This is a genomic window from Corallococcus exercitus, from assembly GCF_003611585.1.
In the GTDB taxonomy this organism is placed as follows: domain Bacteria; phylum Myxococcota; class Myxococcia; order Myxococcales; family Myxococcaceae; genus Corallococcus; species Corallococcus exercitus.
In genome coordinates this window covers 1-57,671 of sequence record NZ_RAVW01000001.1, presented here as the reverse complement: position 1 = coordinate 57,671, position 57,671 = coordinate 1, and the positions used below count along the sequence as shown (strand labels likewise).

General features: G+C 70.0%; 46 protein-coding genes (1 of these 46 running past the window's edge). 29 read left to right on the top strand and 17 right to left on the bottom strand.

Going from position 1 to position 57,671, the window contains the following annotated elements; all coding sequences use genetic code 11:
- From D7W79_RS00230 to D7W79_RS00210, 5 genes are all read right to left on the bottom strand, one after another.
- On the bottom strand, nucleotides 1-2,384 hold the 5' portion of the coding sequence (locus D7W79_RS00230) for an ATP-binding protein (protein WP_120523285.1). It extends 181 nt beyond the left edge of the window; the window shows 2,384 of its 2,565 coding nt (coding positions 1-2,384); its start codon is at nucleotides 2,382-2,384; the stop codon falls past the left edge of the window.
- Nucleotides 2,385-2,495: 111 nt separating this feature from the next.
- Complete coding sequence (locus tag D7W79_RS00225) at nucleotides 2,496-3,713, bottom strand: AI-2E family transporter (protein ID WP_120523284.1); 1,218 nt, start codon at nucleotides 3,711-3,713, stop codon at nucleotides 2,496-2,498.
- 146 nt (nucleotides 3,714-3,859) lie between these two features.
- Nucleotides 3,860-4,321 carry a hypothetical protein gene (locus D7W79_RS00220; RefSeq protein ID WP_120523283.1) on the bottom strand — a complete coding sequence of 154 codons (462 nt, stop codon included), beginning with the start codon at nucleotides 4,319-4,321 and terminating at the stop codon, nucleotides 3,860-3,862.
- Between the two features lie 3 nt (nucleotides 4,322-4,324).
- Complete coding sequence (locus D7W79_RS00215) at nucleotides 4,325-5,155, bottom strand: esterase/lipase family protein (RefSeq protein ID WP_120523282.1); 831 nt, start codon at nucleotides 5,153-5,155, stop codon at nucleotides 4,325-4,327.
- 148 nt (nucleotides 5,156-5,303) lie between these two features.
- Complete coding sequence (locus D7W79_RS00210) at nucleotides 5,304-6,041, bottom strand: glutamine amidotransferase (protein WP_120523281.1); 738 nt, start codon at nucleotides 6,039-6,041, stop codon at nucleotides 5,304-5,306.
- 109 nt (nucleotides 6,042-6,150) lie between these two features.
- Here D7W79_RS00210 and D7W79_RS00205 point away from each other — a divergent pair, with 109 nt between their 5' ends.
- The 4 genes from D7W79_RS00205 to D7W79_RS00190 all read left to right on the top strand — a co-directional run bounded on the left by D7W79_RS00205 (nucleotide 6,151) and on the right by D7W79_RS00190 (nucleotide 10,918).
- Nucleotides 6,151-7,638, top strand: a complete 1,488-nt coding sequence (locus D7W79_RS00205; RefSeq protein ID WP_120523280.1) for an aldehyde dehydrogenase family protein — start codon at nucleotides 6,151-6,153, stop codon at nucleotides 7,636-7,638.
- A gap of 67 nt (nucleotides 7,639-7,705) precedes the next feature.
- A complete protein-coding gene (locus tag D7W79_RS00200) occupies nucleotides 7,706-9,169 on the top strand; it encodes a glutamine synthetase family protein (RefSeq protein ID WP_208729596.1) in 1,464 nt (487 codons plus the stop codon).
- Nucleotides 9,170-9,182: 13 nt separating this feature from the next.
- A complete protein-coding gene (locus tag D7W79_RS00195; protein ID WP_120523279.1) occupies nucleotides 9,183-10,367 on the top strand; it encodes an iron-containing alcohol dehydrogenase in 1,185 nt (394 codons plus the stop codon).
- A gap of 158 nt (nucleotides 10,368-10,525) precedes the next feature.
- Nucleotides 10,526-10,918, top strand: coding sequence for an ATP-dependent DNA helicase (locus tag D7W79_RS00190; protein ID WP_120523278.1), 393 nt, complete (start codon nucleotides 10,526-10,528; stop codon nucleotides 10,916-10,918).
- Nucleotides 10,919-10,991: 73 nt separating this feature from the next.
- Here D7W79_RS00190 and D7W79_RS00185 read toward each other — a convergent pair whose 3' ends face one another.
- Nucleotides 10,992-11,540 carry a hypothetical protein gene (locus D7W79_RS00185; protein ID WP_167497652.1) on the bottom strand — a complete coding sequence of 183 codons (549 nt, stop codon included), beginning with the start codon at nucleotides 11,538-11,540 and terminating at the stop codon, nucleotides 10,992-10,994.
- Nucleotides 11,541-11,821: 281 nt separating this feature from the next.
- Between D7W79_RS00185 and D7W79_RS00180 the strand changes: the two genes are divergently transcribed.
- Nucleotides 11,822-12,253 carry an ATP-dependent DNA helicase gene (locus D7W79_RS00180; RefSeq protein WP_120523277.1) on the top strand — a complete coding sequence of 144 codons (432 nt, stop codon included), beginning with the start codon at nucleotides 11,822-11,824 and terminating at the stop codon, nucleotides 12,251-12,253.
- A 73-nt stretch (nucleotides 12,254-12,326) separates the two neighbouring features.
- On the opposite strand, the gene D7W79_RS00175 is transcribed toward D7W79_RS00180, so the two are convergent.
- From D7W79_RS00175 to D7W79_RS00145, 7 genes are all read right to left on the bottom strand, one after another.
- Nucleotides 12,327-12,893, bottom strand: a complete 567-nt coding sequence (locus D7W79_RS00175; protein ID WP_120523276.1) for a hypothetical protein — start codon at nucleotides 12,891-12,893, stop codon at nucleotides 12,327-12,329.
- 148 nt (nucleotides 12,894-13,041) lie between these two features.
- Nucleotides 13,042-14,904 carry an ArnT family glycosyltransferase gene (locus tag D7W79_RS00170; RefSeq protein WP_208729595.1) on the bottom strand — a complete coding sequence of 621 codons (1,863 nt, stop codon included), beginning with the start codon at nucleotides 14,902-14,904 and terminating at the stop codon, nucleotides 13,042-13,044.
- A complete protein-coding gene (locus tag D7W79_RS00165) occupies nucleotides 14,901-15,851 on the bottom strand; it encodes a hypothetical protein (protein WP_120523275.1) in 951 nt (316 codons plus the stop codon). The genes D7W79_RS00170 and D7W79_RS00165 overlap by 4 nt, the downstream gene beginning before the upstream one ends.
- Nucleotides 15,838-16,350 carry a zinc metalloprotease gene (locus D7W79_RS00160; protein ID WP_120523274.1) on the bottom strand — a complete coding sequence of 171 codons (513 nt, stop codon included), beginning with the start codon at nucleotides 16,348-16,350 and terminating at the stop codon, nucleotides 15,838-15,840. Before D7W79_RS00160 ends, D7W79_RS00165 begins: the two co-directional genes overlap by 14 nt.
- Before the next feature lie 94 nt (nucleotides 16,351-16,444).
- A complete protein-coding gene (locus D7W79_RS00155) occupies nucleotides 16,445-17,407 on the bottom strand; it encodes a CarD family transcriptional regulator (RefSeq protein WP_120523273.1) in 963 nt (320 codons plus the stop codon).
- 78 nt (nucleotides 17,408-17,485) lie between these two features.
- A complete protein-coding gene (locus D7W79_RS00150) occupies nucleotides 17,486-17,701 on the bottom strand; it encodes a hypothetical protein (protein ID WP_120523272.1) in 216 nt (71 codons plus the stop codon).
- A 97-nt stretch (nucleotides 17,702-17,798) separates the two neighbouring features.
- Entirely contained in the window at nucleotides 17,799-20,012 is a 2,214-nt protein-coding gene (locus D7W79_RS00145; RefSeq protein ID WP_120523271.1) for a serine/threonine-protein kinase, read from the bottom strand.
- 199 nt (nucleotides 20,013-20,211) lie between these two features.
- On the opposite strand from D7W79_RS00145, the gene D7W79_RS00140 reads away from it, so the two are divergent.
- Nucleotides 20,212-20,958 (top strand): hypothetical protein, encoded by a 747-nt coding sequence (locus tag D7W79_RS00140; RefSeq protein ID WP_439099166.1) that lies wholly within the window; start codon nucleotides 20,212-20,214, stop codon nucleotides 20,956-20,958.
- A 177-nt stretch (nucleotides 20,959-21,135) separates the two neighbouring features.
- The gene (locus D7W79_RS00135) at nucleotides 21,136-22,944 is read left to right on the top strand and encodes an acyl-CoA dehydrogenase FadE (protein ID WP_120523270.1); all 1,809 of its coding nucleotides are present in this window, start codon (nucleotides 21,136-21,138) and stop codon (nucleotides 22,942-22,944) included.
- Between the two features lie 40 nt (nucleotides 22,945-22,984).
- Here the strand turns inward: D7W79_RS00135 and D7W79_RS00130 are convergent, their stop codons facing one another.
- A complete protein-coding gene (locus tag D7W79_RS00130) occupies nucleotides 22,985-23,695 on the bottom strand; it encodes a PilZ domain-containing protein (RefSeq protein ID WP_120523269.1) in 711 nt (236 codons plus the stop codon).
- Nucleotides 23,696-23,932: 237 nt separating this feature from the next.
- Between D7W79_RS00130 and mraZ the strand changes: the two genes are divergently transcribed.
- The 18 genes from mraZ to ftsZ all read left to right on the top strand — a co-directional run bounded on the left by mraZ (nucleotide 23,933) and on the right by ftsZ (nucleotide 51,751).
- Complete coding sequence (gene mraZ / locus D7W79_RS00125) at nucleotides 23,933-24,385, top strand: division/cell wall cluster transcriptional repressor MraZ (protein WP_014398893.1); 453 nt, start codon at nucleotides 23,933-23,935, stop codon at nucleotides 24,383-24,385.
- Nucleotides 24,386-24,433: 48 nt separating this feature from the next.
- The gene (locus D7W79_RS00120) at nucleotides 24,434-24,817 is read left to right on the top strand and encodes an STAS domain-containing protein (RefSeq protein ID WP_120523313.1); all 384 of its coding nucleotides are present in this window, start codon (nucleotides 24,434-24,436) and stop codon (nucleotides 24,815-24,817) included.
- A gap of 22 nt (nucleotides 24,818-24,839) precedes the next feature.
- A complete protein-coding gene (gene rsmH / locus D7W79_RS00115) occupies nucleotides 24,840-25,745 on the top strand; it encodes a 16S rRNA (cytosine(1402)-N(4))-methyltransferase RsmH (RefSeq protein WP_120523268.1) in 906 nt (301 codons plus the stop codon).
- The gene (locus D7W79_RS00110; protein WP_120523267.1) at nucleotides 25,742-26,134 is read left to right on the top strand and encodes a cell division protein FtsL; all 393 of its coding nucleotides are present in this window, start codon (nucleotides 25,742-25,744) and stop codon (nucleotides 26,132-26,134) included. Before rsmH ends, D7W79_RS00110 begins: the two co-directional genes overlap by 4 nt.
- On the top strand, nucleotides 26,131-28,152 hold the full coding sequence (locus D7W79_RS00105; protein WP_120523266.1) for a PASTA domain-containing penicillin-binding protein: 2,022 nt from the start codon (nucleotides 26,131-26,133) through the stop codon (nucleotides 28,150-28,152). The genes D7W79_RS00110 and D7W79_RS00105 overlap by 4 nt, the downstream gene beginning before the upstream one ends.
- Before the next feature lie 51 nt (nucleotides 28,153-28,203).
- Entirely contained in the window at nucleotides 28,204-29,742 is a 1,539-nt protein-coding gene (locus D7W79_RS00100; protein ID WP_120523265.1) for a UDP-N-acetylmuramoyl-L-alanyl-D-glutamate--2,6-diaminopimelate ligase, read from the top strand.
- Between the two features lie 29 nt (nucleotides 29,743-29,771).
- The gene (locus D7W79_RS00095; protein WP_120523264.1) at nucleotides 29,772-31,172 is read left to right on the top strand and encodes a UDP-N-acetylmuramoyl-tripeptide--D-alanyl-D-alanine ligase; all 1,401 of its coding nucleotides are present in this window, start codon (nucleotides 29,772-29,774) and stop codon (nucleotides 31,170-31,172) included.
- A complete protein-coding gene (gene mraY, locus D7W79_RS00090) occupies nucleotides 31,172-32,350 on the top strand; it encodes a phospho-N-acetylmuramoyl-pentapeptide-transferase (RefSeq protein ID WP_120523263.1) in 1,179 nt (392 codons plus the stop codon). The genes D7W79_RS00095 and mraY overlap by 1 nt, the downstream gene beginning before the upstream one ends.
- 31 nt (nucleotides 32,351-32,381) lie before the next feature.
- Nucleotides 32,382-33,752 carry a UDP-N-acetylmuramoyl-L-alanine--D-glutamate ligase gene (gene murD / locus D7W79_RS00085; protein WP_120523262.1) on the top strand — a complete coding sequence of 457 codons (1,371 nt, stop codon included), beginning with the start codon at nucleotides 32,382-32,384 and terminating at the stop codon, nucleotides 33,750-33,752.
- A gap of 5 nt (nucleotides 33,753-33,757) precedes the next feature.
- Nucleotides 33,758-34,921: a putative lipid II flippase FtsW gene (gene ftsW, locus D7W79_RS00080; RefSeq protein WP_120523312.1), complete on the top strand. Its 1,164-nt coding sequence runs from the start codon at nucleotides 33,758-33,760 to the stop codon at nucleotides 34,919-34,921.
- Nucleotides 34,918-36,069, top strand: coding sequence for an undecaprenyldiphospho-muramoylpentapeptide beta-N-acetylglucosaminyltransferase (murG, locus tag D7W79_RS00075; protein WP_120523261.1), 1,152 nt, complete (start codon nucleotides 34,918-34,920; stop codon nucleotides 36,067-36,069). Before ftsW ends, murG begins: the two co-directional genes overlap by 4 nt.
- Entirely contained in the window at nucleotides 36,066-37,490 is a 1,425-nt protein-coding gene (gene murC, locus D7W79_RS00070; protein WP_120523260.1) for a UDP-N-acetylmuramate--L-alanine ligase, read from the top strand. Before murG ends, murC begins: the two co-directional genes overlap by 4 nt.
- 3 nt (nucleotides 37,491-37,493) lie before the next feature.
- Nucleotides 37,494-38,426, top strand: a complete 933-nt coding sequence (murB, locus tag D7W79_RS00065) for a UDP-N-acetylmuramate dehydrogenase (protein ID WP_120523259.1) — start codon at nucleotides 37,494-37,496, stop codon at nucleotides 38,424-38,426.
- Complete coding sequence (locus D7W79_RS00060; RefSeq protein ID WP_120523258.1) at nucleotides 38,423-39,379, top strand: D-alanine--D-alanine ligase; 957 nt, start codon at nucleotides 38,423-38,425, stop codon at nucleotides 39,377-39,379. The genes murB and D7W79_RS00060 overlap by 4 nt, the downstream gene beginning before the upstream one ends.
- 134 nt (nucleotides 39,380-39,513) lie before the next feature.
- On the top strand, nucleotides 39,514-40,371 hold the full coding sequence (locus tag D7W79_RS00055; protein WP_120523257.1) for a cell division protein FtsQ/DivIB: 858 nt from the start codon (nucleotides 39,514-39,516) through the stop codon (nucleotides 40,369-40,371).
- 43 nt (nucleotides 40,372-40,414) lie between these two features.
- Nucleotides 40,415-41,650 carry a cell division protein FtsA gene (gene ftsA, locus D7W79_RS00050; protein ID WP_014398878.1) on the top strand — a complete coding sequence of 412 codons (1,236 nt, stop codon included), beginning with the start codon at nucleotides 40,415-40,417 and terminating at the stop codon, nucleotides 41,648-41,650.
- A gap of 340 nt (nucleotides 41,651-41,990) precedes the next feature.
- On the top strand, nucleotides 41,991-50,177 hold the full coding sequence (gene agmC, locus D7W79_RS00045; protein WP_244221526.1) for an adventurous gliding motility protein AgmC: 8,187 nt from the start codon (nucleotides 41,991-41,993) through the stop codon (nucleotides 50,175-50,177).
- Between the two features lie 338 nt (nucleotides 50,178-50,515).
- Nucleotides 50,516-51,751: a cell division protein FtsZ gene (gene ftsZ / locus D7W79_RS00040; RefSeq protein WP_120523310.1), complete on the top strand. Its 1,236-nt coding sequence runs from the start codon at nucleotides 50,516-50,518 to the stop codon at nucleotides 51,749-51,751.
- A 15-nt stretch (nucleotides 51,752-51,766) separates the two neighbouring features.
- Here the strand turns inward: ftsZ and D7W79_RS00035 are convergent, their stop codons facing one another.
- The gene (locus D7W79_RS00035) at nucleotides 51,767-52,144 is read right to left on the bottom strand and encodes a hypothetical protein (protein WP_338078758.1); all 378 of its coding nucleotides are present in this window, start codon (nucleotides 52,142-52,144) and stop codon (nucleotides 51,767-51,769) included.
- A 140-nt stretch (nucleotides 52,145-52,284) separates the two neighbouring features.
- On the opposite strand from D7W79_RS00035, the gene D7W79_RS00030 reads away from it, so the two are divergent.
- Genes D7W79_RS00030 through D7W79_RS00020 form a run of 3 tightly spaced genes read left to right on the top strand, consistent with a single transcriptional unit; the run spans nucleotide 52,285 to nucleotide 54,681 of the window.
- Nucleotides 52,285-53,634 carry an acetyl-CoA carboxylase biotin carboxylase subunit gene (locus tag D7W79_RS00030; RefSeq protein ID WP_120523255.1) on the top strand — a complete coding sequence of 450 codons (1,350 nt, stop codon included), beginning with the start codon at nucleotides 52,285-52,287 and terminating at the stop codon, nucleotides 53,632-53,634.
- Between the two features lie 29 nt (nucleotides 53,635-53,663).
- The gene (locus D7W79_RS00025; protein ID WP_120523254.1) at nucleotides 53,664-53,876 is read left to right on the top strand and encodes a biotin/lipoyl-binding carrier protein; all 213 of its coding nucleotides are present in this window, start codon (nucleotides 53,664-53,666) and stop codon (nucleotides 53,874-53,876) included.
- A 40-nt stretch (nucleotides 53,877-53,916) separates the two neighbouring features.
- Nucleotides 53,917-54,681: an enoyl-CoA hydratase/isomerase family protein gene (locus tag D7W79_RS00020; protein WP_120523253.1), complete on the top strand. Its 765-nt coding sequence runs from the start codon at nucleotides 53,917-53,919 to the stop codon at nucleotides 54,679-54,681.
- Here the strand turns inward: D7W79_RS00020 and D7W79_RS00015 are convergent.
- Nucleotides 54,678-55,271 carry a response regulator gene (locus D7W79_RS00015; RefSeq protein WP_014398871.1) on the bottom strand — a complete coding sequence of 198 codons (594 nt, stop codon included), beginning with the start codon at nucleotides 55,269-55,271 and terminating at the stop codon, nucleotides 54,678-54,680. The genes D7W79_RS00020 and D7W79_RS00015 overlap by 4 nt on opposite strands.
- Before the next feature lie 78 nt (nucleotides 55,272-55,349).
- Nucleotides 55,350-57,209 carry an FHA domain-containing protein gene (locus D7W79_RS00010; protein WP_120523252.1) on the bottom strand — a complete coding sequence of 620 codons (1,860 nt, stop codon included), beginning with the start codon at nucleotides 57,207-57,209 and terminating at the stop codon, nucleotides 55,350-55,352.
- 51 nt (nucleotides 57,210-57,260) lie between these two features.
- On the opposite strand from D7W79_RS00010, the gene D7W79_RS00005 reads away from it, so the two are divergent.
- Nucleotides 57,261-57,671: rhomboid family intramembrane serine protease (locus D7W79_RS00005; protein WP_120523309.1), on the top strand; the 411-nt coding region annotated here is incomplete at its 3' end.

The window sequence follows — 57,671 nt, the reverse complement described above, 5'->3', positions numbered from 1 at the left end:
CGCTCGAAGCGCTCGAAGATGCGCTCGCGGTCCTCTGGCTTGATGCCGATGCCGTGGTCCACCACGGACAGGCGCACCACCTCCCCATCCGGCTGCAACGTCACGTCCACCGGGCGGCCCCGGCCGAACTTCAGCGCGTTGGCGACCAGGTTGTGCACCACCTGCGAGATGCGTGACGGGTCGAAGGTGCCCATCACCGGGCCTTTCACGTCCACGGTGAGGGGCGTGCCGTCGCGGCGCGCTTCTTCTTCCGCGAAGCGCGTCACCTCCACCAGCAGGTCGCCCAGGTCCACGTCCGTTCGGGTGAGCTTCAGCCGGCCGCTGGTGATCTGCGACACGTCCATCAGCACGTCCACGAGCATGGCCAGCCGGCGGATGAAGGACCGGGCCTGCTTCAGGCGCTCCAGCGCCTTGGGCGGCGCGTCCCGGCCCAGGCCGCGCTCCACCAGCTCCAGGTGCAGCTGGAAGGCCGCCAGCGGCGTGCGCAGCTCGTGCGCCGCCACGGAGAGGAAGTCATCCCGGGCGCGCAGCGCTTCGGCCAGGCTCTCCGCGCGCGCGCGCTCATCGGCCATCTCCCCGCGCATCCTCGCGAGCTTCAGGTTGGACGCGATACGCGCGAGCAGCTCTCCGGCGGAGAAGGGCTTCACCAGGTAGTCGTCCGCGCCGGACGTCAGGCCCTGCACCGTGGCCTCCTCACCGGCCTTCGCGGACAGCAGCAGGATGGGCAGCTCGCGCGTGGTGGGCGCGGCGCGCAGGGCCTTCAGCAGGCCCATGCCGTCCAGCTTCGGCATCATCACGTCGGACAGCACCAGGTCCGGGGGCCGGGCCAGCGCGGACTCCAGGCCCTTCAGGCCATCCGTCACCGCCTCCACCTCGTACTCGGGGGAGAGCACGCGCTGGATGTAGTCGCGCATGTCCCGGTTGTCGTCCACCAGCAGGATGCGCGCGCGTGGCGCTGGGTTCGCGGCATGGCCGTCCGCGGACTGCGGGTGCTGGTGCGAGGACTGCGTGCGGTCCTTGGGCTTGGTGGCGCTCCACAGCAGCGCTTCCTCGACGTAGGCCGACGTGGCCTCGCGCGCGGCGGAGCGCGGCCGGGCGGTGGTGCGGATGCGCTCCGGTGGCAGGTGCGCGTGGCCCAGGGGCAGCTCCACGGTGAAGACGCTGCCTTCGCCCTCCGTGCTGCGCGCGGACACGGCGCCACCGTGCAGCCGCGCGAACTCCTGCACCAGCGCGAGCCCGATGCCGCTGCCTTCGACGGTGCGCGACGGCGAGCCCGGCACGCGGTGGAAGCGCTCGAAGAGGCGGGGCAGTTCGTGCGCGGGGATGCCCGCGCCGGTGTCCTCCACCTCCAGCGTCACCCGCTGCCCGGACTCGCGCAGGCGCAGCGTGACGCCGCCCTGGAGCGTGAACTTGAACGCGTTGGAGACCAGGTTGAGGACGATCTGCTCCCACAGGTCCGGCGCCACGTAGACGGGCTGGGACAGGGGCGGGCAGTCCACCGTGAGCTTCAGACCCGCGCGCTCCATGGCGGAGCGGAAGCTGGCGGCCGCGTCCTTCGTCAGCGCGGACAGGTCCGCGGGCACGAAGCGCTCCTCCTTGGGGCCCGCCTCCAGCTTGGACAGGTCCAGGAGCGCGTTCACCAGCTTGAGCAGGCGCCCGGCGTTGCGGTGCACCCGCTCCATCTCCTTGCGGACCTCGTCCGACAGCGGGCCCGCGCGGCCCGCGAGCAGGTCCTCCGTGGGGCCCAGCATCAGCGTCAGCGGCGTGCGGAACTCGTGGCTGACGTTGGCGAAGAACTCCGACTTGAGCCGGTCCAGCTCTCCCAGTTGCTCGTTCGCGACGCGCAGCTGCTGGTTGGCCTCTTGGATCTGCTGGGCCCGCCGGAAGATTTCACCCTCCATCTCATCCGCGCGGGCGCGGAGCGCGGCGTGCTGGCGGCTCTGCTCGTCGTCCGGGTGTTTCTGGTGGATGTAGTCGGTGACGTCCTCCACGCGGTGGATGATGTGGCTCAGCGTGCCGTCCTGGCCGAACACCGGGGTGTTCAGCGGGCTCCAGTAGCGCAGCTCGAAGCTGCCGTCGGCCTCCTGGCGCCGGGGGATGTCGTACTTCTGGACCGCCATCGCGTCCGGGGTGCCCGTCTTCACCACGCGCTCCAGCGACGCGCGCAGGTTGGTCACCCCACTGGCCCCCGCTTCCTGGGGGTTGTCCGGGAAGACGTCGAAGATGTGGCGGCCCAGGATGTCCTCGCGCCGCGTCCCCGTGGCGCGCAGGTAGGAGTCCGTCACCGCGACGATGACGAACCCCGGCGTCAGCACCAGGTACGGGTTGGGAGAGGCTTCGAACAGGCTCCGGTAGTCCGGGGCCGGTGAGGGGCTGGGGGGCATCACACGTCCTCAGATGCGGAGGAGTGCGTGGAATTAGTCACTCACCCCCGGGATGGCCAGGGGGGAAAGTGGGAGCCGGCCCCCGGTTTCCACCGGTGGACGCTTCGGGGCTCAGGCCGCGGGGGCCGCGTCCGTGGAGGCGACCGCCTGCTGCGTGGGCGCGGCCAGCAGCGGGGGCGGCTGCGCCTTGAGGCGCGCGTAGTCGAAGCAGGCCACCGCGATGGAGGCCACCGGCACCGCGAACAGCGCGCCCCAGAGGCCGAAGAGCTTCTCGCCCGCGATGAGGGAGAAGGCCACCACCACGGGGTGGATGCGCGCGGCCTCGCCCATGATCTTCGGGTTGAGGAAGTACGCCTCCAGCGCGTGGATGCCGATGATCCACAGGAGGAGCGCGAAGCCCTTCTGGAAGCCGTCCGCCAGCGCGATGAGGACGATGGGCACCGAGCTGATGATGGTGCCGAAGATGGGGATGAGGCTGAAGAGCGTGGCGATGGTGGCCAGCAGGAAGGCGAACTTCACGCCGAACAGGAGCAGGCCCACCAGCGTGAGGCCGCCGTTCACCAGGCAGATGGTGAACTGGCCGCGCACCACGCCGGACAGCGACTTGTCGATGCGCGCCACCAGCGTCTTCGCGTCCGGCAGGAACTCCGCGGGGACGAGCGTGCCGAAGTAGCGGCGGATGGCCTGCGCGTCGATGGAGAAGAACGCGGCGACCATCAGGATGAAGAACACCATGAAGACGCCGGCCAGCACCTCCGTGACGATGCGGCGCGACACGTTGACGATGTCCGCCAGGTTCTCCTTCGCGAGCGACGTCGCGCGCGCCACCGCGTCGGTGAGCATCTGCTCCAGGTCCAGCGCCAGGCTGAAGCCGCCGTTGGAACCCGCCGCGCCCTCCATGGCCCGGTCCGACAGCGCCACGGGGATGCCGTACACGTTGAGCCACGTCTCCGCGCGCTGCGCGAGCGTCTGCACGTGCTCCGGCGTGAGCGCGCCGGCGAAGGCCGCCATCTCACGGCTGATGCGCACCACCTCGCGGTAGAGCTGCGGCACCAGCGCGACGAAGAAGAGGTATACGGCGCAGAAGAACACCGCGTAGATGGCGAGGATGGCCACCCAGCGCGGCACATAGCGGCCGGCCACCTTCAGCCGCGTGATGCGCGCCACCAGCGGCTGCACCAGGTACGCGATGAGCGCGGCGCCCGCGAAGGGCATCACCACCGAGCGCAGGGCGAACAGCGTCACCGCGATGGCCAACCACAACCCCGCGAGGAGGAAGAGGCGCTTGCGGCGTTCGTCGGGGGCGGTGGCTTCCACGGGCTGCGACATGGACCCGGGCTTAGGGCAGCAGCCTCCCTCCTGACAAGCACCCCCGGGAAACCTTCCCGCGGGACCGGGCTCCTATGCTCCCCAAGGGTCTGGAACGCCTCCTGGGACAGGGCAGGCGGCCAGCCAGCCCGGGGCACGTCCGGGCTTCAGGCCTGGGGCAGCCGGGTCCTGTCGGAGAGCCGGGCCTCCAGCCGGTCCAGGCAGTCGCGCATCAGGGGGCGCTTGATACGGCCCTGGGTGGCCTCTCCCAGGCCCAGCATCTGCTCGGTGAGCCAGCGCGTGAGGAAGAGCAGGGGGACGCGGTCGTCGGCGGTGAGGCCCCGCTCCAGGTAGCGCTTGTTGCGGACGTACTCGTCGAAGGCGTCGAACTCGCGGGCCAGGTCCCACCTCGCCAGACGCAGGGCCTCCGTGTAGACGACCGCGTCCGGGCGCTGGGTGGCCTCCTGGAACAGCGGGGCGAACTCGCCCAGGGTCGCAGGGTCCAGGTCCTGCACCGGCGGGGGCCAGGACTCCAGGTCCTTGGCGAGCAGCCGTGCCACCTCCTCCAGCAGGTGGTCCACGAGGGTGACGGGCTTGAGGTCGAAGAGGTGGTCCCAGCGCGAGGGCATGTGTCAGGGGCTGGCGGCGGCGGACAGGGCCACCGGAAGGGGAGGGGACGGCAGTGCCACGACAGGCGTGGACACCGGCGCGTCAGCATAGCCCAGGGCCAGCTCGCGCTGGATGACCTCCCACACGGCCCGGCGCGTGAGCAGCTCGCCGTGCGGCACCACGCCGGACAGCTCCACGTTGAAGACGTTGGGCTGGCCGTCCACGTCCAGCACGGAGGAGGGGTAGCGCGCGATGACGTCGTCGCGCGAGTAGATGGACGTGAGCCGCACGTGGCGCGGGAAGGCGCCCACGCTCAGGTCCTTGATGAAGCGCGACGTCGGCGTGAGCTGCCACATGCTGCGGCTGAACCAGCCCAGCGTCGCGCAGCCCAGGTAGGCCATGCGCGTGCCCCGGTGCGGCGTGCCCAGCGTGATGAGGCTCTTCACGCGCGCGTCGCCGCCCAGCCGCTTCACGTAGTACGTGCCGATGAGGCCGCCCTTGGAGTGGCCGATGATGGTGAGCGGCCCCATGCCCGGGTGGCGCTCGTAGAGCCGGTCCACCTTGCCGCGCACCTTCTGCGCCAGCTCGTCGATGCGGTGCGTGTTGAAGCGGTCCATCGTGCCGCCCAGGTGGATGGACCAGACGCAGTAGCCCTCGCGGCGCAGGCGGTGCTCCAGCACCTCCAGGACGCGGCGCGTGCTGAAGAAGCCGTGCAGGAGGAGCACCGGCTTCTGGCAGTGCTTGAAGTCCGTGCGGCGCACGACCTGGTTGCCGCGTGGATCCAGATCCACGTAGCTGGCCAGGTACCTCAGATGGCACTTCAGCTTCCGGTACTGCATCACGAACGGATTCATCCCCAGCCCCCGTCCCTCCTGGACGGTGCTTGGACCGCCGTCCGGAACCACGGGGCAAAGCTAGGGAGCGCCCCGCCCCCCGGCCCGGATCCGCGCGCGGCGTCTGTCCGCTTTCGCGCGTCCGTCAGGCCGAATCCGGAAGGTCCGGTCAGGTGAAGTGTTGGAGGAAGTTCATCAGCACCCGGTGCGCGAGCGGCGTCGGGGTGATGCCGGACAGCAGCCGGGGGACGTACTCGCCCTCCGGGACGCCCCTCTCGCGCGCGAGCGCGTCCAGCTTCTCCTCGCGGGCGAGGATGACCGCGCGCATGGCGTCCGTGGGCATCTCCGGGTGGAACTGCACGCCGCGCACGTTGGGGCGGAACGCGAGCGCCTGGTTCGCGGTGTTGGCATTGCCCGCGAGCACCGTGGTGCCCTCCGGCAGCCGGGAGACGATGTCCTCGTGGGTCGCCTGCACGGCGAAGCGCTCCGGCAGGCCGGTGAACAGCGGATCCGCGCGGCCCTCGGGTGAGAGCGTCACCTCCACGGTGCCCGTCTCGCGGCCGTTGGGGTTGCGCGCCACCTTGCCGCCGTAGGCCTCGGCGAGCAGCTGTTGGCCAAAGCACACGCCGAGCACGGGGACGCCCTGCTCGCCCGCCTCCACCATGAAGGCGCCCGCGCGCTCCATCCACGGCTCGCGCTGCGTCACGGACAGGGGCGAGCCCGTCATCATCACCGCGTCGTAGCCCTTCGCGTCCTTCGGCAGGGGCGCGCCCTTGTGCACGGGCAAGATGTCGAAGCGCTGACCGGACAGTCCAATGGTTTGCAGAAACCACCGCTCGTAGTCGCCCACGGAGAGCTGGACGGAGTGCGCCGCGTCGCCGGCTTTCAGCAGGAGGACGTTCTTCATGGGGGCAGCTTGCCGCGTCATGCCCTCATTCCTACCGTGTCGTGCCGTCCGTGTCCGGTGCCCGCCACTTCCAGGTCGCTCGCGCGCCGTGCTCACCCGAGGCTTCGCCATGACCGACGCTCGTTCGCTCACTCCCAAGCTCCCTGTGCTCAAGCTGCTCATCGATGGGCAGCAGGTGGATCCCATCGAAGGGGGCACCTTCGCGGTGACCAATCCCGCCACCGGCCAGAAGCTGGCGGACGTACCCGCCGGCACCGCCGCGGACGTGGACCGCGCGGTGAAGGCCGCGCGCCGCGCCTTTGAATCCGGGCCGTGGGGGAAGATGACCGGCCGCGAGCGCGGCAAGCTCATCCGCAAGCTGGCGGACCTGCTCTACGAGCGCCGCGAGGAGTTCGCGCTCGTCGAGTCGATGAACAACGGCAAGACGTTCAAGGACGCCATCCGGGGCGACGTGGCACCGGGCGCCGCGACGCTCGCGAACTTCGCGGACCTGGCCAGCACCATCCTGGGTGAAGTGCTGCCCGTGGACGGCCCCTTCCACACCTACGCGCTCAAGGAGCCGGTGGGCGTGGTGGGCGTCATCGTGCCGTGGAACTACCCCACGTGCATGCTGGGCTGGAAGCTGGGCCCCGCGCTGGCCTCCGGCTGCACGGTGGTGGTGAAGCCGTCCGAGTACACGCCGCTCACCGCGCTGAAGCTGGGCGCACTGGCGCTGGAGGCGGGCTTCCCGCCCGGCGTCATCAACGTGGTGACGGGCCTGGGCGACCCCGCGGGCGAGGCGATTGCCCGGCACCCGGACGTGGACAAGATTTCGTTCACTGGCTCCGGCCGCACCGCGCGCCGGCTGCTCCAGGCGTCCGCCGCCAGCAACCTGAAGAAGCTGACGTTGGAGCTGGGCGGCAAGAGCCCGCAGATCATCTTCCCGGACGCGGACTTCGACCGCGCGGTGGAGGCGTGCTTCTGGGGCATCTTCGGCAACAAGGGTGAGACGTGCAACGCGGGCAGCCGCGTGCTGGTGCACGAGAAGGCCTACGAGGCGTTCGTCGCGAAGCTGGCGCAGAAGGCCGGCACCATGAAGGTGGGCGACCCGCTGGACGCGTCCACGGAGATGGGCGCGCTGGTGAGCCAGAAGCAGATGGACGTGGTGCTGGGCTACATCGAGAGCGGCAAGCAGCAGGGTGCGAAGCTGCTCGCGGGCGGCGGCCGTGACACGGAGGGCTTCAAGGCGAAGGGCTGCTTCGTGAAGCCCACCATCTTCGGCGACGTGAAGCCGGACATGAAGATCGCCCAGGAAGAGATTTTCGGCCCGGTGCTCAGCTGCCTGCGCTTCCGCGACGACGCGGAGGCCATCGCGCTGGCCAACAGCACGCAGTACGGCCTGGCCGCGTCCATCTGGACGGGTGACGTGGCCAAGGCGCACGCGCTGGCGAAGCAGGTGAAGAGCGGCGTGGTGTGGATCAACTGCTTCAACGAGTTCGACGACGCGGCGCCCTTCGGTGGCTACAAGGAATCCGGCTGGGGCAAGGACCTGGGCCACCACGCGCTGGACGGCTACCTCCAGACGAAGGCCGTGTGGACGAAGCTGCCGTCCCCCTGACGCGAAGCCGCGCGCTCCTTTCCATTCACTGCTCCACCGCCGCATGACGAAGAAAAGGAAGGTCCCGATGGCGTCGCGTCCCAAGGCCAAGGTGCTCACCCATCCGGCGATGGCCCGCCGGGCTCGCGCGAAGGAGCGAAGCGAGGGTGGGCCGCGCGCGGTGCCCGGACAGCAGGGGGACATGGACTCCCTGCGCCGCTGGATGGACGAGAAGGGCGTCCGCAAGGTGAAGCTGGGCGCCATCGACGTGGATGGCGTCTTCCGCGGCAAGTACGTCTCGCTGGAGAAGTTCTACAGCGCCGCGAAGAGCAACATGGGCTTCTGCGACGTCGTCTTCGGCTGGGACCTGGGCGACGAGCTGCTGGACAACACCAAGGTCACGGGCTGGCACACGGGCTACCCGGACACGCCCGCGAAGGTGGACCTGTCCACCGCGCGAATCATCCCGTGGGAGCCGGACACCGCGGCGTTCCTCCTGGACTTCGTGAACCCGGACGGCACGCCCTTCGAGGCGAGCCCCCGCCAGCTGCTCCAGAAGATGGGCCAGCGCGCGCGCAAGCTGGGCTTCCTGCCCAAGTTCGGCGCCGAGTACGAGTTCTTCCTCTTCAAGGAGGGCCCGCAGAGCCTGCATGAGAAGGGCTTCCAGAACCTCACGCCGCTGACGCCGGGCATGTTCGGCTACTCGTGGCTGCGCACGTCCATGAACGCGCCGCTGGTGCACGCGCTCATCGATGGGTGCAACGCGTACGGGCTCAACATCGAGGGCTTCCACACGGAGACGGGCCCCGGCGTCTTCGAGGCCGCCATCCGCTACGACACGCTGGAGCTGGCGGCGGACCGCGCGGCGCTCTTCAAGACGGTGGTGAAGGAGATCTGCGCGAAGCACGGCGTGTCCGCGTGCTTCATGGCCAAGGTGGACCCGAAGCTGCCGGGCTGCTCCGGCCACGTGCACCAGTCGCTGTGGAACCTGAAGGGGGAGGAGAACCTCTTCCACGACCCGTCGCAGAAGCACGGGATGAGCAAGCTGATGCGGCACTACATCGGCGGGCAGGTGGCGCTGATGCCGGAGTTGACGGCGCTCTACTGGCCCACCATCAACAGCTACAAGCGCAGCGTGGAGAACACCTGGGCGCCCACCACCGCGACGTGGGGCCTGGAGAACCGCACCTGCGCCATCCGCGTCATCGGCGACAGCGGCAAGTCCATGCGCATCGAGTACCGCCAGCTGGGCGCGGACATGAACGCGTACATCGGCATGGCGGTGAGCCTGGCCGCGGGCCTGTGGGGCATCGAGAACGAAATCGAGCCGCCCGCGCCCGTGCTGTCCAACGCCTACGAGGCGAAGAACACCAAGCCGCTGCCCCGCAACCTGAAGGACGCGGTGGCGCTGCTCAAGAACAGCGAGCGCGCCCGCGAAATCCTGGGCGAGGGCTTCGTCGACCATTTCGTGCGCACCCGCGAGTGGGAGGTGCGCCAGTACGAGCGGGCGGTCACCTCCTGGGAGCTGGAGCGCTACCTGGAACTCATCTGAAGGAGGACCTTCCATGAAGCCTTTCGACATTCCCTCGGAGCCGCGCGTCACTGAGATGTCGTGGCCCACGCGCATCGTGTTCGGCGCGGGCGCGCTGCAGCGTCTGCCCGCGCACGCGTCGCGGTTGAACATGAAGCGTCCGCTGCTGGTGACGGACGCGGGCGTGGTGAAGGCGGGCCTCGCGGCTCGCGTCGCGGACGTGCTCAAGGGCGCGGGCCTGGACTGCGCGGTGTTCGACCGCGTGGAGCCCAATCCCACGGAGCGCGACGTGTTCGCGGGCCTGGAGGCCTACCGCGCACACAAGGCGGACGGCATCGTCGCCCTGGGCGGTGGGAGCGCGCTAGACGCGGGCAAGCTGGTGCAGTTGCTCACCACGCATGAGCCGCCGCTCAGCCGCTACGACGACGCGAAGGGCGGCGACCAGTACGTGCGCGACGACCTGCCGCCGCTCATCGCCATCCCGACGACGGCGGGCACGGGTTCGGAAGTGGGGCGCTCCGGCGTGGTGACGCTGGCGGACACGGGCCGCAAGACGGTCATCTTCAGCCCGTACCTGCTGCCCAAGGCGGCGGTCATCGACCCGGAGCTGACGCTGGGCCTGCCCCCGTCCGTCACGGCGGCCACGGGCATGGACGCGCTCACCCACTGCATCGAGGCGTACGTCGCCAACGGCTTCCATCCGCTCGCGGACGCGGTGGCCATCGACGGCGTGATGCGCGTGGGGCGCTCGCTGGTGACGGCGGTGAAGGAGGGCAAGGACCTGGCGGCGCGCACGGACATGATGGTGGCCGCGATGGAGGGTGCCATGGCCTTCCAGAAGGGCCTGGGCGCGAGCCACGCGCTGGCGCATGCGCTCACGCCCATTTCCAACGTGCCGCACGGCCTGGCGAACGCCATCGTGTTGCCCGCGGTGATGGAGTTCAACCGTGCGTCGAGCACGGCGCGGCTGGCGCGCATCGCCATCGCGCTGGGGGACACGTCCAACGCGCGCGAGGAGGTGCTCGCCGCCAACGCCATCGACCGCGTGCGCAAGCTGGCGGCCTCCGTGGGGATTCCCACGCGGCTGCGCGAGGCGGGCGTGCAGGAGAAGGACCTGGAGCACATCGCGGAGAAGGCCTTCCAGGACGCGTCCCACCAGGGCAACCCGCGCACCGTCACGCAGGCGGACCTGTTGGCCATGGCGCGCGAGGCGTACTGAGAAACAGCTTCACTCCAGCCTGATTTCAGAGTGTTTCAGCGGGGCCTCTTCCGAGGGAAACGGGAGGGGCCCCGTGTCTTTGGAGCGTGTGAATCACGCAGGGCCTCCCCCGTCAGAAGGTTCAGAACGCAGCACAACGTGGCTCACGGAGGCAGGTCATGAAGGCGATGCTCAAGAAGATGGTGGTGGCTGTGGCGCTCGTCGCGAGCTCCCCGGTGATGGCGGCGGACTACCATGGCGCCAGCCCCTTCGTGAGCCGCCAGGACCAGCGCCGCATGGAGCGCGAGCGTCAGGAGCGCGAGCGTCAGGCGCGGCTGGAGCGCGAGCGTCAGGAGCGGATGCGGCAGGAGCGCGAGCGTCAGGCCCGGCTGGAGCGTGAGCGTCAGGAGCGCGAACGGCTGGCCCGGCTGGAGCGTGAGCGTCAGGAGCGCGAACGGCTGGCCCGCATGGAGCGTGAGCGGCAGGAGCGGGCGCGGCTGGCCCGGCTGGAGCGCGAGCGGATGGCTCGGCGTGACCGCGTCACGACGTACAACGGTGGCTGGCTGAACTAGTCAGCGTCACAGCCTGAAGCAGCACGGAGGCCCGGGGGTGGACATCGCCCTCGGGCTTCTTCGCGTCTGGCGGTCAGTGGGCCGCGGGTTCCACGGGCCGCGCGCGGGTGCCCGCGTCTGGAGCGGTGCCGCCATCGGACGTCACCCCGATGCCCGCTGCCTTCGGATCGACCGTCTCCGGCGTGAACTCCAGCGTCTCCATGTAGATGCGTCCCGGCAGCCGCAGGTCCATGGCGGTGATGCGCTCCTTGTCGCGCAACTCATAGAGTTGCTGCGCCACCCAACCCGTCGGCACGGGTTCGTCGGAGAAGAAGACGTAGACGCGGACCTTTCCCTCCTGCACGGGCACGCGGAATCGGGTGTTGGCGACGGGCTGGTTCGCTTCGCAGCGGATGGAGCGGTTCTCTCGCGTGAGCGTGAGCTGCCGGATGACGCCCTTCTCGGACGTCGTGAAGAGCATGCAGTAGGGGAGCTGCCCTCCTTCGGGGATGATCTCCATCGTCGCGGGCCCCGTCCGCTTCACCTGGGCTCGCGTCCTCTTCACGGGCGGCTTCGCGTTGTCGCAGCTCACCAGGCCTGCACCCAACGCCATCACCGTCAGCAAGCCCGCCCAGCGCGTCACGTGTTCCTCCCCTGGGGTGGTGGAATGGCCGCTACCGCGAGCCGGCCCTGACGTAGCACGGTGGACGCGTTTCCTGGGAATGCGAGCTTCGAGCAGTGCCTCCATGGCCCGTGAGGCGGACCGGGGAGCGGCTTCACTCCGGCTTGATTTCAGCGTGTTTCAGCGGGCCTCTTCCGAGGGAAACGGGAGGGGACTCGTGCCTTGGGCGCGCTGAATCAAGCCGCGCCTGGACCGTCAGTAGGTTCAGAACGCAGCAACAAAGCGGCTCTCGGAGGCAGGTCATGAAGGCGATGCTCAAGAAGATGGTGGTGGCTGTGGCGCTCGTCGCGAGCTCCCCGGTGATGGCGGCGGACTTCCACGCCGCCACCCCTCTCGTGAGCCGCCAGGACCAGCGCCGCATGGAGCGCGAGCGGCAGGAGCGTGAGCGTCAGGCCCGGCTGGAGCGTGAACGGCAGGAGCGTGAGCGTCAGGCCCGGCTGGAGCGCGAACGGCAGGAGCGTGAGCGGCTGGCGAAGCTGGAGCGCGAGCGTCAGGAACGCGAACGGCTGGCCCGCATGGAGCGTGAGCGTCAGGAGCGGGAGCGGCTGGCCCGACTGGAGCGCGAGCGGCAGGAGCGCGAGCGTCAGGCCCGGCTGGAGCGTGAACGGCAGGAGCGCGAGCGGATGGCGCGGCGTGACCGCGCTCCGACGTACAACGGTGGCTGGCTGAACTAATCAGCGTCACAGCCTGAAGCGGCACGGAGGCCCGGGGGTGGACGTCACCCTCGGGCTTCTTCGCGTCTGGCGATCAGTTCGCCAGCGGCTGCACGGTCAGCGTGTTGGTGCCCGCATCCAGGGCCGTGCCGCCATCGGACGTCACCACGCCGCCCGCGCCCACGACGACGCCCGTCGCCTCCGGCTCGCCCGTCTCCGGCGTGAACTCCAGCGTCTCCACGAAGATGCGCCCCGGCAGCCGCAGGTCCATGGCGGTGACGCGCTCGCGATCGCGCAGGTCGTAGAGCTGCTGCGCCACGGAGCCCGCGGGCACGCGCTCGTCGGAGAAGAAGATGTAGACGCGCACCTTCCCCTCCTGCACCGGCACGCGGAAGCTGGTGTTGGCGACGGGGCGGTTCGGGTCGCAGCGGATGGAGCGGTTCTCCCGCGTGAGCGTCAGCTGCCGGATGACGCCCTTCTCGGACATCGTGAAGAGCATGCAGTAGGGGAGCTGTCCCTCGACGGGGATGATCTCCATCGTCGCGGGGCCCGTCCGCTTCACCTGGGCCCGAGCCACCTTCGCGGGCGGCTTCGCGTTGTCACAGCCCACGAAGCCCGCACCCAGCGCCATCACCGTCAGCAAGCCCGTCCAGCGCGTCATGTGTTCCTCCCCCGGAAGGTGGATTGGCCGACACCGCGAGCCTACCCCGGCCCCATGCCTTTCAGTCCTGTCCGGTCTTCAAGCATGCCCATGGGGCCGCCGAGTGAACGGTCGTGCACATGGCCTGCCGCGTCATCCCGGGCCGTGACTACTGCGGGCGCTGGTAGACGATGACCTGCGGTGTTTCGTCCAGGTACAGCCCGGTGACGGGCGTGCGCGTGCCGAAGGACTGCCACGTGAGGAACTCGTGCTCGCGGAACTCCTGGTGGTACTGGTACGCGACGATGTCCGCGTCGAACGGGCTGTTCACCGGCCGCACGTCCTCGCGCAGCATCCCGTTGCGCTGGTAGTCGCGGAACGAGAAGCCGTTCACCTCGTGCAGGTAGATGCGCGCGCCCGGCTTCGCGTGTTCGTTGATCCACGGCAGCACGCCGGTGACGTGGCTGGACCAGAACTGGCGCTGCATCCCCAGCGTCGCCGCGCCCGGCAGGCCACCCGCAAGCTCCGAGTACGCCGCCGTGCCGTACGGGAACACGCGCACCAGCGCAATCAGCGCGGGCACCAGCAGCAGCGCGAACACCGGCACCGTCACGGCCAGCGGTGACACCGAAGGCCGCCGTGCCTTCAGCACCTCCCACAGCGCGAAGCACCCGCGCGCCACCGCCGCGCCCGCGAGGATGCCCAGGAAGGGCATGGACGGGAACCAGTGCTTCACGCCGCCGAAGTGCGGCACCTGCGGGTGGCTGATGATGAGGATGGACGTCACCGCGTTGACGCCCACCAGCGCTTCCGATGCCGTGGGCATCCGCACCCAATCCCGCGTGCGCGCGCTCAAGCTCAGCAGCGCCCGGCCCACGAGCGCGACGAAGCCCGTCACCATGGGCGCGAAGAGGCTGGTGGGCACCGTCAGCGCCGTCTTCACCACCACGTAGGTGAGCGGGAAGGGCGGCCCGCGCATCAGCGTGCCCAGGTAGAACCAGGCGTAGTGGTTGTGCGTCGCGTGGAAGGCCAGGTACCACGCGGTACGGTCCACCGGCGCGTGCCACAGGTAGGGCCAGTGCAGGTAGAAGAGGACGGGGCCCAGCACGGCCATCGCCGCCAGCGGCACCAGCGCGCGCGTCACCGGCAGGCTCACATGCTTCAAGTCCCGCAGCAGCACCACGCTGCCCACCGCGAGCCCCACGAAGAACAGCGTGTGCGGGCTCAGGAGCAGGAACTTCTTCTGGAACGCGGCGGGCCCGCCCAGGAACACCACGAGCAGGCCGTAGAGCACCGCCACCGCCGCGAACAGCCCCACGAAGCGGCCCAGCCGCACGCGGGCCTCGGGGTTGCCTTCGCTCGCCTGCCACGCGCGCCACAGCGCGAACGGCGACAGCACGAACGGCATGAAGAGGGCGTTGTGCTTCGTGGCGATGGCCAGGCCGAACGCCACGCCGCACGCGATGCCCCAGCGGGTGCTCTCCAGCGCGCGCCAGAAGCAGTACACGACGAGCAGCCACATCGCGGCCACCGGCATGTCGAAGCACGCCAGCTCCGCGTTGAAGTACTGGCGGGGCACCAGCAGGAAGGAGAGGGCGGCGAACCACCCCGCGGTGCGGCCGTACAGCGCGCTGCCCAGGAGGAAGCACAGCGCGGGCACCAGCGCCGCCATCGCGAACGCGGGCAGCCGGAACGCCGTCGCGTCGCGCATGACGCCCAACGTGTCGTGGAAGAGCAGGTGGCTCAACCCGAACAGCGTCTTCATCAGCGCCGGGTGCTCGTGGTTGTAGTCCCACGCGCGCACGATGGCGCTGTCCGTGAACGCCTGCGCGGGCGAGTTCAGGAGCAGCCGGAACCACTGCGAATACCCCTCCGCCGCGGCGAAGTAGACGCTCTCGTCGCGCGTGAAGCCCACGGCCGCCTCCGTGGTCCACAGCGCCGCGAACCCCAGCACCCACAGCACCAGGGCCGTGAGCTTCTCCTCGCGCGTCGCGGGGCGTCCCGTCAGCTGGAGCGAAGCCGGAACGGTCATGGCTTCACCCCCACCGCGGGCTCCAGCGCCATCACGTCCAGGCACACCTGCCGCGACTCCGCGTTGTCCGCCTGCACCCAGACCTTCACCGTGCGCGGCGGTCCGGGCGGCAGCACCACCTCCGCCTTCTGCACGCCCTCGCGGCCCGGGGGGATGGGCACGTCCAGCAGCCGCTCGCCCGTGGCCGCGTCATCCACGCCCAGGTACGCGGTGGAGAGGCGCGGGTCCTTGGGATGCGCGAACTCGAAGATGATGCCGCCCTCCAGCCGCAGGCCCATGCCCGAGGGCACGTTGGCGAACTCCGCCACCAGCCGCTGCGGCCCTCCCGGCGCGTGCATCCACAGGCAGTGCCGGGGCTCGTAGAAGATCTCGTGCCACTCCGGCGCGACGTACAGGTACGGCGGGCCGGGGCAGCGGTGCGCACGCCCGTCGAAGGGGCAGTCCTGGCGCGAGCCATCCGGCTGCTCCAGGTACACGCGCGCCGCGCTCGCGGACTCGCTCGCCACCCAGTGACGGGGGCGGTAGCGGCCGTTCTCGTAGAGGCGCAGCGACAGCGGGCCCAGGCGCGCTTCAGGGCCCAGCGCCTTGCGTCCGGGGAGGAAGGCCGCTTCGAACGCGCCCACGTCGGAGCGGGGCAGGTCCGGCTGGCCCAGCACCCAGATGCGCGGGTGCGCGCTCAGGTCCGCGCGGTCCGACTCCAGCCACCCGTACACGGGCACGGACGGAGGCACGAAGAGGCGGGCGCGCTCGGTCCACCAGGGGAACAGCAGCACCGCGTCCCCGGGTCGCGCGTCGCGGGCCAGCACGTCCGCCATGGCGCGCTCGTCCGCGTCCGTGGGCAGCCGGCCCGGCAGCCTCAGCTGGAAGACGAGGCACAGGAGCGCGACGAGCAGCAGCGCCCCCAGTTCCACCAGGGGCAGGGCGCGCAGGGCCTTAGGACTTGGCAAGACGGATCTTCTGCTCGCTCTTTTCGCGGCAGAAGGTGCAGAAGATGTGGTCGCCCTGGTTGAAGGACGGCGTCCAGGGCGGATACATCGAGCAGCGCGGATCCAGGCAGTGGTGCAGCTCCCACAGCGTACCCAGCTGGTGCAGCGCGTGGCGCGCGATGGGCTTGAAGTCCTTCTCCAGGTCCTTGAACGGCGCGATGGAGAGGATTGCCCGGTCCTTGCCGTACTTCGCGAAGCCCGACGTGGGGGCCTTGCCGCTGGGCAGGTCGCGGTCCTTCAGCTTGCGCGAGGTGAGCAGCAGCACCTTGTCGTCCTTGTAGGCCCGGATGCCCTTCACCTCTTCGAGCAGCTTCTCCGCGTCCAGGGGCTCGGACATGCCCGCGGGGATCTCCGCGGAGCCGCTGTGCTCGCTGCCCACGCCGAAGGCCGTGTAGAGCGTGCGGTTGAACTTGGCGAGCTGCTTGTCGTCGAAGGGGTCCAGCGTCACGACGCGAATCACGGGGCGTCACCTCGGCGGGAGGGCCCTCGCGCGGTGCCGGGCGCGCGCTCTTCACGCGACGCGGGCAGCCGGGAGGGCCGTGGATTCCTACGGTTCACTCGTCCTCGGCGGGCTTCGCCTTGGGCGGACGGCCTCGCTTCTTCGGAGCGGCGGGCTCGGCGGGCGCGGCACCTTCCGGCGGCCTGGCCTTGGGCGGACGGCCGCGCTTCTTCGGAGCGGCGGGCTCGGCGCTCTCCGCCGTCACCTCGGGCTTCGGCTTGGGCGGACGGCCGCGCTTCTTCGGAGCGGCGGGCTCGGCGCCTTCGGCCGGCTTGGCCTTGGGCGGACGGCCGCGCTTCTTGGGGGCGTCCTCGGCCCCCTCCTCGCCGCCTTCCTCCTCCTCGCCACCCTCCTCGGAGGACTCCTCCTCGGGTTCGGCCGGCGGCTCCTCGTCCGAGGGCAGGTCCAGCTCTCCGCCCTCCAGACCCATGAGGTCGCCGTCCAGGTCCATGTCGTCCTCGTCGCCACCGGGCCGCGCGAACTCCGCGGCGGTGCGCTTGGGACGCTCCTTCCCGGGCGGGAAGAGGACGATGTCGATGGAGTCCTCGGCGTTGGCCTCGGCGGTGCCCAGCGCGGCGGCGACCTCCGACACCAGCAGGTGCCGGGCGTTGTCGTAGAGCTCGCGCTCCTTGGTGGGCAGCGGCCGCAGCTCGCTCAGGACCTGGAGGCCCTTGACGACCTCCGCCAGCCCCAGGATGCCGCCCTGGGTCATGCGGTCCAGGTTGGTGCGCGCGCGTTGCTTCCAGTCCAGGTCCGCCTTGTCACTGTCCGAGCGGAGGAACGCGTAGATCTCCTCCACGTCCGACGGACTGGCGACCTTGCGCACGCCGATGGAGATGATTTTTCCCTGCGGCACCATCACGACCGCGCCGTCTTCTTCCCGGCGCATGGTGACGAAGGTGAGGCTCTGTCCGGCCACCTCTTTCACATCGATGGCGGCGACGCGACAGACCCCCTGATTGGGGTAGACGACCCGGTCTCCAACCTGGAGCTGGAGTGCAGCGGACCCTTCTGGCATGGCCCCCTCGTGAGCGGGTGGATGAGCACTGAAGCGAGCGCCCGGTCGTAGCACCGTGCCCCGCCGGATGCCACGAGATTACCGGGGAAGCATTGTCATCCGGTTGGCATTGCGCTGCGCTTCCAGCAGCCGGCCCATGACCTCGTGAGCCTGCGCGTCCAGGACAGCGTCGATCTGGGCATCGGTCGGCCCCTCGTCCGCCGTGCTTCCGGGCCGCGCGTCCACGCGGGTGGAAAGTCCCACCGTGGCCATCACCGCGATCCCCAGGCCCAGCACCGCCAGCAGCTTCTTCATGAGCGTCCTCCGTGGCGGCCCAGGGTAGGGGCGCATCCCGGATGATCAATTTTTCGGCTACAGGCTGGCGGTGCCCTGTAGCGGCCCGTCGCGCGCGCTACTGGTGCAGCGGCGCCACCGGCGTCACCTCCAGCGTGAGGCCTCCGGCGTTGTCGTTCACGTCGTCGTCCGGGAACGCGAGCCGCAGCCAGCTCGCGCCGCGCATCACCGTGGGCTGGTTGACCTCCAGCACCTCCAGCGTGCCCGGGGCCATGGCCGGAGAAGGCCCCGCGCCGTGCAGCGCGAGCACGCCGCCCACCTCTCCGCCGCCAAAGCCCCGCGTGCGCGCCGGCTCCTGCGCCGCGCGCACGACGACGCGGTAGGTGGTGGACGGGTCCAGCTCCCGGAGCGTGAAGCCGTCGTGGGGCGACAGCGAGACCGCGTGCCGGCGCGCGTCCAGGAGCAGGGTGGTGATGGCGCCGCTCGCCTGTTCGCGCACGTGCACCTGGAGGGCGCCGCGGTTGTCGTCGGGGCGGTCGTCCCAGAGGAACACGTAGAGGACGGAGGCGTCGCGCACCAGCACCTCGTCCGCGCCCACCAGGCCGAAGCTGTCGCGCGCGGCCAGGGCCGTGCCGCCCTCCAGGAAGTAGACCGCCTGCGCCACCGGCAGCGGGCCTCCCACAGACACGCGGCCCTCCACGCGCAGGCCGTAGGTGCGGGAGGGATCCAACCGCATGCGCGCCGCCTGGGACGGAGGCACGCGCAGGGCATGCGCGACCGCGCTGAGCGCGAACGGGCCTCCCGCGGAGTAGCGCGCGCCGGAGACGGGCGCGTCGTCCGGGCCCGCGCGGGGCGGGGCGCGCGCCAGGGCCGGATGCTTCGGCGCGAGCCGCGCGTGGACCGCCAGCGTGGTGCCACGCTCGGCGTGCACGCGCTGGCTGAAGGGCACCATGCCCGGCAGCAGCACCTCCAGCACGTGCTCGCGGTCCGACGGCAGCTGGGTGATGAGCGTGGGCGTCGTCTCGCTCAGGATCCGGCCGTCCACGCGGATGGTGGCGCCCGCGGGTGAGGAGCTGAGCTCCACCGCGAACGTGTTGGTTCCGCCCATCACCAGGCCCAGCCAGGTGGCCACGAGCGCGGCCACCACCACCGGCGCGCCGCGCATCGCCCAGCCGCGCAGGGTGCGGTGCCACGCGGGCGGCGGTGCCGGCGGCATCGCCTGTGGGGGCAGGGGCTGCGTCGTCAAATCGCCCCGGGGCTCACCGTGCGGTTCGGGCACGTAGCGGGGCAGCTCCGGCGGCGTCGGTACGGGCGGCGGCTCCGCGATGCCGCTCCAGCGGTTCACCCTCGCGATGAACTCGCGTGGCAGCTGCACCGGGCGGCCGGCCTCCACGAGCTCCGGCTCGAAGAGGTAGCCCATGAAGTGGCCCAGGTCGCTGGCGGACACGTCCGGCGCGGTGATGTGGAGCTGCCGCGCCAGTGCCTCCGCGAAGGCCTGCGCGGTGGCGTAGCGCTGCTCCGGGCTGGTGGCCATCGCGGTGAGCAGGATGCGCTCCAGCGCGGCCGGGATGCCCGGCGTCCACTCGCGCGGCCGGGGGAAGTCGCCCTGCGAGATCTTGCGCAGCACGTCCTGGAGCGAGCCCTCGAAGGGGCGCCGGCCGCAGAGCATCTCGTAGAGGACCGTGCCCGCGGCGAACACGTCCGTGCGCGCGTCCAGCGCCTCGCCGCGCGCCTGCTCCGGCGCGAAGTAGACGTACTTGCCCTTCGCCACGTCCGTGTTCGTGTCGCTGCGTCCGGCAAGCCTCGCCCGCGCGATGCCGAAGTCCACCAGCTTCACCTGCCCCTCGAAGGAGAGGAGCACGTTCTGCGGGCTCACGTCCCGGTGGACGATTTGCAGCGGACGGCCGTTGTCGTCCAGCCGCGTGTGCGCGTAGGCCAGCCCCCGCAGCATGTCGATGGCCACCAGCACCGCCAGGGGCGGCGGCAGCGCGGGCAAGCCCTTCTCGCGGGCCCGGCGCAGCACGTGCGAGAGCGGATGGCCGTCCACCCACTCCATCGCGAGGAAGTACTCGCCCTCCACCTCCCCGAAGTCGAAGATCTGCGCGATGTTGCCGTGCGACAACCCCAGCGCGATGCGCGCCTCGTTGATGAACATGGACACGAACGCGCTGTCGTCCGCGTAGCCAGGGAGGATCTTCTTGATGACCACCGGCTTCGTGACGCCCGCCACCGCCGTCATCCGGGCGCGATAGATCTCCGCCATGCCGCCCGTCGCGATGCGCTCGAGCAGCTTGTACTTGCCGAACTGGAGGCCGGCGGAAGGCTGCGGCACGTTCGAATCGGCTCCTGTGGAGGGGAGTCCTTCGGAAAAACCGCGAGAAGCTATCATGAGGCCATTCAGACGCTCCGGGTGGAATATTCCGCTACGCTCGCCAGCCTGTTTTCGTAACCCTGCATTCTTCCTCCTGTTCGTGGGCAGCCTGGCGTCAGGTGGCTGCCGCGAATCCACGCCCGCCGAGCCGGCACGCCCAGTGTCTCCCACGCCCTCACCGTCAGTGGAAGCGGGCGTCCGTCCACCGGCCCCCATCGACGCGGGCACCTGGGCGGATGCGACCCTCACGCCGGTATCCGCGCCCGTCTATGGAGAGCCCCTCCCGGACGACGTCCTCCGGCTGGGGCTGTCAGGGGACCGGGTGCGGCTGGGCGCGGAGGACTTCGTGCCTGCCCGGGGGCCGGACGCGGGCAGGCTCGCGGAGCGGGTGCGGGGCAGGGACGTGCTCGTCGTGGTGGAGGACGCGGACACCTTTCTCGCACAGGTGTCTGACACGCTGGCCGTGCTGCGCACGCAGGCTCGGGCCGTGTGGCTCCAGCACCCGGACGCGCCCGTGGCCTACCGGCTGGTGCTGCGCGACGAGCAGGGCTTCCGGGCGTGGCTCGAGGAGGTGGCCCCCGGCAAGCTGCGCATCATCCAGCGCGCGGATGGGTTCGAACTGACCACCAGCGTGGGCAAGTTGCCGGGGCCGGACCGTAACGGCCCGTCCGTGCCTGTGCGCGGCGGGCGCCAGGACATCGCGACGCTGCGGCGGGAGCTGGCCCGGCTGAAGGGGCGCTTCACCACGTCGGACGACCTGTGCCTCGTCCCGTCGTTCGGCACGGAGGTGGTGCAGGTGGCGCGGGCGCTCGGCGGCACGTACGTCGCGCCGGAGGAGGGGCTCTTCGACACGCTCTGCCTCGTGTACCCCACGCCCCGGCCCGCGCCGGATGCGGGTTCCCCGTAATCAGGGGCAACGAACCCTTCCGCCTGGCAGCCGGGCACGCACGCAGGGTGGACTCGCATCACATTGAGGTGGCGGGCCCCCGCCGCTACTACCCCTGGCGGGCCGCGCGCCCTAATGTGCCGCGCGCCTTTTTTCTGAAGGCTTCGGAGGGCAGTGCTCCCTCCCCGGAGGTCGTTGATGGTCGCCGTAACCGAGCCCGCTTCGCGTCCCCAGGATGTCCTCGCTGGTGCGACGTTCCTCTTCCAGGAAGTGGGCGCCACCCGCATCCTCACTCCGGAGGGCTTCTCCGAGGAGCAGCGGCTCTTCTTCAAGACGGCGCTCCAGTTCTGCCGGGAGCAGGTGCTGCCCCAGGCCGCGCGCATCGAGGGCAAGGACAACGCGCTCTTGCGCGACCTCCTGCGCCGCGCGGGCGAGCTGGGCCTGTTGAGCGTGGACATCGCGGAGACCTACGGCGGCACGGGCCTGGACAAGACGACGTCGCTTTTGCTCGCGGAGGCCATGAGCCTGCTGGGCTCCTGGTCGGTGACGTCCAGCGCGCACACCGGCATCGGGTCGCTGCCCATCGTGTGGTTCGGCAACGAGGCGCAGAAGGCGAAGTACCTGCCCAAGCTCGCCACGGGCGAGTGGGTGGCGGCGTACGCGCTGACGGAGCAGGGCAGCGGCAGCGACGCGCGCGGCGCGAAGACGAAGGCCGTGAAGTCCCAGGACGGCAAGCACTACGTGCTCAACGGCTCCAAGCTCTACATCACCAACGCGGCCTTCGCGGACGTGTTCGTCGTCTTCGCGCAGGTGGACGGTGACAAGTTCACCGGCTTCATCGTGGAGAAGGACACGCCGGGCCTCACCGTGGGCCCGGAGGAGCACAAGATGGGCATCCGTGGTTCGTCCACGTGTCCGCTCTACTTCGAGGACGCGCAGGTGCCCGCGGAGAACCTGCTGGGCGAACTGGGCAAGGGCCACCGCATCGCCTTCAACATCCTCAACTACGGCCGGCTGAAGCTGGGCGCGGGCGTCATCGGGAGCATGAAGCTGCAGCTGCAGAACGCGCTCAAGTTCGCGCAGGAGCGCAAGCAGTTCAAGGCGCCCATCGCCACCTTCCCGCTCATCCGCGAGAAGCTCGCGCGCATGGCCACGCTCGTCTACGCGGTGGAGAGCATGACGTACCGCACGGCGGGCCTGGTGGACGGGCGGCTCGCGGCGAAGGAGCGCTCGGACGCGGACTACGACGCGCACGTCATCGCCGCGATGGAGGAGTTCGCCACCGAGGCCTCCATCATGAAGGTCTTCGGCTCGGAGGCCCTCAACTTCCTGGTGGACGACGCGGTGCAGGTGCACGGCGGCGCCGGCTACATCGAGGAGTACCCGGTGGAGCGCGCCTACCGCGACGCGCGCATCAACCGCATCTTCGAGGGCACCAACGAAATCAACCGCATGCTCATCACCGGCATGCTGCTCAAGCGCGCCGTGAAGGGCGACCTGCCGCTGTTCGCGCAGGCGCGCTCCGTGGCGGAGGAGCTGGGCCGCGGCGAGCGCCCCCGCGCGGGTCGCCAGGACGCGCTGGCCAACGAGGAGATCGCCGCCGAGTGCGCCAAGCACCTGGCCATCCACGGCATGCGGCTGGCCGCGGAGACCTTCGGCACGGAGCTGGACAAGCACCAGGAGGTCATGGCCGCGCTGGCGGACGTGGTGATGGACGCGTACGCCCTGGACTCCATGGTGACGCGCACCCGCCAGGCCGCCACCGGCGGCGTGCTGGACCCCGTGCGCGTGGCGCTGGTGCGGCTGTACGCGATGGAGTCCACCACGCGCGCCTTCGAGCGCACCCGCCGCGCGCTCTGCGCCACGCTCAAGGGCGACGCACTGGCGCTGGAGCTCAAGCGCCTGGCCGCGCTGGACGCCTTCACGGCGTACGACCCGGCGGAGTTGCGTGAGACGGTGGTCGCGGGCCTGGAAGAGGCCGGCGGCTACCCGTACAACCCGCTGTAGTCCGCGGAATCGATTCGCGCGGGTGCCCTGTCAGGGAACGTCAGGGCATCCGCGACACGGCATCCAGGCCGAAGCTGACCCGGGCCCGCCAGGGCGCGGGCGGCAGGTGCTCCAGCACCATCAGGGCCTCCAGCCGCTGGAGCATGTCCGGCCGCAGCCGGCCGAACGTCGCGCCGAAGCCCGGCGTCATCGCCTGCGTCGCGCCCTTGCGCGGCACCGACGACGTCCACGCCACCTCACCGTGGAGCAGCAGCGGGCCCTCCTTCATGTCCATCTCCATGAGGAAGGGCGCGCCCACCTGCACCTCGCGGGGCAGCGTGGGGGCCTCCACCTCCAGGCCCACGCCGCCCCGGGAGATGTCGCGCACGTAGAAGAACGGCGCCCGGGGGTCGGCCTCCCGCGCGCGCAGGTGCAGTGGCATGCGCGGGAAGCGGCGCAGGCCGTTCTGCTCCTCCTGGGCGAAGATGAATTGGAGCACCGCGTCCAGCGCGCTGCGATCCTCCGCGCCGTCGTAGCGCACGGTGAGCATGAAGCGCTCGCCGGGGCGCGGCTCCACCTTGACGACCTCGCCCAGCACCTCCACCGGACGCGGCATGCCGCCCGCGTGCAGCTCGAAGGTGAAGCGGGTGCCCAGCGGCAGGGCCTTGCGCGTCTCCAGGGTGACGCCGCCCTGACCCACGCTGCGGGTGTACTCACCGACCAGCGACTGCGGGGTCTTGTAGGCCACCTTCAGTCGAACATTCGTGCTCACGCGCCCACACTCTCAGCCTGTGAGCGGAAAAACTCAAGTTTGCCCCACCCTCGAAGGTAGGCCGTCCGGCACGTGCCCTGAGGGATGTCCGCCGCCGGGCGCGCGGTGTTCCAGCCTGTTGCGCGCTTTCTTGACCCCCCTGGGGGGGGCGCGTATGTATGCCGGCCGTTGAGGGGTAAGAAGTGGGAAGGAGTGGTGGTCCGTCCCGTGCTGGGCTGAAAAGGTGGATCGTCCCGCGTGTTCCGAGGCGTCTATGAGCACCAGATCGACGCGAAGGGGCGCACCAGCCTCCCGGCCAAGCTGCGGGAGACGTTGGTGGGCGCCTACGACGAGCGGCTCATCGTCACCACGGCCCTGGACCCCTGCCTCCACGCCTATCCGGTGCGGGAGTGGGAGGCGTTGGAGACCGCGCTCGCCCGGCGCAACCCCATGGAGCCGGGGGTCAAGACGTTGATGCGGCTGTACGTGGCCAGCGCGCAGGAGTGCCCGTTGGACAAGCTGGGCCGGTTGCTCATCCCGCCGTCGCTCAGGACGTACGCGAAGCTGGAGAAGGACGTGGTGTGGGCGGGGATGGTGAAGGTGATTGAGCTTTGGAGCCAGGAAGGCTGGGCGAAGGCGCAGGAGGACGCGCGCCAGGAAGCCACCTCCCCGGACGTGTTGCGGGTGCTGGGCGAGCTGCGCCAGCCGTAGCCAGGAAGTCGACAGCCTCAAGTTCGCAGGAGAAGGGTGGGCAGGCGCATGGACCAGGTGCAGGAGGTTCGTCGGAACAGGGCGGTGGTGGCGGCGTCCGAGCGCGTGGAGACGCTGATGCTGGAGGGCGAGCTGGAGGAGGCGGACCTGCTCAAGCTGTGCGAGGACCTGATGCACCGGCTGCACCGGGGCACCCGCCAGGTCGTCCTGGACTTCGCGGACGTGTCGCACCTGAACTACCGCGGCGTGCGCCCGCTGATGGCCCGCACGGAGCAGTTCCGCCGCGCCGGTGGCGACGTGAAGCTGTCCGGGCTGTCGCCGTACCTGGCCGCCATCTTCCGCGCGGCCGGCGCCCACGACACCTTCGAGCTGTACCCGCACATGAACGACGCCCGGGCCGCCTTCCAGCTCGCGCGCGCTCCCTTCGTCTGACCCGCACCCAAGGCCCCCTCCCGTGGACTTCCAGCACCAGACCGTCCTGCTCCACGAGACGGTGGAGCTGCTGAACCCGGCGGAGGGCAAGGTGATCATCGACGGCACGCTCGGCGGCGGTGGCCACACCCAGGCGCTGCTCGCCCGGGGCGCCACCGTGGTGGGCGTGGACCGGGACCCCGTGGCGCTCGCGGCGGCCACCGCCCGCATGGGCGGCAACGCGCGCTTCCAGGCCCGGCAGGGCAACTTCGCGGACCTGCCCCGCGTGGCGCACGACCTGCTGCCCGTGGACGGCGTGCTGGTGGACCTGGGCGTGTCCTCGCCCCAGCTGGACGTGGCCGAGCGCGGCTTCTCCTTCATGAAGGACGGCCCGCTGGACATGCGCATGGGCGACAGCGGCGTCACCGCCGCGGAGCTCATCGCCGAAACGGACGAGCGGGACCTGGCGCGGCTGCTCAAGGATTATGGAGAAGAGCCCTTCGCGCGCCCCATCGCCCGGGAGCTGAAGAAGGCGCTGCCGCAGCGCACGCTGGAGGCCGTGGAGGTGGTGAAGCGCGCCGTGCCTCGCAAGGCGTGGCCGGACCGCATCAACGTGGCCACCCGCACCTTCCAGGCGCTGCGCATGGCGGTGAACGGGGAGCTGGAGGCGCTGGACGCGCTGCTCGCCGCGCTGCCGTCGCTCCTCAAGGTGGGCGGCCGCGCCGCGGTCATCTCCTTCCACTCCCTGGAGGACCGGAAGGTGAAGGAAGCCTTCCGCGCCCTGGTGGGCGGGTGCACCTGTCCGCCGGGCTTCCCGGTGTGCGTGTGCAACAGCCAGGGTGATTTCGCCCTCGTGTCCAAGAAGGCCGTCGCGGCTTCCGAAGCGGAAGTCGAGGCCAACCCCCGCTCTCGCAGCGCGCACCTGCGCGCGGTGGAGAAAATCCGATGAGCAAGGCCCTCTCGCGTCCCTCCGTGTCCGTGGCCGGCGTGCTGATGCACCTGCTGCCCGCCGTCATGCTCTTCACCCTGTTCGCTGGCGTGGGCATCCTCCACGTCACCAGCCGCGTGCTGGTGGTGGACATGGGCTACCGCCTGTCCAACGCGGAGGGCGAGAGCCGCTCGCTCACCCGGGAGAACGACCGGCTGAAGCTGGAGCTGGCCACGCTCAAGGCCCCGGGCCGCCTGGAGCGCGTGGCGCGTGAGCAGCTGGGCATGGCCATGCCCAAGGGCGGCGCGGTGGTGTCCCTGGCGGACGAGCGCGTGAAGACGTCCAGCACCGCTCAGGCCCGCTCGGCGGCCCCGGCGGTCCGCGTCGCGGAGCGGGGGACCGGGCGGTGAGGGACCTCAAGAGCGCGCGGATTCCAGAGTCGAACACGAAGGGGCTCCGGCTGCGGGTCCAGCTCTTGTTCGGGCTGTTCCTCGCGCTCCTGGGCACGGCGTTCGGCCGCGCGGTCTACCTCCAGGTCTTCCAGCAGGAGAAGCTGCGCGGCCTGGCGCAGGACCAGTACGTCCGGCAGATCGACATCCCGGCCCGGCGCGGGGACATCTTCGACCGGCGCGGCACGCCGCTCGCGCAGAGCGTGGAGGTGGACTCCATCTGGGTGGATCCGTCCATGCTCCCCAACGTGCAGCAGGCGGCCCGGCAGCTCGCCCGCGCGGTGCACCTGGACGGCAACGACGTGGCCGCGCGCCTGTCCCGCGCCAAGCGCTTCGCGTGGGTGAAGCGCCAGGCGAAGCCCCAGGAGGTGGAGGCGGTGAAGGCGCTGGGCCTGCCCGGCCTGGGCTTCACCAAGGAGCCCAAGCGCTTCTATCCCCAGCGCGAGCTGGGCGCGCACATCGTCGGCATGGTGGGCACCGACGGCCACGGCCTGGAGGGCCTGGAGCTGGCCTTCGAGGACGAGCTGTCCGGACAGAACTCGCGCACCTCCGGCTTCCGGGACGCCAAGGGCCGCAAGCTGATGGTCCAGGGCGCCATGGATCCGCTGGAGCGCCAGGGCGCCGCGGTGACGCTCACGCTGGACCGCCACCTCCAGTACGTCGCGGAGAAGGCGCTGGCCAAGGCCGTGGAGGACGCCAAGGCCGTCGCGGGCATGGCGGTGGTGCTGGACCCTCGCACCGGGGAGCTGCTGGCGCTGGCCAACAACCCGCGCTTCAACCCCAACACGCCCGAGGACGGCGTGAAGAACGCCATCCGCAACCGTGCCGCGCTGGACGCCTTCGAGCCCGGCTCCACGATGAAGGCCTTCGTGGTGGCCGCCGCGCTGGAGCAGAAGGCCATCACCCCGGACACGCTGTTCTTCTGTGAGAACGGCGCCTTCCGCATCGGCCGCCACACCATCAACGACACCCACCCGCACGGCTGGCTCAACGCGCAGGGCATCCTCCAGGTGTCCTCCAACATCTGCGCCGCCAAGGTCGCGGAGGCCCTGGGCCGGGAGAAGATGGTCGCCGCCTACCACGCCTTCGGCTTCGCGGAACGCACCGGCCTGGCGCTCACCGGCGAGAGCCGCGGCGTCATCCCGTTTCCGAAATCGGACATCTCCCTGGCCACCCAGTCCTTCGGCCAGGGCATGACCTCCACCGCCGTCCAGCTGGCGGCGGCCTATGGCGCGCTGGCCAACGACGGCGTGCTGATGCGCCCGTACCTCGTCTCCAAGGTCGTGGACCCGGACGGCGTGGTGCTGCTGGAGAACCAGCCCACGGAGCTGCGCCGGGTCGTTTCCCAGAGGGTGGCGCGGCAGGTCGTGGGCATGCTCGAGAGCGTGGTGGTCAAGGGAGGGACCGCGCCCAAGGCCGCCATGGACGACTACCGGGTGGCCGGCAAGACGGGTACGGCGCAGAAGGCGGACCCCGTGGCGAGGGGGTATTCCGACAAACGCATCGCGTCGTTCGCGGGCATGGTGCCAGCCGAGGCACCGCGCGCCGTGATTCTCGTGGTGGTGGACGAACCCAAGACAGACGTATACGGGGGGAACGTGGCTGCCCCTGCCTTCAAGGAAATCGCTACCGCTGCCATGGCCCACCTGGCCGTGCCCCCGTCCCGGACGGTGGCACCCGCCGAGGTGGCCGCGGCCGCCGCGCCCGTGGTGCCCCCTCCGGCACCGAAGGCGTTGGCGAAGGCCGTGCCCGTGCGGGCCGGTCTGGAGGATGCGGTGACCGAGACCCCGGAGCCCGGCACGGTGCGTGTGCCGGACGTCCAGGGACAGGCAGGACGCGAAGCCGTGGTGAAGTTGCTCGCCGCGGCGTTGGAGCCACAGCTGCAAGGCAGTGGACGAGTCGTATCTCAGACCCCCCCCGCCGGTGCGCTGGTGGAGAAGGGGGCCCGGGTGACGCTGGAACTGGCGACGCGGCAATGAGGCCGTGTCCTTTCCAGGCCCCGCATCAGCAATGCATGTGAAGGGGAAGAGATGAAGCTGACGGATGTCCTCGCAGGGTGTGGGGCCGAGCAGACCTCGGGCGGCCGTTCCGCGGTCGACGTCACGGGAGTGACGCAGGATTCGCGGCGCGTGAAGCCGGGGGATCTCTTCATCGCCGTGCCGGGCCTGAAGGAAGACGGGGCCCAGTTCATTGGTGAGGCTGTATCGCGCGGTGCCGTGGCCGTGGTGTCGGAGAAGCAGGGGCAGTCCTCGCAGGTGCCGTTCTTCAAGGTGAGCAGCGCGCGCAAGGCGCTGGCCCTCATCGCGGCCAACTTCCACGGCCGCCCCGCCGACAAGCTCACGCTCCTGGGCGTCACCGGCACCAACGGGAAGACGACGACGACGTACCTGCTGGAGGCCATCCTCGCGACGGCCGCCATGTACACGGGGGCCAACCCGCCGGGCGTCATCGGGACGCTGGGCTACAAGTTCGGCGGCAAGACGACGGAGCTGGCCAACACCACGCCGGACCCGCTGGAGCTGCACCGCATCTTCCGCGAGATGGTGGACGCGGGCGTGGAGACGGTGGTCATGGAGGTCTCCAGCCACGCGCTCGCGCAGGAGCGCGTGCACGGGCTCACCTTCAAGGCCGTGGGCTTCAGCAACCTGTCCCGCGACCACCTGGACTACCACAAGGACCTGGAGGAGTACTTCCAGGTGAAGCGCAAGCTCTTCGTGGAGAACCTCTCCTCCACGGGCACCGCGGTCGTCAACGGTGACGACACCTTCGCCAGCCGCATCTACAACGAGCTGCGCGGCCAGAAGCGCATGGCGTGGAAGTTCAGCCGCACGGGCGCGGGGGAGATCTCCGCCGCGGACGCCGCCTATTCGCTCAAGGGCATCGAGGCCACCCTGAAGACGCCCGCGGGCGACATCAAGGTGAAGAGCAAGCTCCTGGGGCCCCACAACCTGGAGAACATCATGCTCGCCGCCGGCATCGCGCTGGGCGCGGGCATCAGCCGCTCGGACGTGAAGAGCGGCATCGAGCTCGTGTCCCAGGTCGCCGGCCGCATGGACCGCGCGGAGAACCACCGGGGCGGTCCCGCGCCGGCGGTGCTCGTGGACTACGCGCACACGGATGACGCGCTCAAGCGCTCCATCGAAGCGGCGCGCACGCTGGCCAAGGGCCGCGTCATCGTCGTCTTCGGCTGCGGCGGCGACCGCGACAAGGGCAAGCGCCCGCTGATGGGCACCGTGGCCGCGGAAGGCGCCGACCTGGTGATGGTGACCAGCGACAACCCGCGCTCGGAGGACCCGGAGGCCATCATCGCGGAGGTGACGCCGGGCCTGGAGAAGGGCGGCCTGCGCCGCATCTCCGCGGGCAAGGCGAAGGTCGGGGAGAAGGGCTACCTCGTGGACGCGGACCGCCGCGCCGCCATCGAGCAGGTCATCAACCTGGCCAAGGACGACGACGTCGTCCTCATCGCCGGCAAGGGCCATGAGACCTACCAGACGGTGGGCACGGAGAAGCTCGCGTTCGACGACCGCGAGGTCGCCGCGCGCGCGCTGGCCAACCGCATCCCGGGCTGACCCCACCAAGGCCACACCCCCCCCCCTCCATGGCCGCTCGATTCTCCGATGACGAGGTGGTGCAGGCGACGGGTGCGACCCGTCGCGGGGAGCCCGTTGCCGCGGGCTTTCCCGCCGTCTGCACCGACACCCGGTCGCTCACCCCCGGGTGTCTCTTCGTGGCGCTGCAGGGCGAGCGCTTCGACGCCCACGACTTCGTGGACGGTGCCCAGCGCCAGGGAGCGGCCGGCGCGGTGGTGAAGCGGGGGAGGGCGCTGCCGGCCCTGCCCCCGGGCTTCGCGCTCTATGAAGTCGACGACACCCTGGCCGCGCTGGGCGGGCTGGGGGCGCTGCACCGCCGCCGCTTCCACATCCCCGTGGCGGCGGTGGGGGGCTCCAACGGGAAGACGACCACCAAGGAGATGGTGGGCGCCATCCTGGCCACGCGCGGCCCCGCGCTGAAGACGGAGGGCAACTTCAACAACGAGGTGGGCGTCCCGCTCACGCTCTTCCGGCTGGAGCCGTCCCACGTGGCGGCCGTCATCGAAGTGGGGATGAACCAGCCGGGCGAAATCGAGCGGCTCACCCGCAAGGTGCAGCCGGACGCGGGTGTCATCACCGTGGTCCAGCCGGAGCACCTGGAGGGGCTGGGCAGCCTGGAGGGCGTGGCGGAGGCGGAAGGGGAGATGTTCCGCGAGCTGTTGCCCCAGGCCACCGCCGTGGTGAACGTGGACGACGCGCTCATCGTGCGCCAGGCCGCGCGCAGCGGCGCGAAGCACCTGACGTTCGGCCGGGCGGAGGGCGCGGACGTGCGGCTCACCGCCGTCCACACGCTGGGCCGCGACGGCATGGTGGCCACCGTGCGCTACCAGGGGAAGGACTGGCCGGTGCGCCTGCACTTCGTGGGGCCGCACAACGCGCAGAACGCGACGGCGGCGTTCGCGACGGCGCTGGCCCTGGGCTACTCCCCGGAGGAGTGCGTGAAGGGCCTGGAGTCAGCGCGGCCGTACGCGCGCCGGCTCAACATCGTGGACGGCAGGAACGGCATCACGGTGGTGGACGACTGCTACAACGCCAACCCGGCCTCCATGGAGGCCGCGCTCGTCACGCTGGGCACGCTGGTGCCCGAAGGCGGCCGGGCGGTGGCGGTGCTGGGCGACATGCTGGAATTGGGCGCGGGCGAGGCGGAGGAGCATGCCCGGCTGGGTGAGCTCGTCGCGCGGCACGCGAAGCTGGTCGCGTTCTTCGGCCCCCGGTCCGCGGGCGGTCTGGGGAGCGCGGACATGAAGGATTCCGCCGCCCACTTCACCGAAGTGGAGCCATTGGTGGCGTGGTTGACGCCCCGGCTCTCTCCCGGTGACGTGGTGCTGGTGAAGGCCAGTCGCGGCATGCGATTGGAGCGCGTGGTGGCGGCCCTCACGGGCGCGTCCCCCCCCGGAGGGAGTCACTAGTGCTGTACCTTCTGTACGAGCTCATCCAGAACACCGAGGCCGGGCGCGTCCTCAACTTCCTGCGCTACCCGACCTTCCGCATCATCGCCGCGGGCGTCTTCGCCCTGCTCCTGGGGATGCTCATCGGGCCGCGCCTCATCGCGCGGCTGCGCCTGAAGCAGCACGGGCAGAGCAACGTGCGCGAGGACACCCCGGACACGCACCAGAAGAAGAAGGGCACGCCCACCATGGGTGGCGCGCTCATCCTCATCTGCATCGCGGCGGGCACGCTCCTGTTCGCGGACCTGAAGTCCCGCGGCGTCTGGGTGATGATCCTCCTCACCTTCGGCTACGGCTTCATCGGCTTCCTGGACGACTGGCTCAAGCTGTCCAAGCGCAACTCCAAGGGCCTGGCCGGGCGCAAGAAGATGGTGCTGCAGACCGTCTTCTACCTCATCGCCATCTTCGGCCTGATGTGCACGTGGACGAAGGCGGACGGCTCCTTCGGGCCCACGCTGCTCATCGACACGCGGCTCACGCTGCCGTTCGTGCCGTCCCATTGGTTCAACCCGGACCTGGGCTGGTTCTACGTCGTCTTCGCGTGGGTGGTCATCGTGGGCACGTCCAACGCGGTGAACCTCACGGACGGCCTGGACGGCCTGGCCATCGTCCCCACCATCGTGTCGGCGGTGACCTTCTGCGTGCTCTGCTACGTGGCGGGCACCACGCTGCACATCGCGGACACGGAGACGGTGAACGGCGTCGCGAAGCTCACGGCCACGCCGCTGTACCGCTACCTGGGCATCCTCCAGGTGCCGGGCGGCGCGGAGCTGGCCGTCTTCTGCGCGAGCATCGTGGGCGCGGGCATCTCCTTCCTCTGGTTCAACACCTACCCGGCGTCCGTGTTCATGGGCGACATCGGCTCGCTGGCCCTGGGCGGCGCGCTGGGCGCGCTGGCGGTGTTCTCCAAGAACGAAGTCGTCTCCGCCATCATCCACGGCATCTTCTTCGCGGAGGCGCTCTCCGTGATGATCCAGGTGGCGTCCTTCAAGATGACGGGCAAGCGCGTCTTCAAGATGGCGCCCGTGCACCACCACTTCGAGCTCAAGGGACTGGCCGAGCCGAAGATCATCGTGCGTTTCTGGATTGTCGCCATCCTCTGTGGTGGCGTGGCCCTGCTGTCCCTGAAACTGCGCTAGTCGCTTTGCCCCATTGAGGTCGGCCCGCCCCATGAATCCCTCGCTGTCCGGTCGGAAGGTCGCGGTGTTCGGGCTGGCCAAGAGCGGCGTCGCGGCGCTCCGGCTGCTCGTCCAGCAGGGCGCGAAGGTGACGGCGCTGGACGCGCGCTCCGAGGACGCGCTCGGCGACGTGGCGAAGGAGCTTCGCGCGCAGGGTGTCGAGCTCGCCACCGGCGCCACGCCCCCGGGGCTGCTCACCCGCCAGGACCTGGTGGTGGTGAGCCCGGGCGTGCCGCTGTCGCTGCCGGAGCTGGAGGCCGCGCGCACGTCGGGCGTCCCCGTGTGGGGCGAGATTGAACTCGCGGGCCGCTTCCTCACGGGCACGCGCTTCCTGGGCATCACCGGCACCAACGGCAAGAGCACCACCACGGCGCTCACCGGCGAGCTGTACGCGAAGGCGGGCCTGCGCACCTTCGTGGGCGGCAACCTGGGCCGTCCGCTGGCGGAGGCCGCCATGTCCCCCGGGGACTGGGACGCGCTGGTGGTGGAGCTGTCCAGCTTCCAGCTGGAGGGCATCCACCAGCTCAAGCCCACGGGCGCGGCCATCCTCAACCTCACGCCGGACCACCTGGACCGCTACGCCAACCACGCCGAGTACGGCGCGGCCAAGGCGCGCATCTTCATGAACCAGGACCCCGCCAGCGACTTCGCCGTGGTGAACGCGGACGACGCGGCGGTGATGGGGCTGGCCGCTTCCGCGCGAGTGCCCGTGTACGGCTTCAGCCTCACGGGCCGCCCGGTGGTGGACGCGCCGAAGCTGGCGGGGCTGGCCATCGCGCGGTCCGGGGGCTTCGAACTGGAGTTCGCGGGCGAGTCCTACACGCTCACCAACCGCTCGCTCCGGGGCGCGCACAACGCGCAGAACGCGATGGCGGCGGCGCTGCTGGCGCGGCTGGGCGGCGTGGCGAAGGACGCGGTGCAAGCGGGCCTGGACAGCTACCCGGGCCTGGCGCACCGGCTGGAGAGCGTGCGCGTGCTGGACGGCGTGGAGTGGGTGAACGACTCCAAGGCCACCAACGTGGACTCCGTGCTGGTGGCGCTCAAGGCGTTCGCGGGCGACGTGTGGCTCATCGCGGGCGGCAAGGGCAAGGGCGCGCCGTACGCGCCCATGGTGGAGGCGGGGCAGGGGAAGGTGAAGGGCGTGCTGACCATTGGCCAGGACGCGGACGCGCTGGCGCGGGCGTACGCGAACGATGCGCCGGTGCACGCGTGCGGCACGCTGGCCCAGGCGGTGGCGAAGGCGCGTGAGGTCGCGAAGGCGGGGGACACGGTGCTCCTGTCCCCGGCGTGCGCGTCGTACGACCAGTTCAAGAACTTCGAGGACCGGGGCGACACGTTCAAGCGCCTGGTCGGGGCGCTCTGACCGTGATGAAGACCTCTCCTCCGGCCGCCCCCGTGCGGTTCGATCCGATTCTCCTGTGCGCGGTGCTGGCGCTCGTGGCGCTGGGCCTGGTGATGACGTACTCGGCCAGCGCGGTGCTGGCGCAGGACAAGCTGGGCGACAGCCTCTACTTCCTCAAGCGCCAGCTGTCCGCCGCGGGCCTGGGCCTCGTGGCCATGGCGGTGGCCATGAAGGTGGGCTGGCGGAAGCTGGCGCGGCTGGCGTATCCGCTGCTGCTCATCGCCATCGTGCTGCTCGTCGCGGTGGCCATCCCCGGCATCGGCACCACGGCGGGCGGCGCGCGGCGGTGGATCCGCCTGCCGGGCTTCAGCCTCCAGCCGGCCGAAATCGCCAAGTTCGCGTGGCTCGTCTACCTGTCCTATTCGCTGGCGAAGAAGCGGGAGAAGGTGGCCACGTTCTCCATCGGCTTCCTGCCGCACCTGGCCCTGTGCGGCATCCTGGTGCTGCTGTGCATGCTCCAGCCGGACTTCGGCAGCAGCGTGCTCCTGGTGTTCATGCTCTTCGTGCTGCTGTTCGCGGCGGGCACGAAGCTGTCGTACCTCGTGGGCTCGGTGCTGCTCGCGCTGCCGCTGGCGTTCGTCGCCATCGCGACCAGCCCGTACCGCATGAAGCGCATCCTCGCGTTCCTGGACCCGTGGGCCCACCGGCACGACGTGGGCTACCAGGTGGCGGAGTCGCTCATGTCCATCGGCTCCGGTGGCATCACCGGCCTGGGGCTGGGGGACGGCCGGCAGAAGCTGTTCTTCCTGCCGGAGGCGCACACGGACTTCATCTTCTCCATCCTGGGTGAGGAGCTGGGGCTCATCGGCGTGGGGCTGCTCGTGGTGCTGTACGCCGTCGTCCTCTGGCGCGGCGTCCGCGCGGCCCTGGCGGCGGGGGAGACCTTCGGCACGTACCTGGGCCTGGGCATCAGCTCCATCATCGCGTTCCAGGCCACGGTGAACATGTGCGTGGCCATGGGCCTGCTGCCCACGAAGGGCCTGACGCTGCCGTTCGTGTCCTACGGCGGCACGTCGCTGGTGGTGCTGATGGGCTCCGCGGGCGTGCTCTTGTCGCTCAGCGCGAACACCCAGGGCGCGACGCGGCCGGTGCGCACGGGCACGACGGACCTGCGGGAGGTGACGGCGTGAAGGTGCTCATCGCGGGCGGCGGCACCGGCGGCCACCTGTTCCCGGGCATCGCGTTGGCGGAAGAGGTCGTCACGCGCCATCCGAACAACCAGGTCGTCTTCGTGGGCACCGAGAAGGGCCTGGAGGCGCGCGTGGTGCCCAAGGAGGGGTACCCGCTGGAGTTCGTGAAGGTGCAGGGGCTCAAGGGCAAGGGCCTGCTCGGGCTCATCAAGGGCCTCATCGCGCTGCCGCTGGCGTTCCTCGCGTCGTTCCGCATCCTGTCGCGCCAGAAGCCGGACGTGGTGGTGGGCGTGGGCGGCTACGCGAGCGGCCCGGTGGTGCTGGCCGCGTGGCTGATGGGCATCCCCACCGCCATCCAGGAGCAGAACGCGCTGCCCGGGCTCACCAACAAGATATTGGGCCGCATCGTGAAGGTCGTCTTCACCGCCTTCGAGGAAGCGCGCGCGTTCTTCCCCGAAGCCAAGGTGCAGATGATTGGCAACCCTATCCGCAAGAAGCTGATGGACAACTACCTGCGCAGCAGCGCCGCGCACGAGAAGTTCTCCGTCCTCATCTTCGGCGGCAGCCTGGGCGCGCGCGGCCTCAACAACCGGGTGCTGGACGCGCTGGACTCGCTGGGGGACGTGAAGGACCAACTCGACATCGTCCACCAGACGGGGAAGCTGGACCTGGAGACGGTGAGGAAGGGCTACGCGGACAAGGGCTTCGCGGACGTGGCCCAGGTGGTGGAGTTCATCGACGACATGTCCTCCGCGTACGCGAAGGCGGACCTGGTCATCTGCCGCGCGGGAGCCACGTCGCTGGCGGAGCTGACGGTGTGCAAGAAGGCCAGCATCCTGGTGCCCTTCCCGCACGCGACGGACAACCACCAGGAGGTGAACGCCCGCGCGCTGGTGGACGCGGGCGCGGCCCTCATGTTCCGCGAGTCGGAGCTCACCGGTCAGAAGCTGGCGGAAACGCTGCGCGGCCTGATGACGGACCCGGCGAAGCTCAAGCAGATGGCGAAGAAGGCGGGCATCCTCGGCCGCCCCGCCGCCGCGAAGGAGCTGGCGGACGTGTGCGTGGACCTGACCACCCAGGCCTGGGGCCCGGGCGGGCGGGACCGTGGACCGAAGGACGTGAAGAAGGCACCCGGGAGCAAGGCATGAGCAGCAAGACCGTCAGCAACAAGCCCGGCAGCCTCTTCAAGACCCGCCACGCGGCGCACGTGCACTTCGTGGGCGTGGGCGGCATCGGCATGAGCGGCATCGCGGAGGTTCTGCTCAACCTGGGCTACCGCGTCTCCGGTTCCGACCTGCGCGAGAGCGACATCACCCGCCGCCTGGCGAAGCTGGGCGCCACCCTCTACGAGGGCCACAAGGCGTCCAACCTGGTGCACGCGGACGTGGTGGTCATCTCCTCCGCGGTGCGCAAGGACAACCCGGAGGTGGTGACGGCGCGCCAGCGCAAGATTCCCGTCATCCCTCGCGCGGAGATGCTCGCGGAGCTGATGCGCCTGAAGTACGCGGTCGCTGTCGCCGGCAGCCACGGCAAGACGACGACGACGTCCATGGTGGCCACGGTGCTGTCCGCGGCGGGCCTGGACCCCACGGCGGTGGTGGGCGGCAAGGTGAACGTGCTCGACTCCAACGCCAAGCTGGGCAAGAGCGAGCTGATGGTGGTGGAGGCCGACGAGTCCGACGGCAGCTTCCTCAAGCTGCACCCCTCCATCGCGGTCGTCACCAACATCGACCCGGAGCACATGGACCACTACGGCGACCTGGAGACGCTCCAGTCCGCCTTCGTGGAGTTCTGCAACCGGGTTCCCTTCTACGGCCTCAACGTGCTGTGCCTGGACAACCCCAACGTCCAGGCGCTGCTGCCGCGCATCGAGAAGCGCTTCGTCACCTACGGCAGCTCGCACATGGCGGACTACCGGCTGGAGGGCATCGCGCTGGACGGCTTCACCACCACGTTCCGCGCCTTCCGCCGTGAGGAAGACCTGGGCGAGTTCCGCGTGCGCATGGTGGGCGCGCACAACGCCTTCAACGCGCTGGCGGTGGTGGCCATCGCGGAGGAGATGGACATCCCGCTGGAGACGGTGCGCGGCGCGCTGGCGGAGTTCGGCGGCGTGCAGCGCCGCTTCACCGTGCGCGGCGAGGTGGGCGGCATCACCGTGGTGGACGACTACGGGCACCACCCCACGGAGGTGATGGCCACGCTGTCCGGCGCGCGCCGCGCGTTCGGCCGCCGGGTGGTGGCCGCCTTCCAGCCGCACCGCTACACGCGCACGCACGACCTGATGAAGGAGTTCGCCACCGCGTTCAACGACGCGGACGTGCTCCTGGTCACCAGCGTCTACGCGGCGGGCGAGGAGCCGATTCCGGGCGCCACCGGCGACGCGCTGGCGGAGGCCATCCGCGCGCACGGCCACCGCGACGTGACGTTCGTGGAGAAGCGCGCGGACGTGGCGAAGGCGCTCCTGGAGCGCGTGCGCGAGGGCGACCTGGTGCTGACGCTGGGCGCGGGCGACATCACCCAGGTGGGCCCGGACCTGCTCACCCTGATGGGCGCGGCGAAGGGCGGGTAGGGGATGCAGCCGGGCGAGGTGACACCGCTGGCGGCGCGCGTGGCGCGTCTGCCGGGCCTGGACGTCAAGCCGGGTGAACCCCTGGCGCCGCTCATCAGCGTGCGCGTGGGCGGACCGGCCGAAGCGCTGGTGCGGCCCCGTTCGCCGGACGCGCTGGTGGACCTGCTGCGCCTGGCCCGCGACGAGGGCATCCCCGTGACGGTGCTGGGCGGCGGGGCCAACACGCTGGTGGGCGACGGCGGCGTGCCGGGGCTCACCGTGAAGCTGCCCCCGGATTTGTTCCCGGAAGCGCTGGACGTGGGCCCGGACGACGGGCGGGTGACGCTGGGCACGGGCGCGGCCATTGCCCGGCTGGTCAACGTGATGCGCGCGCAGGGCCTGGTGGGCGCGGAGTTCCTCGCGGGCATTCCCGGCACCCTGGGCGGCGCCGTCACCATGAACGCGGGCACCAAGAACGGCGAGTGCTTCCGCGTGGTGGAGGCCATTGAAGTGGCCACCGCGGACGGGGTGGGGTGGCTGACGAAGTCGCAGGTGCCGCACACCTACCGTCACGCCACGCTGCCCGCTGGAGGTATCGTCACCCGCGTGCGCTTCCATCTTCCCAAGGGCGATGTCGTGGCCAGCAAGGCGGCCATGGACGCGGACCTGGGCTACCGCAAGCGCACGCAGCCCTTGAGTCAGCCCAACTTTGGCAGCGTGTTCACCAACCCGCCGGGCGACCACGCCGGGCGGCTGATTGAACTTGTCGGCCTGAAGGGGCACACCCTGGGGCGCGCGCAGGTGTCCATGCTGCACGCGAACTGGATCGTCAACCTGGGCGGCGCGGCCGCTCGGGACGTGCGGGGCCTCATCACCCTGATGCAAGACCGGGTACAAGAGGCCACCGGCATCGTCATGCACCCCGAAGTCAAATCCGTTGGAGTCTTCCTGCCATGACCATCGGTCCCCGAGGCTTCACCCCCGCTGAGTTGAAGGCCAAGCGCGTCGGCGTGCTGTACGGCGGCCTCTCCAGCGAGCGCGAGGTGTCCCTGCGCACCGGCGCCGCGGTGGCGGGCGCGCTGAGGGGGCTGGGCTACGACGTGGTCGAAATCGACGTGGGCAAGGACCTGCCCGCGCGCCTCATCGCGGAGAAGGTGGACGTGGCGTGGCTCGCGCTGCACGGCCGCTTCGGCGAGGACGGCTGCGTCCAGGGCCTGCTGGAGGCCATGTTCATCCCCTACACCGGCAGCGGCGTGATGGCTTCCGCGGTGGGCATGGACAAGGTGTACGCGAAGGAGATCTTCGTCGCGCGCGGCATCCCCACGCCCCCCTACCGCGCGTTCGACTCGGCGGAGGCCGCGCTCGCGGAGGCGGACCGGCTGCCGTTCCCCTTCCCGGTGGTGGTGAAGCCCAGCCGCGAGGGCAGCAGCGTGGGCGTGCACATCTGCAAGACGCGCGAGGACTACACCGCCGCCGTCCAGGACGCGGCGAAGTACGCGGGCACGCTCCTGGTGGAGCAGTTCATCAAGGGCCGGGAAGTGCAGGGCGGCGTGCTGGACAACGAGGCGCTGGGCGTCATCGAGGTCAAGGCCGCGCGCGAGTTCTACGACTACGAAGCCAAGTACAAGGCAGGCAGCGGTACTCAGTATCTCTTCCCCGCGCCGCTGCCTCCGGACCTGTACGCGCGCGTCAACGAAGTCTCCCTCGCCGCCCACAAGGCGCTGGGGTGTTCGGGCGGCTCGCGCTCGGACGTCATCGTCACCGAAGCCGGCGACGTGTTCCTGCTGGAAATCAACACGCTGCCCGGAATGACGGCCTCCAGCCTCCTGCCCAAAATCGCGGCGGGGCGGGGCATCGACTTCCCGGCCCTCTGTGAGCGGCTGCTCCAGGGCGCTTCGCTCAAGGCCTGAGCCGCTCCGCGTTCTTTCCTGGAGTTCCAGACCCTTGCAGGGGCGGGGTGTCCCCTCGTGCCGCTACAGCGACGTGCCTGTAGCCAAAAACTGGCGTGGTTCGTCGTCCGCACGCAGCATGCGCCTCCCTAGTCATGGCCTTCGGAAAATCCAAGAACCGCCGCCGCCTGGACGCCGCACCGCGCAACGACGCGGTGAAGGGCGCGGTCCGTTCGCACGGGCCGTCGGTGGCGAAGGCGCTGGGGCTGGCCGTCGCGACGGCGGGGCTCATCTGGGGCGGCATCGAAGTGCGCGCCTGGGCGCTGGTGTCGCCGCGCTTCGCGCTGGAGTCGGTGAACTTCTCCGGGCTGGAGCGGGCCTCGCGCCCGGAGCTCCTGAAGCTGTCCGGGCTGACGGCGGGGCAGAACCTGTGGACGCTGGACCCGGCCGCGCTGGCGCGGTCCATGGGCCAGCACCCCTGGGTGCGCACGGTGGAGGTGACGCGGCGGTTTCCGCGCGGCGTGTCCGTGGAGGTGACGGAGCACGCACCCGCGGCGCTGGCGGTGCTGGGCGACCTGTACGTGCTGGACGAGGAGGGCGAGCCCTTCAAGCGCGTCACCCCGGGGGACGGGCTGGACCTGCCGCTTGTCACCGGCGTGGAACGCGACGCGTACGTGGCGGACCCGGACGGTGTGCGCGCGAAGTTCCGCGAGGCGCTGGATGTAACCCGTGCTTATGCGCGGCTGTTGCCCGGACGATCCGAGCGGCTTTCTGAAGTGCGCCTGGAGAACACCGGGCTTGCGCTGGTGACGGCGACGGGGCAGGAGGTGCGCCTCGGCGCGGGCGAAACGGAAGTCAAGCTCCAGCGGCTGGCGCGCGTTCGACGCGAGCTCAGCACAAGGGGGCTTGCAGCCGCGATCATTCGCCTGGATAACCGTGCCCGACCGGGTTGGGTGGCGGTGAGGCTTTCGAGTGGGTCCGACTCCGTGCGGAGCGGGGACTCGACGCAGTGAGGATGCTTCCTTCACGAAAGTGAGGGAGCCTGGGAGGAGTCACATGGCGAAGCAGAAGTCGGGGGAGATCATCGTCGGCCTCGACATCGGCACGACGAAGATCTGCGCCATCGTCGGCGAGCTGACCGATAGCGGTATCGACATCATCGGTATCGGTACGCATCCGTCGAAGGGATTGCGCAAGGGCGTCGTGGTCAACATCGAGGCCACGGTGTCGTCCATCCGGCGCGCCGTGGAGGAAGCCGAGCTGATGGCCGGGGCGGAGATCTCCCACGTCTACACGGGGATCGCCGGCGGCCACATCAAGGGCTTCAACTCCCAGGGCATCGTCGCGGTGAAGGACAAGGAGGTCCGCGACGCGGACATCGCGCGCGTCATCGACGCGGCGAAGGCGGTGGCCATCCCGCTGGACCGGGAGGTCATCCACGTCCTGCCGCAGGAGTTCATCATCGACGACCAGGGCGGCATCAAGGAGCCCCTGGGCATGGCCGGCGTGCGCCTGGAGGCCAAGGTGCACATCGTCACGGGCGCCGTCTCCAGCGCGCAGAACATCGTCAAGTGCGCCAACCGCACGGGCCTGAACGTCTCCGACATCGTGCTCCAGCCGCTCGCGTCCGCCGAGGCCGTGCTGAGCGAGGACGAGAAGGAGCTGGGCGTGTGCCTCGTCGACATCGGCGGCGGCACGACGGACATCGCCATCTTCTCTGGCGGCTCCATCGTCCACACGGCGGTGATTGCCCTGGGCGGCAACAACCTGACGAGCGACATCGCCATCGGCCTGCGCACCCCCGCGCACGAGGCCGAGCGCATCAAGCAGAAGTACGGCTGCGCGCTCGCGTCCATGATCAACAAGGACGAGACGATTGAAGTGCCCAGCGTGGGCGGCCGTCAGCCGCGCGTGCTGGGTCGGCAGATCCTCTCGGAGATCCTGGAGCCGCGCGTGGAGGAGATCTTCCAGCTCGTGCACCGGGAGATCCAGAAGTGCGGCTACGAGGACCTGCTCGCGTCGGGCATCGTCATCACGGGCGGCAGCACGCTGCTCGCGGGCATGCCGGAGCTGGCGGAAGAGGTGCTGGGCCTGCCGGTGCGCCGGGGCATGCCGCGCGGCATCGGAGGTCTGGTGGACGTGGTGAAGAGCCCCATGTACGCCACGGGCGTGGGCCTGGTGGTCTACGGCGCCAAGCACATGGACCGCCGCATGTTCCGCATCCGCGAGGACGGCAACGTCTACAAGAAGGTGAAGGGCCGGATGCGCGAGTGGCTGGAAGAGATCTTCTAGTCCGGTTCCTGGAACCGGCAACGCAGTGAGTCAGGGCTCCCTTCGGGGGGCCCTTTCGCGTTTCAGGGGACCGTGTTCGGGGCGCGCCTTGACGCGTCAGGAGGAACGCTGACGCGTCAGTCCCGGACGCGGAGTGTTTCCAGATTCCAGAATCTGGATCCTGCTTTCAGACGCCCGCCCTAAGCACGAGCGTCCAGCCGTGCAAGTTCCAGGATTTGGACGGATTGGGAATTCGACAGAGGATGGCGTCCGGCTTGCTAGGGGGGCCTGTGGCTCCCGGAACGCATCCCGCCGTTTCAGGTGGGCCTCTGACCTTATGACTCCACAAAAGACTTCGCGGTTGCTGACGCTCCTACTGGGAGTACGCGGCTCCGCCGCGGCTCTGTTGGCCCTGCTGTGCGCCGTGTTCGCGGCGCCGTCGGCCTTCGCTGAGCCCGACACCTTCGGCCTGGGCGACGGCACGGATGGTCCGCTGGTGGTCAGCGGGACAACGCCGGTCGTCATCAACACGTACACGCGGCTCAGGGCGAACGCGGCTGTGGGCGCCACGACCGTGAGCGTGGTGGACACCACTGGCTTCGCCAAGGACGACCTGGTGATGATCTATCAGTCCACCGGCTACACCGGGGCGTTCACGTCCGGCGCAGCGGGCCCCTTCGACTTCACGTCGAACGCGGTGGGCAACTGGCAGTTTGTGCGGGTGACGGGGTTCACGGGCACTACCCTGACCTTCGCGGGCCAGCCTCTGACGGCGGCGTTCACGGGTGGCACGAGCGCGACGGCCATCCGCACCTCGGCGCAGGCCATCCGGGTGCCGGAGTACACGACCGTGGACATCGCTGCGGGCGGGAGCATTGTCGCCCGGCCGTGGTCTCTGGTCACTGGTGACAGGAATGACAACCTGGGTGGCGTTGTCGTCTTCTTCGCTACGGGGACGGTGACGAACAACGGCGCCATCTCCGCCACGGGCGCGGGCTTCCGCGGCGCGGAGTACTTCAACAGCAGCGGAGATAACTGCGCCGCGACCGCCTATGACCTGTCGCAACCCAATGGCGGCGCCATGAAAGGCGAGGGGCCTGTTCCTGCTCGCTACAAGCCGCCCATCGACTTCCCGAATGGTGCGATCATTGCGGGCCGCGGCAACATCCTCAACGCCGGTGGTGGCGGCATCTGCCACAATTCCGGAGGCGGTGGTGGTGGCAACGGCGGTGCGGGTGGCATCGGCGGCCGGACGTGGACGGGTGACACGGGGCCTTCGCGTGCGGTGGGTGGCTTCCCCGGCGGCAAGATGCTGTTCAGCCCGGCGACCCGCGTCCTGTTCGGCGGCGGTGGTGGCTCCGGTCACGGCAATGACGACGTGGGCACCGGCGGCGGAAACGCGGGCGGCATCGTCTTCGTGCGCGGCGCGTCGCTCGCGGGAACAGGCAGCATCACCGCGGACGGCATTTCCGCGGCGAACTCCCAGAACGACGCGGCGGGTGGCGGTGGCGCGGGCGGTACCATCTCCCTGCGGTTCACGGGCGCCCTGGCGTGCACAGGTACCACCGGCGCGCTGTCCGCGAATGGTGGCAACGGCGGCAACAGCACCTTCGTGGATTCGCCGCACGGCACGGGCGGTGGCGGTGGTGGCGGCTACATCCACATGCAGGCCAGTTCCTACGCCTGCCCCGCGTCGGTCGCGGGAGGCGCGGCGGGCATCCAGCCCACGGCGACTGCTCTGGATGGTCCGACCTACGGCTCGGCGCCGGGCAACCCGGGTGTCATCACCCAGGGCCCGGCTCCCACGGTGCTGACTCCGGTCAATGGTTCGTCCACGTCGAACACCACGCCCCCCATCACGGGCACGACGCCGAGCCCGAATCAGACGGTCCGCATCTACATCGACGGCCAGCCCCAGGCCGTGACGGTGACGTCCGACGCGTCGGGCAACTTCTCCTTCACGCCGTCCACGCCGCTGACCGTGGCCGCGCACACCGTTTACGCGGTCACGGTGACCGCTGGCGTCGAGAGCGCCCCGAGCAACACCAACTCCTTCACCATCACGGCCGCGACGACGCCTACGGTGGCCATCACCACGCCGGCCAACGGCTCGACGGTGACGAACCCCAACGTGACGGTGACTGGTACGGCCGCGAATGCCACGAGCGTGACGGTGACCTTCCAGGGCACCAACTACGGCCCCATTACGGTGACGGGCGGCAACTGGAGCCAGGCGCTCCCCGGTCCGTTGGCTAACGGCACGTACACCGTGACGGCTGTGTCCACGAACGGCACGACCAACAGCACCACGGCTTCCTCCACCTTCACGGTGGCGGGCCCGACGGTGGCCATCACCACGCCGGCCAATGGCTCGACGGTCTCGAACCCGAATGTGACGGTGACCGGTACGGCCGCGAATGCGACCACCGTGACCGTGACCTTCCAGGGTACCAACTACGGTCCCATCACGGTGACGGGCGGCAACTGGAGCCAAGCGCTTCCGGGGCCGCTGGCCAATGGCACGTACACCGTGACGGCGGTCTCCCGTAACGCCGGTGGCAACACGAGCACCACGGCGTCCTCCACCTTCACGGTTGCGGGCCCGACGGTGGCCATCACCACGCCGGCCAATAACGCCACGGTGACGAACCCCACCAACGTGGTTATCGCTGGCACCGCCGCGAACGCGACGTCCGTCTCGTTCACGCTGAACGGAACGAACTACGGCCCCTTCACGGTGACCGGCGGTAACTGGACTGCCACGGTGCCGGGCCCGCTGGCCAATGGCACGTACACGGTGAACGCGGTGTCCACGAACGGCACCACCAACAGCCCCACGGCCACCTCCACCTTCACGGTGGCCGGTCCGACGGTGGCCATCACCACGCCGGCCAACGGCTCGACGGTCTCGAACCCGAATGTCACGGTGACCGGTACGGCCGCGAACGCGACCAGCGTGACAGTGACGTTCCAGGGCACCAACTATGGCCCCATCACGGTGACCGGCGGCAACTGGAGCCAGGCGCTCCCCGGCCCGCTGGCCAACGGCACGTACACCGTGACGGCGACGTCGACGAACGGCACGACCACGAGCACCCAGGCTTCCTCCACCTTCACGGTGGCAAGCCCGACGGTGGCCATCACCACTCCGGCCAACGGCTCCACGATCAGCACCTCCAGCGTGACAGTGACCGGTACGGCCGCGAACGCCACGTCCGTGACGCTGACGTTCCAGGGCACGAACTACGGTCCCATCCCCGTGACCGGCGGTAACTGGACCTACGCGCTGCCAGGCAACCTGGCCAACGGCACGTACACCGTGACGGCCGTGTCCACGAACAGCACGGGCATCAACAGCACCCCGGCCTCCTCCACCTTCACGGTGGACGTGGCCGCGCCGACGGTGGCCATCAGCACTCCGGCCAACGGCTCGACGGTCAACACCCCGAACGTGACGGTGACCGGTACGTCCACGAACGCGACGACCGTGACCGTGACCTTCCAGGGCACGAACTACGGCCCCATCACGGTGAACGGCTCGGGCAACTGGAGCCAGGCGCTGCCCGGTCCCCTGGCGGACGGCACGTACACCGTGACCGCCGTGTCCACGAACAGCGCGGGCACGAACAGCTCGACCGCGACCTCCACCTTCACGGTGGACCGGACGCCTCCGACCGTGGCCATCAGCACCCCGGCGGACGGCTCGACCATCAACACTCCGAACGTGACGGTGACGGGCACGTCCGTGGGCGCCTCGTTCGTGACGCTCACCTTCGACGGCGCGAGCTACGGCCCCATCAGCGTGGATGGTTCCGGCAACTGGAGCTTCCCGCTGCCCGGCCCCCTGGTCGAGGCCACGTACACCGTGACCGCGACGGCCACGGACGGGGCGGGTAACACCAGCACGCCCGACAGCTCCACCTTCACGGTGGACCTGACCGCGCCGACGGTGGCCATCGGCTCCCCGGCGGACGGTTCCACCATCGGCACCGACACGGTGACGGTGACGGGTACCTCCACGGGCGCTACGTCCGTGACGCTGACCTACGGCGGTACGGACTACGGCCCCATCCCCGTGGATGCCTCCGGCAACTGGAGCTACCAGCTGCCCGTGACCCTGCCGGAAGGTCCCAACACCGTGACCGCGGTGTCCACGGACGCGGCGGGCAACGAGAGCACTCCCGCGACCTCCACCTTCACGGTGGACCTGACGGTCCCCACGGTCGCCATCACCACGCCGGCCAACGGCACCTCCGTGAACACCGACACGGTGACGGTCACCGGTACGACGACGAACGCCACCTCCGTAACGCTCACGTTTGACGGTGCCAGCTATGGCCCCATCAGCGTGGACGCCTCCGGCAACTGGAGCTTCACGCTGCCCGGCCCCCTGACCGAGGACACGTACACCATCACGGCGGTGTCCACGAACGGCGCCGGCACCAACAGCGCGACCGCGACCTCCACGTTCACGGTGGACCTGACCCCGCCGACCGTCGCCATCAGCACCCCGGTGGATGGCTCGGCGATCAACACCGACACGGTGACGGTGACGGGTACGTCCACGGGCGCGACGTCCGTGACGCTGACCTACAACGGCACCGACTACGGCCCCATCCCCGTGGATGGCGCGGGCAACTGGACCTACCAGTTGCCGGTGTCCCTGCCGGAGGGCTCCATCACCGTGACCGCGGTGGCCACGGACGCGGCGGGCAATGAGAGCACGCCGGACGACACCACCTTCACGGTGGACCTGACGGCGCCGGAAGTGGAGATCACCGCGCCGGTGGACGGCACGACGGTCGCCTCCGGCACGGTGACGGTCACCGGTACCTCCGTGGGCGCCACCTCCGTGACGCTCACCTTCGAGGGCACGGACTACGGCCCCATCCCGGTGGACGCCTCCGGCAACTGGAGCCAGGCGCTGCCCGGCCCCCTGGCGGACGGCACGTACACCGTGACCGCGGTGTCCACGGACGCGGCGGGCAACGAGAGCACGCCTGACTCCTCCACCTTCACGGTGGATCAGACCGCGCCGACGGTGGCCATCACCACGCCGGCCAACGGTTCGACGGTGGGCGCGAACGTGACGGTCACCGGTACGACCACCGGCGCGACGAGCGTGACGGTGACGTTCCAGGGCACGGACTACGGCCCCATCCCGGTGGATGCCTCCGGCAACTGGAGCCAGTCGCTGCCCGGCCCGCTGGCCAACGGCACGTACACGGTGACGGCGGTGGCGGTGGACGGGGTGGGCAACACCAGCCCGACCGCGACCTCCACCTTCACGGTGAACACGGCCGCCCCGACGGTGGCCATCACCACGCCGGCCAACGGTTCCTCGACGACCAACCCCAACGTGACGGTCACCGGTACGTCCACGGGCGCCACGTCCGTGACGGTGACCTTCCAGGGCACCAACTACGGCCCCATCGCGGTGAACGCCTCCGGCAACTGGAGCCAGGCGCTGCCCGGTCCGCTCGCCAACGGCACGTACACCGTCACGGCGGTGTCCACGAACGGCGCGGGCACGAACAGTTCCACCGCGACCACCACCTTCACTGTCACCCCTGCGGGCACGGTGGACACGGACAACGACGGGCTGCCGGACGCCGAGGAAATCATTCTGGGCACCAACCCGAACAACCCGGACACCGATGGCGACGGCATCCCCGACGGCATCGAGGTCAAGGTGGGCGGCACGGATCCGCTCGACGACGACTCGGATGACGACGGCATCACCGACGGCAACGAGGACAAGGACCACGACGGCATCGTCGACGCCGACGAGACGGACCCGAAGGACATCGACACCGATGACGACGGCCTGACCGACGGCGTGGAGACGGGCCTCACCACGCCCCAGGGCGACGACACCGACCCGTCCAAGTTCGTGGCGGACAAGGACCCGTCGACGAAGACGAACCCGCTGGACGGCGACACGGATGACGACGGTCTGCTCGACGGCAACGAGGACGCCAACCACGACGGCCTCAAGGACCCGACGGAGACCGACCCGAACAACATCGACACCGACGGCGACGGCCTGACGGACGGTCTGGAACTGGGCCTCACCCAGCCGCAGGGCGACGACACCGACCCGACGAAGTTCGTCGCGGATCAGGACCCCGACACCAAGACGAACCCGCTCAACCCCGACACCGACGGCGGCAGCGTGCTCGATGGCATCGAGGACAAGAACCACAACGGCCGCGTGGACGTGCTGGAGACGGACCCGAACAACGCCGCGGACGACAAGGACGCGGACGGCGACGGCATCGACAACGCCACGGAGCTGGAGAAGGGGACGGATCCGTTCGACCCCGACACTGACGACGACGGCGTGCCGGACGGCATCGACGGGCTGACCGACACGGACGGGGACGGCATCATCGACGCGCTCGACCCCGACAGCGACAACGACGGCATCCTCGACGGCACGGAGCTGGGGGTCACCCTGGAGACTGCTCCGCCGGGCACGGACACGTCGTCTCCGAACTTCAAGCCGGACGCGGACCCGACGACGAAGACGGATCCGAAGAAGGCGGACACGGACGGCGACGGCCTGAAGGACGGCGAGGAGGACGCCAACCACGACGGCCGCCGCGACGCCACGGAGACGGATCCGACGATGAAGGACACCGACCAGGGCGGCATCGACGACGGCACGGAGGTGAACGGCGGCTCCAACCCGCTCGACGCCAACGATGACTACCTGGTGGTGGGCCACGGCTGCAGCACGGGAGGCTCCGGTTCGCTGGCGCCCTTCGCGCTGATGCTGCTGGCGCTGCCCCTGGTGGGCCGCCGCTTCCGCCGCGCCGGGAACTTCCTGGCGCGAGCGGGTGGGGCGCTGGCCGTGTTCGTCACGGCGCTGTTCGCGGGCACCAGTGCCCACGCGCAGGCCACCGCGGTGTCGCAGGCCATCGATGTGCAGCAGTACAAGCCGGGCCCGGGCGTCGCGGACGTGCTCGCGGTGCACGGCGCGAAGGTGCAGCGGCACCTGGGGTGGAACGTGGGGCTGTCGGTCAACTACGCCGACAAGCCGCTCAACTTCTTCGACCCCCGCTCGGAGACGTACGTCACTGCCCTGGTGAAGAGCCAGGTGGGCGTGGACCTGATGGGCGCCGTCGGCCTCTTCGACCGGTTCGAAATCGGCGTCGTGCTGCCCATCACCATCCAGAGCTCGGAGAACTCGCCGGCCGTGGACTCCTCCTTCGCCAACGGGGTGAGCGGGGGCGGCATCGGCGACCTGCGCCTCATCCCGAAGGCGCGGCTGCTGGACGGTGACAACTACGGCCTGTCCGTGGTGGTGCCCGTGTCGCTGCCCACTGGCGGCGCCTCGGACTTCCTCGGCGGGTCGGGCGTGTCCGTCAACCCGCGCGTGGTGGCGGAGTACGGCCGGCGCTTCCGCGTGCTCGCCAACGTGGGCGTGGACATCCGCAAGGCGGAGCAGCTGCGCAACCTGAACGTCGGCAGCGCGCTGGCGTACGGGGTGGGCGCGGAGGCGCCGCTGGGGGACCTGCCGCTGGCCGTGCAGGCCTCGCTGGTGGGTGCGCTGGGCTTCAAGCAGCAGGACGCGGAGGAGCGTCCGCTGGAGCTGCTCGCGGCCCTGAAGTACCGCGGCCTCACTGGCCTGTCCGCGCAGGTGGGCGCGGGCCCGGGCCTCACGCACGGCTACGGCACGCCGACGTTCCGCGTGCTCGCGTCCGTGGGCTACAGCACCCCGGAGCGCGCCCCGGCGCAGCCCCGGCCGGTGTGCCCGGAGGGCCCGGAAGACTTCGACGGCTTCCAGGACCAGGACGGCTGCGCGGACCCGGACAACGACGGCGACGGCATCGTGGACACGGCGGACAAGTGCCCCAACGAGCCGGAGACGGTGAACGACTTCGAGGACGCCGACGGCTGCCCGGACACGAAGCCCGCGCCGCCTCCGCCCGCCCCGGTGGACTCCGACGGCGACGGCCTGATGGACCCGGACGACAAGTGCCCCAACGCGCCCGAGGACAAGGACGGCTTCCAGGACGAGGACGGCTGCCCGGACCCGGACAACGACAAGGACGGCATCGCGGACACGGCGGACAAGTGCCCGCTGGAGCCGGAGACCATCAATGGCGTCACGGACGAGGACGGCTGCCCGGACAAGGGCAAGGTCAAGGTGCTCGTCGAGGGCGAGCGCATCCTCATCCTGGAGAAGGTCTACTTCGCCACGAACAAGGACGTCATCCTGCCGCGCTCGTTCCCCATCCTGAAGCAGGTGGCGGCCGTGCTGCGCGCCAACCCGCAGGTGGAGCTGCTGCGCGTCGAGGGCCACACGGACAGCCAGGGCAGCGACGTCGCCAACCTGGACCTGTCCAAGCGCCGCGCCGCCAGCGTGAAGACGTTCCTCGTCAACGAGGGCATCGCCGCGGAGCGCCTGGAGTCCGAGGGCTACGGTGAGACGAAGCCCGTGGACACCAACAAGACGGCCGCGGGCCGCGAGAACAACCGCCGCGTGGAGTTCAACATCACGCGGATGGCCAAGGTGGAAGTGGAGAAGCCCGCCCCGTAGCGGTCTCTCGCTGGAATGAAACACGGAAGGCCCGGTTCCCCCCGAGGGAGCCGGGCCTTTTCGTCATCTGGCCCGTCCTGTCACGTCGCGCCTGCGCGAACGGTGTGCATGACCGGCCACGGCGAGTCACCCGACGCGAGTCAAGAGGGTGTTTGCACGCGCGCGATGTCCGCATGCCCGGTGATGCCACACGCGTAAGTGGGCGTCAGGACTCGGGCGCGCAGCAGGGCGCTACAGGCTGGTAGCGGAATACTTGCCAAAGCGCCCGACTTCCTGATGATTGTCGACGGTGGGTGTTTCCGCGGACGGCGCCGCGGTGCTTCCGCCACGAGGACGACATGGACCAGTTCGAGCAGAACAAGCAGGCCGCGAAGATTCGTGTCGTGGGCGCGGGCGGGGCGGGCTGCAACGCGGTCAACACGATGATTCTGTCGAAGCTCGACCGCGTCGACTTCATCGCCGCCAACACCGATGTCCAGGCGCTCGCCGCGAGCAAGGCGCCCACCCGGCTGCAGCTGGGCCAGGCGCTCACCAAGGGCCTGGGCGCGGGTGCCAACCCGGAGATGGGCCGCGAGGCCGCCCTGGAGTCGCGCGACCAGATCGCCGCGGTGCTGGAAGGCGCCGACATGGTCTTCGTCACCGCGGGCATGGGCGGTGGCACCGGCACGGGCGCCGCGCCCATCATCGCGGACATCGCCAAGAGCCTGGGCTGCCTCACGGTGGGCGTCGTCACCAAGCCGTTCCTCTTCGAGGGCAACAAGCGCCGCAAGCAGGCCGAGCAGGGCATCGTGGAGCTCAAGGCCGCGGTGGACACGCTCATCACCATCCCCAACCAGCGCCTGCTGTCGCTCTCCAACGAGCCCATGCCGCTGCTGGAGACCTTCAAGCGCGCGGATGAGGTCCTGCTCAACGCCGTGCAGGGCATCAGCGACCTCATCCAGTACCACGGCTACATCAACGTGGACTTCGCGGACGTGAAGACCATCATGAGCGACAAGGGCCTGGCGCTCATGGGCACGGGCCACGCCTGCGGCGACCGCCGCGCCATCACCGCCATGCAGCAGGCCATCTCCAGCCCGCTGCTGGAGGACGTCTCCATCGACGGCGCCACGGGCCTGCTCATCAACATCACCGGCGGCCGCGACATGACCCTGCAGGAGGTCAACGAGGCGCTGACGCTGGTGCACGACGCGGCGGATGGCGAGGCGGAGATCATCTTCGGGTCGCTCATCGACGAGCAGATCCAGGACGAGGTGAAGATCACCATCATCGCCACGGGCTTCGTGCACCGGGACGCGCCCAAGGCGCGCCCCATGGCGCAGGTGGTCCAGGTGCCGCTGGTGGGCCGTCCCTCCACGCCGCCCATGGCCCTGTCCTCGCCGCGCGAGGAGGTGGCCAGCCTGGTGCCCGCGAAGAGCACCCCCCGTCCGACCATGTCCACCGTGGACAACTCCAAGTCCTCCATGCAGAGCGCGCGCACGGCCGTGGTGAAGGACGCGGCGCTGCCCCTGGACGAGGATCAGTTCGACATCCCCACGTTCCTGCGCCGCCAGGGCCAGACGGAGCTGCCGTAAAGGCAGCGAAGGACGCTAGCCGCGGGGGAGGCGGGCGACGCTCGCCGTGCCCCTGCCGGTGAGGCGGTCGCACTTGGTGAACAGTCCGTCCACCTCGTCGTAGAGCGCGTCGATGCGCTCCGACACGCTGGGGGCGGGCAGCAGTCCGTCACCGGACAGTTCTTCCAGGCGGGTGCCGGCGCGCTGCAAGAGCTGCAGGGCCTTGAGCAGCGAGCGGCCCTGCTGCGTGCCGTCGGGCGTGAAGAGGGTGCCGCCCTCGTAGAGCGTCACCAGATTGGCGCGGGTGTCCTGCTGCCGCTGGTTGAGCCGGTTCCGGTACAAGTCCAGACGGCGAGCGCGGCGGGCACCATGCAGGTCCACGACGCTGTGCGTTCCTGTCGAGGGAGGCTTCACGTCGGGCAAGGTACGCCAGGGGTTCGCAAGTCCGCAAATTTACGGGACTGTACGGACCTGTTGCGCACCTGCCCGAACGCTTGTCAGTCAAGGGGGTGGGGGTTAGTTTGGCCGCCCTTCGTTCCGCCAGGGTGCCTGCCATGTTCCAGAAGCTGCTCATCGCCAACCGGGGTGAAATCGCGCGTCGCATCGGGGCCGTGGCCCGGGGCATGGGCGTGAAGACGGTGGCGGTGTACTCGGACGCGGACGTGAACCTGCCCTTCGTGAAGGAGGCGGACGAGGCCGTGCGCATCGGCCCCGCGCCCGCGAAGGACAGCTACCTGAGCATCCCCGCCATCCTGGAGGCGGCGAAGAAGACGGGCGCGCAGGCGGTGCACCCCGGGTACGGCTTCCTGTCGGAGAACGGCGAGTTCGCGCAGGCGTGCGCGGACGCGGGGCTGACGTTCGTGGGCCCGCCGCCGGAGGCCATGGCCCGGATGAAGGACAAGAGCCAGGCGCGCAAGCTGGTGTCCGCCGCGGGCGTGCCGGTGGTGCCGGGCAGCGACGGCGTGCTGCCGGACGTGCAGAGCGCCCTGGAGGCCGCGGAGCGCATCGGCTACCCGGTGCTGTGCAAGGCCGCCAGCGGCGGTGGCGGCATCGGCATGGCGGCGGCGAAGGACCCCGCGGAGCTGGAGAAGGTGTACCGCCAGTGCACGGACCGCGCGAAGGCCGCCTTCGGCCGCGAGGGCGTGTACCTGGAGCGCTACTTCCCGGCGCCCCGCCACATCGAGGTCCAGATTCTGGGCGACACCCACGGCCACCTCATCCACGGCCTGGAGCGCGAGTGCTCCATCCAGCGCCGGCACCAGAAGGTGGTGGAGGAGGCCCCGTCGGTGCTGTTCGCCAACGGGCGGAACGCGGCGCTGGCGGAGAAGCTCTTCACGGCGGCCGTCACGGCGGCGAAGACGTTCGGCTACGCGAACGCGGGCACGGTGGAGTTCCTGTACTCGGACGGGCAGGTGTACTTCATCGAGATGAACGCCCGGCTCCAGGTGGAGCACCCGGTGACGGAGCTGACCACGGGCCTGGACCTCATCGGCTGGCAGCTGCGGATCGCCGCGGGCGAGAAGCTGACGGTGAAGCAGGAGGACGTGAAGCGGAAGGGCGCGGCGCTGGAGTTCCGCATCTACGCGGAGGACCCGGTGAAGTACTTCCCGTCCCCCGGCCCGCTGAAGGTCTTCCAGCCGCCCACGGGTGAAGGCGTGCGCCTGGACTCCGGCTACGCGGAAGGGGACGTGGTGACGCCGAACTACGACCCGATGATCGCCAAGCTCATCATCAGCGGCGCCACGCGCGACGAGGCCATTGCCCGCGCGGTGAAGGCGCTGGAGTCCTTCCGCATCGAAGGCATCAAGACGAACATCCCGCTCCACCTGCGCATCCTGAAGGACCCTGCCTTCAGCGCCGGAGAGCTGGACACGCACTTCCTGGATCATCACGCGAAGCCTTAGAAGTTTTCCCACCCGAGGAGGGACGGTTCATGGCGGACGTTGCGGCGCACATCACGGGCACGGTGTGGAAGATCGAGGTGAAGGTGGGCGACAAGGTGGATTCCGGCACCACGCTCGTCATCCTCGAGTCCATGAAGATGGAGATGCCCGTGGAGGCCGAAGAGGGCGGCACGGTGAAGGAGATCCGCTGCAAGGAAGCGCAGGCGGTCAACGAGGGCGACGTCCTCGTGGTGCTCGGGTAGTCACGGGCTTCACCGAGGGGGACGGGGAGCAAGGCCAGGGATGGAGCCCACGCTGGAGGTGGAGGATCGCGAGGGCGGTGTCCGGGTGCTCACCGTCTCCAACCCGTCGCGGCGCAACGCGCTGAATGACGCGTTGCTGGCCCGGCTGGACGCGGCGCTGGAGCCCGCGGGCCACGTGCGCGCGCTGCTGGTGCGCGGCCAGGGTGGGCACTTCTGCGCGGGCTATGATTTGACGCACCTGGGCCCGCCGGGCGCGGATGGGCGGCTGCCGGATGACCCGCTGGTGGCGTGCCTGCTGAAGCTGGAGCGGCACCCGGCGCCGTCGGTGGCGCTGGTGCAGGGCGGCGCGGTGGGCGCGGGCTTCGACCTGGCGGCCTCGTGCGACTTCCGCGTGGGCGCGGGCGACGCGTTCTTCCTCATGCCTCCGGCCCGGCTGGGCATCGTGTACTCGCCGGAGGGGCTGGCGCGGGCGGTGCGGCTGGTGGGGCTGTCGCGCGCCAAGCAGCTGTTCCTCACCGCGCGGCGGCTGCCGGCGGCGGAGGCGCTCGCGTGGGGCTTGCTGGATGAGTGCCCCGAGGACGCGGAAGGGCGTGCGCTGGCGCTGTGCGCGACGCTGGCCGCGGGGGCGCCGAAGGCGGTGTCGGGGATGAAGGAGGCGTTCGGGCTGCTGGCGCGCTCCGGGTTGTCCCCGGAAGACGTCGCGCACCTGCGTCAGGTGCGCGGCGAGGCGTTTGGCAGCGAGGATGCGAAGGAGGGGCGCGCGGCCTTCCTGGAGAAGCGCGCGCCCCGGTTCAACGGTCGCTAGGTGTCGCCGAACAGCTCGCCCATGCGCAGCTGGAGCGCGGAGGCGATCTTGTAGAGCGACGAGATGGACGCGGAGGACTCCGCGCGTTCAATCTGGGACAGCAGGGACACGGACAGGCCGGTGCGGCGGGCCAGCTGCTTGAGCGTGAGCTCCTGCGTCTTGCGCGCGTCGCGGATGGTGCGGCCGATGGCGCGGTGCAGGTCGGCTTCCGGGTCCTGGGACAGGCCCTTCTTCTGCAGCGCGTTGCGCACGGCGGCCGTGAACTGCTCCGGCTCCATGGGCTTCTTCACATAGTCGGACGCCTGCGCCTTGAGTGACGCGACGGCCGTGTCCACGGTGGGGTAGGCCGTGGCGACAATGACCGCGATGTCCGTGTCGTACTTGCGGATCAGCTCCAGGACTTCGGTGCCGGACATCTGCGGCATCATCATGTCGAGGATGACGAGGTGGAAGTCGGAGCCCCGGAGGATGTCCACCGTCTGCGTGGGGTCCGTGGTGGTGACGACCTCGTAACCTTCACGGGTCAGCACAAGCTTGAGGTAGTCGCAGTTGTCCTGCTCGTCATCAACTACCAGGATGCGAATCTGCACAGCGTCTCCTCGCTGCAAGGTTGAGGGAAGTGCTGCGGGGGGTTGGTCGCCATTCTTCGAGACAGGGGGATTTCGCGCCTAGCGCGGCGTCGCCCCGGCGATCTGGCTCAATGCCTTGATGACCAGGTCTCTCTTTGGATAGCCCTCTGGCGTGAGCGTGAGGAACGTCTCGTAGTGCCGCTCACTCATCTTGAAGTCCTTGAGCGCGGCGTACACCACGCCGAGCATGAGGTGGCACTCGGGAACCTTCGGGGCGATCGCCTCGCATTGCTTGGCAATCGCCAGCGCCCCATCCGGATCCCGCTGCGTCTTGGTCAGGGTACGGACCTTGGCCTGGATGGCATCGATGTTCTTGACGATGTCCGCCGGCTTCAGGGTCTTCAGCTTTTCGACCGTCACGTCCTCGGCCGCCATGGCGGGAGCGCTGGCGACTTCGGTGGCCGGGGCCGGCGCCTGGGCCTCGAGCCCTTGCTTCACGTTCGCGTAGCGGGAGCTGAAGACCGTCTCCGGGGAGACCTTGGCCAGGCTGCTGCCCGCCTCCTTGAACTTGCCGGCGTCCAGGGCTTGCTGGGCGGCGGTGAGGTTCTTGTCGGCGTCAATCTCCTGGGCCAGCAGGCGCTCACGCGCTGCCTGCGCCTTGAGGGCCTGAGCGCCTCGGGCGGACTCCCCCAGGCTCTTCAGGATGGTGGACGCGACGTCGAAGTTGGCCGACCTGAGCGCGGTGTCGAAGTCCGCTTCCGTCACCTTCTGGGCCGGCGGCGTCTTCACCGACTCCGGAGGATTCGGCGCGTCGGGGGGCTTCGTGTCCGGCGTCGCGGGCGGATTCGCGGCCACGGTCTCCGCGGGCTTCGTCGTGGGCTTCGTCTCCGGAACCGGCTGCGGAACCGGCTGCGGATCCGCGGCGACCACGGGCGGAGGTGCGTCCGGCTGCTTGGGCAGCAGGTCCTGCCCCTTCACCACGAAGAGCGCCGCGCCCGCGCCGATGGACAGGAACGCGATGACCGCGGCCACCCACATCTTCTTGGAGCCGCTGCGCTCCTGCGCGGCGATGTCCTCCGCCAGCGAGCCCGGCCCCACGAAGCGCAGCTTCACGTGGCCCATCTCGATGACGTCGCCGTGGGCGAGCGTCGCCTGGGCGTAGCTCTCACCGTTGACCGTCAGCCCATTGGCCGACTGCATGTCGATGACGCGCCACTCGCCGGTCTCCTCGCGCACGATCTTCGCGTGCGTGCGGGACAGCGACCGGTGGTCCAGCGCCACGTCGTTCTCCGACGTGCGGCCGATCCGCAGCTCCGTGCGGTTGCAGTCGTACTCCTGGCCCTTGAACTCGGTAGGGGCGAGCACCAGCAGCCGGGGCTGCTCGTCCTCCGGCACGCGCTCCACGCGCCGGGGCCGGTCCGCCTCCATCTGGTCCATGCGGATGATGGACGTGGCGTTGCGGCGCGCCTCCGCGGACACCGGCGTGTGGCCCGGCTCGTCGCCGTCCTCCTCGTCAGGGTCCTCCGCCTCGTCCTCACCATCCACCATGGTGTCGCGGGGGGCGGGGCCGCCGCGCTCGTCGTCGTCCTCCTCCGGCTCCGGCTCCGGCCGGCGGGAGGCGGGCACCTTGGCGGTGATGGCGCCAGTGGGGGCGGCCGCGTTGGCCGCGCCCTCGACCTGCAAGGCCAGATCGTAGTCGCCAATCTGGATGAGGTCGCCCTCCTTGAGAGGGAGCTGGCCTGCGACGCGTTCACCGTTGATCCGGGTGCCGTTGTAGCTCCCCAGGTCTTCGAGCACGACGTGTCCATTGAGGCGCACCAGCCGGGCGTGTCGACGTGACACGTTCCGCTCGGTCAGGCGGATCGTGTTGCCCTCCTGACGGCCAATGGTGATTTCGTCGCGCACGAAGGGAACAACGGTCTTGCGCCCCTCGTCGTCTTCGATGATGAGCTTCAGCACGGGTCCGGTCCGAGTACAGCTATAGCAGAATGCCCTTTGCCGAGACAAGCCATGTATCCCCCGAGAACAACAGGGTTTTTCGCCCATCCCAGGGTCAGGGAGGCACTGTTGTCCATCGGTCGATTGGCCGGAAAGGGTGGGGAGCGCAGGATACCGGGGCTCACGATAGCGCTGATCGCGGCGCAGGCCATTCTGTACCTAGCGGTGGCGTCCGGCGGGCCGCCCGGGGTGGACGCGCTGGTCCGCTGGGGAGCCAAGTCGGGCCCCCTGGTGACGGACGCGGGGCAGGGCTGGCGGCTCCTGTCGGCCAACCTCCTGCACCGGGACGCGCTGCACCTGGGCCTCAACCTGCTGGTGTTCGCGGGGGTGGGCACGGCGGTGGAGCGGGCGTGCCGGTGGTGGGACTACGTCGCACTGCTGGCCGTGACGGGGCTGGCGACGATGACGGGCTCGCTCTGGTGG

Coding starts and splice junctions, on each gene's coding strand:
- D7W79_RS00225 (WP_120523284.1), bottom strand. CDS start 3,713: ATGTCGCAGCCCGTGGAAGCCACCGCCCCCGACGAACGCCGCAAGCGC.
- D7W79_RS00220 (WP_120523283.1), bottom strand. CDS start 4,321: ATGCCCTCGCGCTGGGACCACCTCTTCGACCTCAAGCCCGTCACCCTC.
- D7W79_RS00215 (WP_120523282.1), bottom strand. CDS start 5,155: ATGAATCCGTTCGTGATGCAGTACCGGAAGCTGAAGTGCCATCTGAGG.
- D7W79_RS00210 (WP_120523281.1), bottom strand. CDS start 6,041: ATGAAGAACGTCCTCCTGCTGAAAGCCGGCGACGCGGCGCACTCCGTC.
- D7W79_RS00205 (WP_120523280.1), top strand. CDS start 6,151: ATGACCGACGCTCGTTCGCTCACTCCCAAGCTCCCTGTGCTCAAGCTG.
- D7W79_RS00200 (WP_208729596.1), top strand. CDS start 7,706: ATGGCGTCGCGTCCCAAGGCCAAGGTGCTCACCCATCCGGCGATGGCC.
- D7W79_RS00195 (WP_120523279.1), top strand. CDS start 9,183: ATGAAGCCTTTCGACATTCCCTCGGAGCCGCGCGTCACTGAGATGTCG.
- D7W79_RS00190 (WP_120523278.1), top strand. CDS start 10,526: ATGAAGGCGATGCTCAAGAAGATGGTGGTGGCTGTGGCGCTCGTCGCG.
- D7W79_RS00180 (WP_120523277.1), top strand. CDS start 11,822: ATGAAGGCGATGCTCAAGAAGATGGTGGTGGCTGTGGCGCTCGTCGCG.
- D7W79_RS00175 (WP_120523276.1), bottom strand. CDS start 12,893: ATGACGCGCTGGACGGGCTTGCTGACGGTGATGGCGCTGGGTGCGGGC.
- D7W79_RS00170 (WP_208729595.1), bottom strand. CDS start 14,904: ATGACCGTTCCGGCTTCGCTCCAGCTGACGGGACGCCCCGCGACGCGC.
- D7W79_RS00155 (WP_120523273.1), bottom strand. CDS start 17,407: ATGCCAGAAGGGTCCGCTGCACTCCAGCTCCAGGTTGGAGACCGGGTC.
- D7W79_RS00150 (WP_120523272.1), bottom strand. CDS start 17,701: ATGAAGAAGCTGCTGGCGGTGCTGGGCCTGGGGATCGCGGTGATGGCC.
- D7W79_RS00135 (WP_120523270.1), top strand. CDS start 21,136: ATGGTCGCCGTAACCGAGCCCGCTTCGCGTCCCCAGGATGTCCTCGCT.
- D7W79_RS00120 (WP_120523313.1), top strand. CDS start 24,434: ATGGACCAGGTGCAGGAGGTTCGTCGGAACAGGGCGGTGGTGGCGGCG.
- D7W79_RS00110 (WP_120523267.1), top strand. CDS start 25,742: ATGAGCAAGGCCCTCTCGCGTCCCTCCGTGTCCGTGGCCGGCGTGCTG.
- D7W79_RS00100 (WP_120523265.1), top strand. CDS start 28,204: ATGAAGCTGACGGATGTCCTCGCAGGGTGTGGGGCCGAGCAGACCTCG.
- D7W79_RS00095 (WP_120523264.1), top strand. CDS start 29,772: ATGGCCGCTCGATTCTCCGATGACGAGGTGGTGCAGGCGACGGGTGCG.
- murD (WP_120523262.1), top strand. CDS start 32,382: ATGAATCCCTCGCTGTCCGGTCGGAAGGTCGCGGTGTTCGGGCTGGCC.
- ftsW (WP_120523312.1), top strand. CDS start 33,758: ATGAAGACCTCTCCTCCGGCCGCCCCCGTGCGGTTCGATCCGATTCTC.
- murC (WP_120523260.1), top strand. CDS start 36,066: ATGAGCAGCAAGACCGTCAGCAACAAGCCCGGCAGCCTCTTCAAGACC.
- murB (WP_120523259.1), top strand. CDS start 37,494: ATGCAGCCGGGCGAGGTGACACCGCTGGCGGCGCGCGTGGCGCGTCTG.
- D7W79_RS00060 (WP_120523258.1), top strand. CDS start 38,423: ATGACCATCGGTCCCCGAGGCTTCACCCCCGCTGAGTTGAAGGCCAAG.
- D7W79_RS00055 (WP_120523257.1), top strand. CDS start 39,514: ATGGCCTTCGGAAAATCCAAGAACCGCCGCCGCCTGGACGCCGCACCG.
- ftsA (WP_014398878.1), top strand. CDS start 40,415: ATGGCGAAGCAGAAGTCGGGGGAGATCATCGTCGGCCTCGACATCGGC.
- ftsZ (WP_120523310.1), top strand. CDS start 50,516: ATGGACCAGTTCGAGCAGAACAAGCAGGCCGCGAAGATTCGTGTCGTG.
- D7W79_RS00030 (WP_120523255.1), top strand. CDS start 52,285: ATGTTCCAGAAGCTGCTCATCGCCAACCGGGGTGAAATCGCGCGTCGC.
- D7W79_RS00025 (WP_120523254.1), top strand. CDS start 53,664: ATGGCGGACGTTGCGGCGCACATCACGGGCACGGTGTGGAAGATCGAG.
- D7W79_RS00020 (WP_120523253.1), top strand. CDS start 53,917: ATGGAGCCCACGCTGGAGGTGGAGGATCGCGAGGGCGGTGTCCGGGTG.